The 57,671-nt window shown below is 53.8% G+C and carries 53 protein-coding genes (2 of these 53 only partly in view); 31 read left to right on the top strand and 22 right to left on the bottom strand.

The window, feature by feature from the left end; all coding sequences use genetic code 11:
• The 3 genes from VHE34_RS09630 to VHE34_RS09620 form a co-directional block, all read right to left on the bottom strand.
• Positions 1 to 246 carry the start of a SusC/RagA family TonB-linked outer membrane protein gene (locus tag VHE34_RS09630; protein ID WP_325587164.1) on the bottom strand. It extends 2,970 nt beyond the left edge of the window, so only the first 246 of its 3,216 coding nucleotides appear in the window; it begins with the start codon at positions 244 to 246; its stop codon lies beyond the left edge, outside the window.
• 185 nt (positions 247 to 431) lie between these two features.
• Positions 432 to 1,676: a FecR family protein gene (locus tag VHE34_RS09625; protein WP_325587162.1), complete on the bottom strand. Its 1,245-nt coding sequence runs from the start codon at positions 1,674 to 1,676 to the stop codon at positions 432 to 434.
• 58 nt (positions 1,677 to 1,734) lie between these two features.
• Positions 1,735 to 2,307 (bottom strand): RNA polymerase sigma factor, encoded by a 573-nt coding sequence (locus tag VHE34_RS09620; RefSeq protein WP_325587160.1) that lies wholly within the window; start codon positions 2,305 to 2,307, stop codon positions 1,735 to 1,737.
• A 656-nt stretch (positions 2,308 to 2,963) separates the two neighbouring features.
• Between VHE34_RS09620 and VHE34_RS09615 the strand changes: the two genes are divergently transcribed.
• The 3 genes from VHE34_RS09615 to VHE34_RS09605 all read left to right on the top strand — a co-directional run bounded on the left by VHE34_RS09615 (position 2,964) and on the right by VHE34_RS09605 (position 5,518).
• On the top strand, positions 2,964 to 3,596 hold the full coding sequence (locus VHE34_RS09615) for an RNA polymerase sigma factor (RefSeq protein ID WP_325587158.1): 633 nt from the start codon (positions 2,964 to 2,966) through the stop codon (positions 3,594 to 3,596).
• 84 nt (positions 3,597 to 3,680) lie between these two features.
• Entirely contained in the window at positions 3,681 to 4,922 is a 1,242-nt protein-coding gene (locus VHE34_RS09610) for a FecR domain-containing protein (protein ID WP_325587156.1), read from the top strand.
• A 215-nt stretch (positions 4,923 to 5,137) separates the two neighbouring features.
• Positions 5,138 to 5,518 carry a hypothetical protein gene (locus VHE34_RS09605; RefSeq protein WP_325587155.1) on the top strand — a complete coding sequence of 127 codons (381 nt, stop codon included), beginning with the start codon at positions 5,138 to 5,140 and terminating at the stop codon, positions 5,516 to 5,518.
• 9 nt (positions 5,519 to 5,527) lie between these two features.
• On the opposite strand, the gene VHE34_RS09600 is transcribed toward VHE34_RS09605, so the two are convergent.
• From VHE34_RS09600 to VHE34_RS09590, 3 genes are read right to left on the bottom strand one after another with little or no spacing between them, the layout of a single operon-like run.
• Positions 5,528 to 8,776 (bottom strand): SusC/RagA family TonB-linked outer membrane protein, encoded by a 3,249-nt coding sequence (locus tag VHE34_RS09600; protein WP_325587154.1) that lies wholly within the window; start codon positions 8,774 to 8,776, stop codon positions 5,528 to 5,530.
• An 11-nt stretch (positions 8,777 to 8,787) separates the two neighbouring features.
• Positions 8,788 to 9,885 carry a DUF4974 domain-containing protein gene (locus VHE34_RS09595; RefSeq protein WP_325587152.1) on the bottom strand — a complete coding sequence of 366 codons (1,098 nt, stop codon included), beginning with the start codon at positions 9,883 to 9,885 and terminating at the stop codon, positions 8,788 to 8,790.
• A gap of 35 nt (positions 9,886 to 9,920) precedes the next feature.
• Complete coding sequence (locus VHE34_RS09590; RefSeq protein ID WP_325587150.1) at positions 9,921 to 10,487, bottom strand: sigma-70 family RNA polymerase sigma factor; 567 nt, start codon at positions 10,485 to 10,487, stop codon at positions 9,921 to 9,923.
• Between the two features lie 271 nt (positions 10,488 to 10,758).
• Between VHE34_RS09590 and VHE34_RS09585 the strand changes: the two genes are divergently transcribed.
• The 5 genes from VHE34_RS09585 to VHE34_RS09565 all read left to right on the top strand — a co-directional run bounded on the left by VHE34_RS09585 (position 10,759) and on the right by VHE34_RS09565 (position 13,737).
• Entirely contained in the window at positions 10,759 to 11,319 is a 561-nt protein-coding gene (locus VHE34_RS09585; protein WP_325587148.1) for a hypothetical protein, read from the top strand.
• A 20-nt stretch (positions 11,320 to 11,339) separates the two neighbouring features.
• Positions 11,340 to 11,996, top strand: a complete 657-nt coding sequence (locus VHE34_RS09580) for a hypothetical protein (RefSeq protein ID WP_325587146.1) — start codon at positions 11,340 to 11,342, stop codon at positions 11,994 to 11,996.
• On the top strand, positions 11,972 to 12,757 hold the full coding sequence (locus VHE34_RS09575) for a sensor histidine kinase (RefSeq protein WP_325587144.1): 786 nt from the start codon (positions 11,972 to 11,974) through the stop codon (positions 12,755 to 12,757). Before VHE34_RS09580 ends, VHE34_RS09575 begins: the two co-directional genes overlap by 25 nt.
• A gap of 175 nt (positions 12,758 to 12,932) precedes the next feature.
• Complete coding sequence (locus VHE34_RS09570) at positions 12,933 to 13,349, top strand: hypothetical protein (protein WP_325587142.1); 417 nt, start codon at positions 12,933 to 12,935, stop codon at positions 13,347 to 13,349.
• 4 nt (positions 13,350 to 13,353) lie between these two features.
• Positions 13,354 to 13,737 carry a restriction endonuclease gene (locus tag VHE34_RS09565; RefSeq protein ID WP_325587140.1) on the top strand — a complete coding sequence of 128 codons (384 nt, stop codon included), beginning with the start codon at positions 13,354 to 13,356 and terminating at the stop codon, positions 13,735 to 13,737.
• A 275-nt stretch (positions 13,738 to 14,012) separates the two neighbouring features.
• Here the strand turns inward: VHE34_RS09565 and VHE34_RS09560 are convergent, their stop codons facing one another.
• Positions 14,013 to 14,693: a response regulator transcription factor gene (locus VHE34_RS09560; protein WP_325587138.1), complete on the bottom strand. Its 681-nt coding sequence runs from the start codon at positions 14,691 to 14,693 to the stop codon at positions 14,013 to 14,015.
• Between the two features lie 58 nt (positions 14,694 to 14,751).
• Here VHE34_RS09560 and VHE34_RS09555 point away from each other — a divergent pair, with 58 nt between their 5' ends.
• From VHE34_RS09555 to VHE34_RS09540, 4 genes are read left to right on the top strand one after another with little or no spacing between them, the layout of a single operon-like run.
• Positions 14,752 to 15,876, top strand: a complete 1,125-nt coding sequence (locus VHE34_RS09555) for a hypothetical protein (protein ID WP_325587136.1) — start codon at positions 14,752 to 14,754, stop codon at positions 15,874 to 15,876.
• A gap of 10 nt (positions 15,877 to 15,886) precedes the next feature.
• Positions 15,887 to 17,104, top strand: coding sequence for a hypothetical protein (locus VHE34_RS09550; RefSeq protein ID WP_325587134.1), 1,218 nt, complete (start codon positions 15,887 to 15,889; stop codon positions 17,102 to 17,104).
• A 10-nt stretch (positions 17,105 to 17,114) separates the two neighbouring features.
• The gene (locus VHE34_RS09545) at positions 17,115 to 19,001 is read left to right on the top strand and encodes a sensor histidine kinase (protein WP_325587132.1); all 1,887 of its coding nucleotides are present in this window, start codon (positions 17,115 to 17,117) and stop codon (positions 18,999 to 19,001) included.
• The gene (locus tag VHE34_RS09540) at positions 18,998 to 19,378 is read left to right on the top strand and encodes a response regulator transcription factor (RefSeq protein ID WP_325587130.1); all 381 of its coding nucleotides are present in this window, start codon (positions 18,998 to 19,000) and stop codon (positions 19,376 to 19,378) included. Before VHE34_RS09545 ends, VHE34_RS09540 begins: the two co-directional genes overlap by 4 nt.
• A gap of 21 nt (positions 19,379 to 19,399) precedes the next feature.
• Here the strand turns inward: VHE34_RS09540 and VHE34_RS09535 are convergent, their stop codons facing one another.
• Both VHE34_RS09535 and VHE34_RS09530 read right to left on the bottom strand, forming a co-directional pair.
• A complete protein-coding gene (locus VHE34_RS09535; protein ID WP_325587128.1) occupies positions 19,400 to 19,744 on the bottom strand; it encodes a hypothetical protein in 345 nt (114 codons plus the stop codon).
• A gap of 11 nt (positions 19,745 to 19,755) precedes the next feature.
• Positions 19,756 to 20,700, bottom strand: a complete 945-nt coding sequence (locus VHE34_RS09530) for a hypothetical protein (protein ID WP_325587126.1) — start codon at positions 20,698 to 20,700, stop codon at positions 19,756 to 19,758.
• Between the two features lie 357 nt (positions 20,701 to 21,057).
• On the opposite strand from VHE34_RS09530, the gene VHE34_RS09525 reads away from it, so the two are divergent.
• Entirely contained in the window at positions 21,058 to 23,385 is a 2,328-nt protein-coding gene (locus VHE34_RS09525; RefSeq protein ID WP_325587124.1) for a gliding motility-associated C-terminal domain-containing protein, read from the top strand.
• A 53-nt stretch (positions 23,386 to 23,438) separates the two neighbouring features.
• A complete protein-coding gene (locus VHE34_RS09520; RefSeq protein ID WP_325587122.1) occupies positions 23,439 to 24,677 on the top strand; it encodes a hypothetical protein in 1,239 nt (412 codons plus the stop codon).
• Here VHE34_RS09520 and VHE34_RS09515 read toward each other — a convergent pair.
• Entirely contained in the window at positions 24,644 to 28,699 is a 4,056-nt protein-coding gene (locus VHE34_RS09515) for a CHAT domain-containing tetratricopeptide repeat protein (protein WP_325587120.1), read from the bottom strand. The genes VHE34_RS09520 and VHE34_RS09515 overlap by 34 nt on opposite strands.
• On the bottom strand, positions 28,696 to 29,904 hold the full coding sequence (locus tag VHE34_RS09510; protein ID WP_325587118.1) for a CHASE2 domain-containing protein: 1,209 nt from the start codon (positions 29,902 to 29,904) through the stop codon (positions 28,696 to 28,698). Before VHE34_RS09510 ends, VHE34_RS09515 begins: the two co-directional genes overlap by 4 nt.
• 316 nt (positions 29,905 to 30,220) lie before the next feature.
• Between VHE34_RS09510 and VHE34_RS09505 the strand changes: the two genes are divergently transcribed.
• From VHE34_RS09505 to VHE34_RS09470, 8 genes are all read left to right on the top strand, one after another.
• Positions 30,221 to 30,814 (top strand): hypothetical protein, encoded by a 594-nt coding sequence (locus tag VHE34_RS09505; RefSeq protein ID WP_325587116.1) that lies wholly within the window; start codon positions 30,221 to 30,223, stop codon positions 30,812 to 30,814.
• Positions 30,815 to 30,816: 2 nt separating this feature from the next.
• Entirely contained in the window at positions 30,817 to 32,184 is a 1,368-nt protein-coding gene (locus VHE34_RS09500; protein WP_325587114.1) for an alkaline phosphatase family protein, read from the top strand.
• Between the two features lie 86 nt (positions 32,185 to 32,270).
• Entirely contained in the window at positions 32,271 to 32,918 is a 648-nt protein-coding gene (locus VHE34_RS09495) for a hypothetical protein (RefSeq protein ID WP_325587112.1), read from the top strand.
• A gap of 24 nt (positions 32,919 to 32,942) precedes the next feature.
• Positions 32,943 to 33,698 (top strand): peptidoglycan recognition family protein, encoded by a 756-nt coding sequence (locus VHE34_RS09490; protein ID WP_325587108.1) that lies wholly within the window; start codon positions 32,943 to 32,945, stop codon positions 33,696 to 33,698.
• Positions 33,699 to 33,704: 6 nt separating this feature from the next.
• Positions 33,705 to 35,273, top strand: a complete 1,569-nt coding sequence (locus VHE34_RS09485; protein WP_325587106.1) for a hypothetical protein — start codon at positions 33,705 to 33,707, stop codon at positions 35,271 to 35,273.
• Between the two features lie 413 nt (positions 35,274 to 35,686).
• The gene (locus tag VHE34_RS09480) at positions 35,687 to 36,328 is read left to right on the top strand and encodes a hypothetical protein (protein ID WP_325587104.1); all 642 of its coding nucleotides are present in this window, start codon (positions 35,687 to 35,689) and stop codon (positions 36,326 to 36,328) included.
• A complete protein-coding gene (locus tag VHE34_RS09475) occupies positions 36,292 to 37,089 on the top strand; it encodes a sensor histidine kinase (protein WP_325587102.1) in 798 nt (265 codons plus the stop codon). Before VHE34_RS09480 ends, VHE34_RS09475 begins: the two co-directional genes overlap by 37 nt.
• On the top strand, positions 37,086 to 37,736 hold the full coding sequence (locus VHE34_RS09470) for a response regulator transcription factor (RefSeq protein WP_325587100.1): 651 nt from the start codon (positions 37,086 to 37,088) through the stop codon (positions 37,734 to 37,736). Before VHE34_RS09475 ends, VHE34_RS09470 begins: the two co-directional genes overlap by 4 nt.
• Here the strand turns inward: VHE34_RS09470 and VHE34_RS09465 are convergent.
• On the bottom strand, positions 37,722 to 38,522 hold the full coding sequence (locus VHE34_RS09465; RefSeq protein ID WP_325587098.1) for a hypothetical protein: 801 nt from the start codon (positions 38,520 to 38,522) through the stop codon (positions 37,722 to 37,724). The two genes, VHE34_RS09470 and VHE34_RS09465, sit on opposite strands and share 15 nt — an antisense overlap.
• A 149-nt stretch (positions 38,523 to 38,671) precedes the next feature.
• On the opposite strand from VHE34_RS09465, the gene VHE34_RS09460 reads away from it, so the two are divergent.
• Positions 38,672 to 39,232 (top strand): hypothetical protein, encoded by a 561-nt coding sequence (locus VHE34_RS09460; protein WP_325587096.1) that lies wholly within the window; start codon positions 38,672 to 38,674, stop codon positions 39,230 to 39,232.
• A gap of 80 nt (positions 39,233 to 39,312) precedes the next feature.
• On the opposite strand, the gene VHE34_RS09455 is transcribed toward VHE34_RS09460, so the two are convergent.
• The 6 genes from VHE34_RS09455 to VHE34_RS09430 all read right to left on the bottom strand — a co-directional run bounded on the left by VHE34_RS09455 (position 39,313) and on the right by VHE34_RS09430 (position 43,788).
• Positions 39,313 to 39,912, bottom strand: a complete 600-nt coding sequence (locus tag VHE34_RS09455; protein WP_325587094.1) for a hypothetical protein — start codon at positions 39,910 to 39,912, stop codon at positions 39,313 to 39,315.
• Positions 39,913 to 39,939: 27 nt separating this feature from the next.
• Positions 39,940 to 41,004: a hypothetical protein gene (locus VHE34_RS09450; protein WP_325587092.1), complete on the bottom strand. Its 1,065-nt coding sequence runs from the start codon at positions 41,002 to 41,004 to the stop codon at positions 39,940 to 39,942.
• Between the two features lie 94 nt (positions 41,005 to 41,098).
• Positions 41,099 to 41,746 carry a response regulator transcription factor gene (locus VHE34_RS09445; protein ID WP_325587090.1) on the bottom strand — a complete coding sequence of 216 codons (648 nt, stop codon included), beginning with the start codon at positions 41,744 to 41,746 and terminating at the stop codon, positions 41,099 to 41,101.
• 60 nt (positions 41,747 to 41,806) lie between these two features.
• A complete protein-coding gene (locus tag VHE34_RS09440; protein WP_325587089.1) occupies positions 41,807 to 42,607 on the bottom strand; it encodes a sensor histidine kinase in 801 nt (266 codons plus the stop codon).
• Complete coding sequence (locus VHE34_RS09435) at positions 42,604 to 43,296, bottom strand: hypothetical protein (protein ID WP_325587088.1); 693 nt, start codon at positions 43,294 to 43,296, stop codon at positions 42,604 to 42,606. Before VHE34_RS09435 ends, VHE34_RS09440 begins: the two co-directional genes overlap by 4 nt.
• 6 nt (positions 43,297 to 43,302) lie before the next feature.
• Positions 43,303 to 43,788, bottom strand: a complete 486-nt coding sequence (locus VHE34_RS09430; protein WP_325587086.1) for a hypothetical protein — start codon at positions 43,786 to 43,788, stop codon at positions 43,303 to 43,305.
• Between the two features lie 225 nt (positions 43,789 to 44,013).
• On the opposite strand from VHE34_RS09430, the gene VHE34_RS09425 reads away from it, so the two are divergent.
• From VHE34_RS09425 to VHE34_RS09410, 4 genes are read left to right on the top strand one after another with little or no spacing between them, the layout of a single operon-like run.
• On the top strand, positions 44,014 to 44,628 hold the full coding sequence (locus VHE34_RS09425; RefSeq protein ID WP_325587084.1) for a hypothetical protein: 615 nt from the start codon (positions 44,014 to 44,016) through the stop codon (positions 44,626 to 44,628).
• 53 nt (positions 44,629 to 44,681) lie between these two features.
• Positions 44,682 to 47,378, top strand: coding sequence for a hypothetical protein (locus tag VHE34_RS09420; RefSeq protein ID WP_325587082.1), 2,697 nt, complete (start codon positions 44,682 to 44,684; stop codon positions 47,376 to 47,378).
• Entirely contained in the window at positions 47,375 to 48,028 is a 654-nt protein-coding gene (locus VHE34_RS09415) for a phage tail protein (protein ID WP_325587080.1), read from the top strand. The genes VHE34_RS09420 and VHE34_RS09415 overlap by 4 nt, the downstream gene beginning before the upstream one ends.
• 34 nt (positions 48,029 to 48,062) lie before the next feature.
• Positions 48,063 to 48,878 carry a hypothetical protein gene (locus VHE34_RS09410; RefSeq protein ID WP_325587078.1) on the top strand — a complete coding sequence of 272 codons (816 nt, stop codon included), beginning with the start codon at positions 48,063 to 48,065 and terminating at the stop codon, positions 48,876 to 48,878.
• 25 nt (positions 48,879 to 48,903) lie between these two features.
• Here VHE34_RS09410 and VHE34_RS09405 read toward each other — a convergent pair whose 3' ends face one another.
• Entirely contained in the window at positions 48,904 to 50,139 is a 1,236-nt protein-coding gene (locus tag VHE34_RS09405; protein ID WP_325587075.1) for a tetratricopeptide repeat protein, read from the bottom strand.
• A 208-nt stretch (positions 50,140 to 50,347) separates the two neighbouring features.
• Here VHE34_RS09405 and VHE34_RS09400 point away from each other — a divergent pair, with 208 nt between their 5' ends.
• Complete coding sequence (locus VHE34_RS09400) at positions 50,348 to 50,728, top strand: hypothetical protein (protein WP_325587073.1); 381 nt, start codon at positions 50,348 to 50,350, stop codon at positions 50,726 to 50,728.
• A 1-nt stretch (position 50,729) separates the two neighbouring features.
• On the top strand, positions 50,730 to 52,952 hold the full coding sequence (locus VHE34_RS09395) for an ATP-binding protein (RefSeq protein WP_325587071.1): 2,223 nt from the start codon (positions 50,730 to 50,732) through the stop codon (positions 52,950 to 52,952).
• Here the strand turns inward: VHE34_RS09395 and VHE34_RS09390 are convergent.
• Positions 52,949 to 53,686 (bottom strand): LytTR family DNA-binding domain-containing protein, encoded by a 738-nt coding sequence (locus VHE34_RS09390; protein WP_325587069.1) that lies wholly within the window; start codon positions 53,684 to 53,686, stop codon positions 52,949 to 52,951. The two genes, VHE34_RS09395 and VHE34_RS09390, sit on opposite strands and share 4 nt — an antisense overlap.
• A complete protein-coding gene (locus tag VHE34_RS09385; RefSeq protein WP_325587067.1) occupies positions 53,680 to 54,711 on the bottom strand; it encodes a sensor histidine kinase in 1,032 nt (343 codons plus the stop codon). The genes VHE34_RS09390 and VHE34_RS09385 overlap by 7 nt, the downstream gene beginning before the upstream one ends.
• A gap of 110 nt (positions 54,712 to 54,821) precedes the next feature.
• Here VHE34_RS09385 and VHE34_RS09380 point away from each other — a divergent pair, with 110 nt between their 5' ends.
• Both VHE34_RS09380 and VHE34_RS09375 read left to right on the top strand, forming a co-directional pair.
• Positions 54,822 to 56,939, top strand: coding sequence for a TonB-dependent receptor domain-containing protein (locus VHE34_RS09380; RefSeq protein WP_325587065.1), 2,118 nt, complete (start codon positions 54,822 to 54,824; stop codon positions 56,937 to 56,939).
• A gap of 54 nt (positions 56,940 to 56,993) precedes the next feature.
• Positions 56,994 to 57,119, top strand: coding sequence for a hypothetical protein (locus VHE34_RS09375; protein WP_325587063.1), 126 nt, complete (start codon positions 56,994 to 56,996; stop codon positions 57,117 to 57,119).
• A gap of 41 nt (positions 57,120 to 57,160) precedes the next feature.
• On the opposite strand, the gene VHE34_RS09370 is transcribed toward VHE34_RS09375, so the two are convergent.
• Positions 57,161 to 57,671, bottom strand: partial view of a hypothetical protein gene (locus VHE34_RS09370; RefSeq protein WP_325587061.1) — the 3' end only. Its footprint extends 3,098 nt past the window's final position; 511 of the gene's 3,609 nt are visible here — the last part of the coding sequence; its start codon lies beyond the right edge, outside the window; its stop codon occupies positions 57,161 to 57,163.

Genomic DNA, 57,671 nt, shown 5'->3' with positions numbered 1-57,671 from the left:
CGCATCAAGCCCCGCCAGGCAGGCACGCAACGCCTTCTCCCAGCCGACATTCTCCAGTTTGAGGTCGATGGGTGGGATCCTGGTAAAAAGATCTGCCGGATATAAAAACGAATGGCCCGTCTTCCTGCTGATCTGCCTCAAGGCAGAATCCATCGTCACATGATCCACCCGCCAATTGAACACGCGCTGGGCCATACCGGGCCGGATCAGCAACAACAGCACCACGGACCAGGCCAATACCCTCATAAGGCCTGTATTATCTTGGTAAATAGGGGACTATAAAACAAAGAATTCCCGGCCCTCATGGTGAAAGGACCGGGAAGATCAAGGAATAGGATTAATGGTTTATGGCTAAAATGTCTTTTTCCAGGGTTCTCTATTTCTTTAATGCAGCGATCGATGCATTCAACCAGTGCAATTGCAAAATATTTTTAGCTACCCGGCTCCACATAGATCGTATCCGCCACACTTCGCAGTACCGCAGACCGGCCCTGCACCTGCTGCAAGGCCTGCAACGTATGCTCCATCGACTCGCCACGCGGCAACTTACCCGAAACCGGAACGCCCGGCACACCCCTGGCAAACACCACATTCATCCCATACCATCCGGCCACTTCCTCGATGGCATCAGCCAAAAGCGTATTCTGGAATTCGAAATAAGGACTCCTCGCCGGCGGCCGCGCCCAGCCCGGGATATGGCCATGCGGTCCCAACGCCTGCAGCTGCAACCCCCGCTCGTCCGTCATTACCGCACTCCGGTCAGCCATCAACAAGAGACTGTCCTCCTTTCGGTTAACCCGGAGTTTCCCGGTATACAGATCCACCTTACCCCCCCGTTCCCCGGGGTAGCTTCGTACGTTAAAGGAAGTCCCCAACACCGTCAGGCTTTCACCCTTACCGGTCCAGATCCTTAACGGGTGGGCCGGGTCATTGTGCGCGATCGCAAAAAAGGCTTGCCCCTCGACAACAGGTTCCGGTCCCATCCGCAACGGCACTGAGTAGGCCAATCGGCTATTCGTGTCCAGCGACACCCTGCTTCCGTCCGGGAAACGCAGCTGGAAGCATCCGGTAAACGCCCGACCGATATGAATGCTATGGGTAACCGCCTGCATCGCACCGTCGCCTCCCGTTATTTTCGCATATGCAACACCAGCAGTAGTCCGGATGATGGACAGGCCCCCGTCCTCGGCGATCCGATCGCCAACCCGGGCGGCCGTCGGATAAACGAGCCGGCCATCACTCAATAGCAATACCACCATGTCATTCTCACCTTCCGCAGCAGCCGGCATGAACGGCGCCCGGTTCACGGCGGCAACAATAGCATCGGTCCGCCGCATCCCAAACCATACCCCGCCGCCCACCAACCCAAGCACGATCGCCGCGGCAGCCGGCCATTTCCAAACCTTCCAGCCGATACTGCGAACAGGCGTCTTCACCTCCTTCCTTTGCCGGATATGTTGCCGGATATTCTCCCACATCGCCTCCGTCGGCGCTTCCTCTATCTCCCGTTGATGCGCATCGCGCCATTCGGCGTCCTGCAGCTGCCCGGGTAGTCCGTCATGGACATCCGAACGCCTTCGCCACTCTTCAAGCACGCGCAACTCCTCATTGCTCAACTCTTGCTTGAGCGCGTACTTGACAAGGATAGCAACAATAGGATCTTGCTTTTCGGTCATAAGGAAGAAGAGAATTTAGTGAACCCGCATTGTAATACTAATGCAGGAAAGGCGAGGTTCAACCAGGTAATTGGGTATATTTTTTCCCGCCGGCGATCGTAAGATTTCGGCTATGGAGCTCCTTTCTGAGAAACGTCAGCGCCTGGGTCTTATGGTTGCGCACGGTTTGCGGGGCCAACTGCAAGCGCTTGGCCACCGCCTTGACATCGAGTCCCCGAAGCATCAGCAGTTCCATCACCATCTTCTGCTGCGGCGGCAGCTTTAACAACGCATCCCGGACGGTGGCATGCACCTGCTCCATGACAAGGACCAGGTCCACATTGTCATCCGCCTGCTCCGTCGTCAGCCGGACTTCATTCTCCGCCGCGATCGCTTTCCGGCGCGCCCGCTGGTGCATGAGAAAAACGCAACGGGTCATCCGGAAAAGATAATTGCGCAGATGATCTTCATCATTGAAACGGTCGCGTCGATCCCAGAGATTCCGGAAGACCTCCTGTGTAAGGTCCTGGGCGAGGATTTCATCCCCGCAAAGCTTTTTCAACGCGAGATAGACACTTCCGTTATATCGCTTATAATAGATGTTGAAGGCATCCTCGGACCCCGCAACGAGTTGTTGGAACAGGCTGTTCATACCCACAAGGTTGATGGCAAGGTTATTAGTAAGATACTGACATTCGACTGCTATTTATACGCATTCCCCGCAGTTTCCTAACGGGCAGAAAGGCCGGCCAACCACTACAAATACCCCCAAATTCTTTAAAACATTGAATACCAATAACAATTGCAACCGCCCGCCACGCCCGGTTTTTTTAAACAGATCAGGGGAAATTTGTATATTTGAATACAGAGACCTCACCCGTCAAGTCCTTCTTTCCCAGACTTTTCATGAATCGATATCGTCACAAAGCCCGTCGGCAGCACGGGGAACGGAGCATTCCACATATCCATCGACGGTAGTCGTATCTTCCCTACGTGAACACTCGTATTTTTTTATGAACATTGTAGTATTTTCACGGATAAATGCTTAGTTTTAGTTTGAAGTTTTGCATCAAAACGCAATTTTGTTGGCGATTTAATGCGAAACCTCGCCAAAAAGAATTTATTTGCAGTGCGACGGGCCCCAGCCCATCCTGCATGAAGAGTTCAAAGGTTCAATAACCACGATTGCTGCGTCCGCTTTCTCGCCTTGAAGAAAGTCCTAAACTTTTATCCTGTTTGATTATTAGCCATTAAGCGTTGGTATCGTGTACCATCGATATGTAAATCCGTATTTCATCCGTTAAAGGCATGCAGGCACCAAAACCAGGACAACCGGTTCGCGGCAACGAAGAGGCGATCATCATCTCCTTCCGGGAGGGCAACAAAGAAGCCTTCAGGATGGTGTATGACCAGATGGTCCGCCCCCTCACCTACTTCGTGGAGAATATCATCCACTCGCAGACCGACTCCGAAGACATCGTCGCCAACGCCTTCTACAAACTCTTCCACGCCCGCGCGGGCATGAAATCCTTCGAACATATCAAACGCTGGCTTTATGTCATCGTTCGCAACGAAGCCATCGACTTCCTCCGCCTCAAAAACCGCCAGCGCGAAAGCCAGCACGATCTTTCCTATCTCGAGACCGGCATCGAAGAACATGTCGAGACCGAACGCGTAAGGACAATCCTCCTGCAGGACATCCATAAGGAGATCGAAAAACTGCCCCGCCAGCGCAAGACGATCCTTCGCCTGTATTTCTTCGAACAGAAGAATACCTCCGAAATAGCCCAGATCATGCAGCTCAGCCCCCAGACCGTCCTCAATCATAAGACAAAAGCCCTCGATGCCTTGCGCAAAAGCGGCCTGAAAGTCAAATGGTTGATGGAAGGAGTCCCCGGTTTTGCCATTGCCATTGCCGCAGCCTTTTACCTATTGAAATAAGCAATTATTAATGAAACCTTAACCTGGCCGGTTGGTTAAAATGACAACCATATCGTGTTGGCCAGTGGTAGGGAATTATACGCCATGGAGCAATATATAGACATCGATCCTATTGTGACCAAATACCTTAGAGAAGAAACCCTCTCTCCGGAAGAACAAGCTGCCCTCGACGCCTGGATCAGCCAGGGCGAAGGAAGAAGCCGCATGCTCGAAGACCTCAGGAACGACCCAACATCCATAAAGGAAAAGCTGCTCCAGATGGAACAGATGGCCAACAACCGTATTTGGGACTCCATCGTCTCCCGCGTTCAGCAGGACGGCTATTGGAAAGACGAACCCGCCGTTCCAACCCTCCCCGCCAACGCTCCCGCCGCCCGCAACTTCGGCTGGCGCTACCTCATGGCCGCCTCCGTCCTTCTACTCATCGCCGCCGGAGCCTACTGGGCCCTCAACCGCACTCCCGCTGCCGCGCCTGCAGTCACAGCGCAGCAAACGCCCGCCGCCGACGTCGCCCCCGGCGGCAACCGCGCCACCCTAACCCTGGCGGATGGCCGAAAGATCAACCTCGACTCCAGCGTCAACGGCCTTCTGGCCAGCCAGGGCAACACCCGGGTCACCAAACTGTCCGACGGACAGCTCGCCTATAACAAAACATCGGAAGAAAAACCCCAAAGCCCGGCCTTTAACGTCCTGAGCACTCCGAGGGCCGGGCAATTCTCGCTCGCCCTCCCCGACGGAAGCCGCGTCTGGCTCAACAACGCCTCCTCCCTCCGCTATCCCGTCGCCTTCACCGGCGCCACCCGCGAAGTGGAACTCAGCGGCGAAGCCTATTTCGAAGTGGCAAAGGATGCCAACCATCCCTTTTTCGTTCATACCACCGGCGGCCCCGCAGGTCCCGCCACCATCGAGGTCCTAGGCACCTCCTTCAACATCATGGCCTATAACGACGAGAGCGCCGAACGCGCAACCCTCATCGACGGCAGCATCCGCTACATCCACGGCCACAACAGCGCACTCCTGAAACCAGAAGAACAATCGGTGCTCGACGCAACAGGAAACCTCAAGACCCTGTCAAACGTCAACGTCGCCGAGATCACCGCCTGGAAGAACGGTTATTTTCACTTCGACCACGCCAGCCTCGAGACCACGATGCGCCAGATCGCCCGCTGGTACGACATCTCCGTCGAATACAAAGGCGCCATCCCGCCTCAGCAGTTCGTCGGGAAGATCCAGCGCAACATGCCGCTCTCCAGCCTGCTGAAAGGCCTCACCGGCGAGCATATCCATTTCACCGTCGAAGGTAGAACGGTCCTGGTACAGCCATAAGGCGTCGCCGTCGACCGGGAAAAGACGCCGGCATGATCTGAATGACACCTCGGGCGCAGTCCCGACCCGAAAGGACATTTATCTATCCCCAAAAACAAGACTTCTTCCACCGCATTTATCATGCATGATCCCTGCTTACATTTATTTGTTCGCAGGGGATATCCCCATTTTACACTAGACGATTCTCATTATTTTGTAAACCTTAAAGATTAACCATGAAACGCTTATCCATTAGCCTGCCGGCCATCGCGCTGGCATTGGTCCTCATTTTGTCCGGTGCAACCACCACGCACTATGCAGCCGCCGCTCTCAACGCCACAAGCAATCACAAGGAAGCCGGCGCTATCAACCCAACCGCCGCCAGTCCGGCAGTTCACAACGACAAGGCAAAATTCGACACGTACTACTATTGGTACACCTACCCGGGTGACGCCTACGTCGACCACGAGTCCATCGCCATCGAAGAGTTCGAGTATTGGTTCTACTATGGCTGGAACGTGAACACCACTCCCGGGGGCACCCTGATCTCCAAGGGTTACACGCTCTATGGCACTCCGCACTCCTTCCCGCCATCGGTCTTTCTCTACAGACATTGACCGGCGACACTAGAACACCACGTGGATGCCTACTACAATGATCCGCATCGGCGGCAGAACGTTTGGATTTTGCGTTTCCGGATCGGTGACCGGGAAATGGGTCTTTGTCCATAGGTTCTCACCGCTGATGCTGATCCGTCCGTCCTTCACACCCAGTCGCCTGACCGACGCCTCCGGCAGCCGGTAGCTGAGAGTGACATTTCGCAGGCGGAGATACGAGGCGCCGATGCTCTGCGCATCGCTGTACTGGTAGGCCATATCACGCGCCATTGCGACCGGGTCACCCCCTGCGGTGAGGCGTTGGTGACTCGCGATATCGTCCGGCTTCCGCCAATGATCCAGCCATTCGACAGGCCCGTTACTAAGCTGTCGCTGCGTCTCTTGCGCTCCAGGTGCATGCACCTGGTCAAGCACGATCAGCGGGTTGAATCCGCGTTGCCGCCGATAGTCGAACAGCCACTCCAGCTCCCAATTGCCAAAGGTCAGGCGCTGGCTCCAACCTGCATACCAGGCCGGATCGAACCCCTTATTTGGCGCCATCTCTGAGGAGGAAGGAATTCCGCCGCTGTCCACGGTTTGAAAAGTATAATAACCGGTACCCGGGTCGACCCCGAGATAGTGATAGTTCTTGCTGACCGTAACCGACCGGCCTTCTACATAGGTGGTAGAGTCGGCCGAACCCGCCAGCCCCGGCCAGCGGCGGATGCGGTTCCTGGGCACCGTCAGCACAAACGACGAAGCCAGGCCCAGCCTTCCCAATCGTATCCGGTCCAGCTGTATCGACAGCTCAAAGGCCCTGTTTTCGATATTGATCGGCTGATCGTTCAAAAGATTCGGGATCCGGCTCACATCCATGATCGAGGCATTGATGAGCTGGTTAGCAGTCCATCCCCGGTTTACCGCCGCGGTAAGCAACAGTCGGTCCTGCCAAAAACCCAGCTCCAATGCCAGCTCCTCCCGGTAGTTCAGCTCCCAGTGCAACGGCAGTTGAGCCGGGATCACAAGCGGCGGTCCGCCAGTCCGGCCACGCACCGCTGCGATGCCTTGCGCCTCGGCCAGCAATTGGTCCTGCCGGGGCTCATTTCCGGTGGTCCCCAGGCTGCCTCTCAGCTTACCCTGGCTGAATATCTGGCTAAGAGTCTTGTTACGGGCAAAAAATCGTTCCCGGCTGAAGATCCAACCGGCGCCGACCGTCCAGAAAGTACCCCAGGGTTCCTTTGCCCCCAGCACCTCGCTTCTATCCCGGCGCAGCGACGAGGTGAACAGGTATTTGCCGGCGATGCTATAGTTCAGCCGGCCGAACACACTGTAATAACGGTAAGGAATACTGTCAGTCTCCGCAGGGTCTGCCGATCCTCCCCTGCCGGCTGCCAGTAGGGTATCGCTGGGATATGTCGTCCGGACCGATCGGTATTTGACATTCCGCCACTGATAATCGACGCCAAGCAAAGCATCCAGCGTCCCCGGCCCGACGGAGCCGAACCATCGCCCGATCGTCTCGGTCATCGTATGATGATACCGGTTATCGGCAGTGGTCACCGTGGCTGCCGTGTTGGGAAAAGTCGTGTCCTGTCCGGCCAGGCGCAGATAACCGTCCTCCGCCGTATGAATACCGTTGTAGCCCAGGTTCTCTTCGATAGAGAAGCCCTTGCCAAGCCGGTAGCTGACCTGTAAGTGGCCGAGCAGGGTGTGGGTCTTCCCCCGGTAGTCGTTGTTCTCCAGCGCAGGAATGTTCACAAACGGCAAGCCCGCCTGTCTCCATTGCGGGTTGCCCGCCTTGTCCGTAAAGGCCGGGGCATTCGGCGCCAGCCATTGATACGCGGTGAGATCCTCCGCGGGCAGATGACTCGCTTCCCAGCCGTAAAGCCCCGAAACCGCCAGCTTCAACCGGCCATCCTCGGATTGACCACGCCAGTGACCATAGAAGGACCTTCTTTCATCCGAGCTGGGTCCCGGGAAGACCGTCGACTCCCGATGCTCCTGCCCGGAAAGAAAAAAGGTGGAGCGGGCGCTTCCCCAACTGGCCTGAAGGCCGGCGTTGAACAATGGCGCCCTCCGGCCCATCGTGAGCTTTTGAAAATTCGATGGCCGGTTGGCGCCCCACTGAGCGACCTCCGGCACGGTGGTCGTATCACCTCCATCGTTCCGCACAGCTTCTTTCCTCAGCCCAACGAACTGGGCCGCGGTCAACAACCGGCTCGTTCTGACCGCTTCCTGCACGCCGCCACTGACATCGAAAGACAGCCGCAGCGGACCGGTCCTGCCCTTTTTCAGCGTGATGAGGATCACTCCATTACTCGCCCGGCTCCCATAGATGGAAGTGGCCGCGGCGTCTTTTAAAACCGTGATCCCGGCGATATTGTCCGGTGCGATAAAATTCAGGGAATTCGCACCTGCCAACCCCTGGGCCGTGCCCGAGGAAATACCCGTGAGGACCCCGTCCCTCGCCAGCGGCACTCCGTCCACGACATATAGGGGATCGTTGTTCTGCTGCAAAGAATGAATACCCCCGATAGTCACCGACTTGGCGCTGCCCGCAACGCCGTTGATATCCGAGATGAAGACCCCAGGCACCCTCGCCTTCAGGGCATCCTGGAAATTGCCGCAAGGCTCCTTGATCGAGCCGATGCCCGTGGTCGTAAAGGAAGCCCCGACATTCAGCCGCTTCGAGGTGGTCCCATAGGCAATGACCTCAACCGCATTGAGACTGTTCGCTTCGGCCTCCGTGAGAACGACCATTTGAAAAGCCCTGTTGTTTAACACGACCGTATCTTCCTTAAAGCCGATACAACTGACGATCACCGGTGTATTGAAATCCAGCACCCGAAGATGAAAGATGCCGTTGCTGTTCGTGACGACCGCCTTGCGGGTCTGACCGTTTGTCACCGTGGCTCTCTGGAGCGGGTCCATTTGCGTATTCACAACCGCTCCGTCCAATAAAGCATAAAGCCTTCTACCCACATGGTTGTCACCGGTCGGGAAAAGAATAATGCTGTTTCCCTGCACATTGGCTTTGACAGCCAGCCCCAACAGCCACTCGTGCAAAAGTTCTTTCACGGACATATTCGGATCGAGGTCCAGGGGCACTGCCGGGAAAACTCTCTCCAGCCAGGAAGGGTAGATGAGGGTATAATTACGCGCCTTCAATGCCTGCTCTATTTCCTTGAAGGAATAAGATCGTATCCGTGGCGCGGAAGATTGAGCGCTACAGAAAAGAGAACAGCTTAGCAGGACGATGCACACCGGAACTTTCAGCATTTTTGATCGGTTTAAAAACCCCGTTTTGTCCCGGCGCCCGAGACAAAAATGACTTTCTGATCCCATCGCAATTGGACAAAACCATTTTCCAACAGTCGAAGGGTATTGAGTACGCTGTCCGGCCGGGACGCCCGTACGAGTTTGCCGGTGATGGCAACCCCTCTCCATCTCCCCGGATTGGACACTTTCAATCCATACCATTCCGCCACCTCAGCAAGGACCCGGTCAAGTTCCGTATCGTTGAAAAGAAACCCGGGCGATTGGGCCGCCGGATCCGGCCATTTCCTCACCGGAGAATCCACCCCGGCGTTTTCGAACCGCCTGTTTCCCGCCAACCGCACCTGCTTCCCGTCCGGCAAATGAATGTCTATCGGTCCTTCCAGATGACTCAAAATACCTAAGAGCGCTTTCGTATAGTAAGAATAAGGATAGGCGACAGTATGCTCCATCTGCGGAATATCCCGCGAACGAGTCGCAACGACAGCGCTGCAATAGTGGAAAAGACTACCGGAGTCCACGGTCGCAGGCGCCGGAGTAAACTTTTTCATCCGGCGCTTCACCGGCACATCCGCATCAGCGGTTGGCCCAACTATGTCCACGGTCCGAAACACCGGAGTCCCCTCGCAGGGGATCATCTCATCCACTGGAGCGACTGCGAACAGAACCACACTCGGCCGGACACTCCCCTCTTTACTCTTTACGGACAACGAAGCAGGATACCCACTATCTTTAGACAAAGTCTGAACGACCTTCCGGTTGCCCGGAAGATCACAAAGCAGATCGCCACCCAACATAAGCAGCACCACAACCGCTGCTTTCGCAAGCCAGTACCGGGTAACGGAAGCCGGCCGGTTTATCCCGGAAAGCACCCCGGTTTCCTCGAGCCGCCGGCGGATATTCTCCCACACTTCAGCCGATGATGGAGCCTCCTCCAACTGTCGCCGGCGCTCTTTCTGGCGGAGGCGGCAATATAGCTTCTCCGGCAATTGCCGATGCTCATCAGACTGCTCCATCCACTTCTTAAGGAAGCGGGCCTCTGCTTTCTTCAACCGTCGGTTCCCGGCGTTCTTGATAAGGATCTCGACGATTCGACGATGATTGTCGGCCATATATTCGTTTGCATTCTCAAAAGGAAATCTCAGGCTCAGCCGCTAATCAGATAGCTCCAACCACCACCCGGATGATTCCGGCGCCAGCGATGGGCTTTGGAAATATACTTCTCGACGGTCTTGTGATCGATCCCCCTTTCAGCAGTAATAGTGCTAATATCCATATAAATAAAAAATCTCATTTCCACCACAATTTTCGGTTCCGGACTGAGCTTTTCAACGTATTTATAAAACTCCACGTCGGCCTCATTGAGTATCACGTCAAATTCATCCAGTACGGCTAACAGTTCCCGGGAATCCGGCATTTCGAAATTTCCCTCCTCGATACAGGACCGACCCATCAAATGCAGGTCGCCACATTCGCTGGCGGTATAATAAAGGAAGCCCCGAAGATGCTTGACAGTTGGGATGCTGGAACGATTGGCAAAAAGAAGAAGGAAGGTTCGCTCCATTAAATCCTGTGCCAACTGCCTGATACACACCTTTTGCAAAAGGAAATAAAATATCCGCAGACGGTAGTGGTCGACAAAAAACCTAAAAGCATCCTGGTCTCCATTACGGAATCGCTCGAGTTGCCTCGACAAGTTGTATCGTAAGGGCATAAACAGCAAAATTTGGTAAAAAACACAGTTCCACAGTAAATACAACCTGAAGGGTAGAGTTCTGTCAGATTTGGTATGATATATTTTTCCCCAAAAATTTGAAATTCAGGTGGTTACCGGCTCGAAAAAATGCGATTTCCGAAAAAGAACTGGCCCCCAAAGAAAAATGCTCATCCGCCGTCACAATAATAAACCGTGTTTTAACGCTTTCGCCAGACCGCAGGGTCGCTTATCTTGCGATCCATTACTAAACACCTAAACAACATCTTCCATGAAACGAACCATCCTCCTCAGCGCCATTGCGCTCACAGCTCTGTATTTTTCGTCCTGTAACAATGCCGGCACCTCCGCCGGCGCCACCAGCCCCACCGACTCGACCACCACAGGCGTCAGCGATCCGAACCGCTATCATGGCGGCGGACACTCCGTTCCCTGGGGCTATATCCAGCCCTGTATCCAGGCCTATGCCGACACCATGGCCCGCTATGGCATCAACAGCGACAGCCCGCGGCAGAAAATGACCCATTGCCCCGACTCGACCTACATGATCACCACCAGCGAGTACTTCCGGGCCGACAGCCTGATGGCCTATCTGAAGCAACAGATCGCGATCTACGATCCCAAAGGACACGGAGCAAACCTTAACTTCGTCATCTATCCCGGTATCCGTACCGCCCCGATGTTGACGTATACCGGTACGGCCACATCGTCGGCCGGACGTATCACCTTCTTTATCGTCCCCGACACCACTGGCCCTTCCGGCATGAAAACGATGCCAAAAGGCGGCGGTGGCGGAGGCTCCGGTTTCGAAGTGGGCAGCATTCAACCCTAAAAACCAAGTGACCTTAGATAATGACCTTATTGTACTTTCAATACTTCCAACTGCTCAGCCTTTTGCTCGCCATCGTGTGCCGCAAAGGGCTGAGCAGCTTTTCCATCGGTATCCTGATCCCTATATTACTGGTGGACAATATCTCGGACCTCCTCGGCGCTAACTATACGCGGCTTTTCCACTCTCCTGACAATTATTTCATATTTAATTTATACTATCTCGTCTCCACGCCGCTGTACCTGTACCTGCTGACGATCATGCTAAAAGCGGATGCCCGGGAACGCCGCCGCATTCTCTATGTCGGTCTCGCTATCGAGGCATTCCTCATTGCCAACTACTTCTTCGTCCAGGGGAAAATGCCGTTTAACAGCTTCACGGCCCTATTGGTAAATTTGACAAATTTCGTATTTAGCTGTCTCGTCCTCGCCCGTCTCGCCCTCCGCAAGGAAGAAGACAGCCATTTGTTGATCGATCCTTATTTCTGGATCAACGCCATGATCCTCCTGTTTAGCCTCGTATCGATGATCGCCCTCGGACTACAGAAATATATTGCGCTAAACCATATCCAAGTCGACGGGAAAAGCCTTTATTTTGCACTCATGCAGGCGGCCAACGCCGCTCTTTATACGGGCTACAGCGGCGCGATCCTATTATGCCAGATGCAAAGGAGCAAATAACCACCACCATTCTCGCAGTTATCTTCGTACTGCTGTTCTTCGGCGTCCTGTTCATATTCATGCTTTCTTATATCCACTATCGCCGCCGGCAGAATGCGCGCGAGAAGAAAGCCATGCAGGACCAGTTCGATCAGCAATTGATGCAGACCCGCCTCGAGATCCAGGAACAGACCTTTCGCTATCTCAGCGAGGAAATCCATGACCATGTGGGCCAACTGCTCAGCCTCGCCAAGATCCAGCTCAGCAGCGTCAGGGACACCGAACCCGTCGACCACGGCCTCGTCAAGGACGTCTATGCCAATGTCACCCGCGCCCTGCAAGATCTCCGCAGTCTCGCCAAAGGCCTCCACGCCGGCCATATCCGTCACTTCAGCATCCGCGAAGCCGTCGACGAAGAAGTGCAACGCATCCGCAAGGCCGGCGGCCTCAAGGTCTCCGTCACCTCCGAAGGCGAGGAAAAGAAAATAAAGGAAGAAAAACAGCTGATCCTCTTTCGCATCATCCAGGAGTGCCTCCAAAACTGCCTCAAACACGCCTCCGCCTCCAACATCAACATCGGCTTCACCTGGTATGCCGAACAGCTCCGCGTCCGCGTCCGCGACGACGGCCAGGGCTTCGACACCGAAAAAGCCTCTGCCCTCGCCGGTGGGCTTGGACTTGAGAACATCCGCAACCGGGCTTTGCTTTCCGGAGGGTCCAGTGTCATCCATAGCCGTCCAGGCGAGGGGACGACCGTGACGGTGCAGATACCGTATGAGTAACTCCTGCTTCAATCATTGGATTGGGAAGAAATGCTATATTTAAACACTAAAGCCTGATCCATGGAAGGGGAATTTAAAGTACGATTGAAGACATATGATTCCGAATTGGTAGTAAAAGCTTTCACAAAATACGCGCGATTCACTGTTTCTTGTCTACAATCGTGAAGGAACATTTTTGAAGGTCTATGTAGAAACCTTAAACCAGCAAGACCTGAATAATCTGAAGAACACACTCAACGAGTATTTCAAGAACATTACTGAAATGCTGGATAGAAAGAGGATAAAATGGTCCAAACCTCAAGCAACGATCCGGCTCGAGAACTGCCCTTTGACGGGCTTTGTGAAGACCAGGAAGCTCTATCTTAAGGGAATTATTGAAGACCAACGCGAAAAGCTATTCATCGTGCCCATTGGCTCGCTTCTGGCCTCATTCCTCGCAATTCATTGGAATATACTGGAAAAGGATGAAGCTTCCAAAGATCTAAAAAAAGCTGTAATTTCAACCCTGGAAGCCTATATTGGGTTATTGATATTGCTACTTATAGGCTTGATATTTGTTGGTAATAAAAGAGAGTTTACCTTCAAGATCTAAAAAAATGGCCAGTACAAATACATTCGATAAAGAAAGCCTGTTTGTCTCCCAGTTGATGGAGCAATTAGGCATATTGCATGGCGTAGAAGTAAGGAAAGCACCGGTTGCCGACTATGGTGTTGATCTCCTCGTCGTAGAACCCATCTCCGGAAAACGGATTGCCATCGAATGCAAAAGCGCAGGTGAATATGGAGAACTGCCGATCTCCACGATCTTACCCATAGCCCGATTGGTCAAAGATGATCCCAGCCAGCAGGTGATTCTCGTGAGCTTTTCGTCGGTGTCCAACCTGCTTTCCTCGAAATTGAAAGAATTGAAGGTTCCCGCACTTACCGATCCCACGGTAAAAGAAGTTGTAGATCAAGTTCAACTGGCCTTGTCAGCCTGACTTTTATCTTAATTATTCCCATCGTTCTGCGTGGTTTTGCCTGCGAATGACCGTCTGCGCACCTGGGCGCTCGCCCCACCGTTAAAACTCCCCGATTCCACCGTTAAAACACGGTGCAGAAAACCAAGCAATTATCCTTACTTCGCTGCCGGGTTGCACCCAATCAGTCCATTACCATTAAACCTTCCATGAACAACAACGGAGCCCAGGTCCGTCGCAGCACAACCAAACATCCCAACCCCTGATCCTTAAACCGACCATGCGCAGAATCAACTTTATCCTACCATCACAAGCCCGCTACGGATAGCGTAGAGGACAAGCCCCACTCTTGTCTTGACAGGAAGCTTCTCAAAAAGCGTATCCCGATACCCGTCCACCGTCCGGGGACTCACCCCCATCCTGTCGGCTATCTCCTTGTAAGTTAGTTCAGTGCATGAAAGCTTGAGGAACTCTATCTCCCGTTCGTTGAGATGGATCATCTGCTGCAGCTGCCCCTCGGGGTTGTCCAGGTCGTTCACCAGCCGGATCAACCGGCTCGTGATCATCTCGGATTGATAATACCCCTTCTGCTGCACGTCCGACAGCGCCTGCTGCAACTCGCCCGGATCGCTGTCCTTCAGGATATATCCCCGGGCGCCGCTCCGCAGCATCCGGATGATCGAATTCTCCGAATCGTACATCGATAGGGCCAGCACCTTTACCTGCGGAAACCGGCTCTTGATGATCATCGCGGTGGAATAGCCGTCCATCTCGGGCATATTGATGTCCAGCAGGACAATGGATGGGATCAGCCCCGCCTCCAGCTTTGCCACACACTGCCGCCCGTTGTCGGCCTCGAACAGGATGTCATGGCTCTGGAAATTGCGGATGATATTGGCCAGGCCATTCCGAAGAAGAATATGATCATCCACAAGCGCCACGGAAGGTTTAGGAAGACTGTCTGAATCCATATCCATTTGAAAGGTTTACGCTAATGACCTTGAAAGTTAACTATTAAACGCCAAACTACGAAGCATGACCAACGCCGATATCGCCCAACCCGGACTAAAAGCCCCACCGGCAACCCCTTTCCAACCCGTCCTATCCCGTAAACCGGAACCCGGTCATGCGGAAAAGGATGTCCTGCCCGCGCAGGAATTCATCAACCTGTTAAAGGAAGAAGAGGACTACTTCCCCGGCGAGCAGACCCAACTCCCCCTCATGATCACCCGCCTCCGAAAGATCTTCTACGACAAATGGGGATGGAACAAAGATCTGATCCGCCGTGCAGCGGCCATCGAATGCCGTTATGAGGTAACCATCACCGATACTCCGCCGCGCGACAACAGCGGCCAATCCCATATCAAACGCAAACCTCACTATAAGGACAACGACGAAGTAGATAAATACCGCCTCGTCACCTACCGCAACAACGACCGGGTCTATGGCGACACCCGCTTCGGCCAGGTGCCCCGGATCTACCAGAAAGACCACCAGGAAGTGCTGCTGCCCGACGGCAGCTACTGCGACCTCGCCCATGTCCTCGCCGGCCTCGACGCCTATAACAATCCCCAGTTCGTATCCCCTCTTCCCGTCTGGCTGGGATTCCTGCACAAGCTCGTCCCCCATTGCGACTCGAATATGGACCTCGTCACCTGGCTCGGCGATATCGCCACCTCCGCCGAAGCCTTTGTCTTCGACTATCTCCGCCATAACGAACGGCCCCTCAGCCCAGAAGCCGAACAACAGTATATCAATAGCAACGCCCCCGGCTCGGACATGCTCGGCAATATCGACTCCTATGCCATCGCCCGCAGCTACGACCTCTCGGGCGCCAGCGGCCGCCGCCTCACCGAGATCCTGGAAGAATTCTATCTCTCCCCCGCACGCGCCTTCTTCATGCAGCGGCGCTATGCGCTCTTCTGTGACGCCGTTGGTCTAAAATGGGACGGCACGCGATTCACCAACGAAGAAGAATGGCTCCGCCGCTACCGGCCCCAATTGCGCGACGCCACCACCTTCATGATCTACAGCCTCACCGACGGCAGCGTCCAAAGCGTCCTCCTCCCCCTCGAGGTCTGGCTCGGCAGATACAGCGATGTCGTAAAGGCCGATATCCTGCTCCGCCTCTTCCTGAAAACATTGAAAGCCCTTATCTAACATCCAAACAATGGACGCAACAACCACTACACTGCAACCCCGGCTCAGCCTCCGAAGAAAAGTACTGATCCTGATAGGACTGCTGCTGGCGCTGTTATACGGACCCTATATCGCCGTCTATATTCAATATGGCGGCATCCCCGACCGGTTCTTCAATTTCCCCGCCACCAGCCCCGGTAATCCCAAACCCGCGCCCACCCTATTCATGACCCTCGGCATTTCCCTGGTCTTTATCGCCGCCCTGCTGTTGTTGATCTTCCCCCGTATCTATGGTTTCAAAAAAGCGCACCCCGCGGCGAAGGCGGCAAGAATAAAAGCCCGGGCCGGCCTTCCACCCTGGTTCTTTATCGGTCTTGTCGCCTCCGCGGGGACGCTCGTCTTCACCCTCCTCCGCCTCCCGCACCCGCTCTGGCTAAACGACTGGCAGCTCCTCCCCCTCTGGTGGGGCTTCATCCTCGTCATGGACGGACTCGTCTATCACCGCAACGCCGGCCGCAGCCTCTTCGCCACGGCAACCACCGAACTCATCGCCATGGGCGTCCTCTCCATCTCGGGCTGGCTGATCTTCGAGTATTTCAATTTCTTTATCCGGCTCAACTGGTACTACCCGCTGGCCGGCCTGATCACCCATGACAAATTCCTCATCTATGCCGTGCTGGGCAGCTCGGCCTTTATCCCGATGGCCTTCGAGTGGTATCAGTTTCTCTGCACCTTCCCCGGCCTGGCCACGCGATACCGCTTCGGCCCCAAACTCGCCTGGTCAAAGAATCTTCGCCTGGGTATCCTCATCGTTGCCCTCGTCGGACTCTTCCTCAGCGCCTATTTCCCGGACGGACTCTTTTTCGTCGTCTGGCTCGCGCCGCTGATCGTACTGGCGATCGCATTGGGAATGCTCGGCATCTGGACGCCGTTCGTCTCAATAAAAGAACGCGGCGACTGGTCCTTCCTGTTGGTATTCGGGCCCACTTTCCTCTTCCAGGGGTTCTTCCTCGAAGGCTTCAACTGGCTCAGCGTCCAGCATGGCGCCGACGGGCAGGTGCATGGATTCAATCCCGGGTATTGGACCTACATCATCCCTTACGTCAATCAGCTGCACGTGTTCGAAATGCCACTATTGGGGTATTTAGGATACCTGCCCTTTAGTATATATTGCTGGATATGGTTCATCGCCATGGCGTTCCTGATGGACATCCCAACCACCTTCAGCCTTTCAGAAGAATATAAGTAGCTCTTTTGATATGAAGTATCTGGTCTTTTCACTGTTGATCCTCTGCGTCGTCCCGGCCCCCGCCCAGCCGATGCCCCCATCGATTAAATGGGCGGCGGGCTCGGGTCACGCAGACCTGGGCCAAAAGGTGTCGGTGCTCATCGACCCGAAGGGAGCGCTGACCATCGATTCGGTCAACTCAGCCCGCTTCCAACTCTCGGATCAACCAATCCTCCACTTTGGCTTCACGAACTCCATCGTCTGGCTGCGCTTCACTCTCGACAACCCAACGACTGATAGCCTGCTCTTCGAGCTCGACCACGCATTCATCCCTACAGCCGATCTCTATTACTTTAATGGCACCGAAGGTGCCATCCAACGCGGCGGCTTCCAGATCCCCCTCTATAAAAAACCTGTGATCAGCGCAGCACAAGTCTTCCCACTCCCTCCCGGCAACCATACCTTCTATCTCCGCATGCAACCCTACGTCCATGCGATCCCCGTATCACTGTGGGAAACTAGCAGGTACCAAATAAAGGCGGCAAAAGAAAAACTCTACTATGGAGTATACGCCGGTCTCTTACTCTTCGCCATCGCGATCAACCTCTTTCTCTTCTACACCTTCCGGCGCCGCTATTATCTCACCTACTCGATCCTGGTGGCGCTCTACATCCTCAGTTCGGCCCTCGTCATGGAAGGATATGCCGTATACTTCTTCCCCACGATCCATCTGATGTTCTGGTATCGCCTCATCCCAGTCCTCGACATGCCCGCGCTCCTCTTCTATTGCCTGGCCTTCCTCGAGGTAAAACGCTACTCGCCGCGCCTCTACCGTCTCGTCAACGGCTTTGGTTTCGCCCTGCTGGCCTACAGCGTCGCCCTCGAGTTCCTGCCGCTGATGCCGGTGCTGGCGATCAACCAGGTACTCGCCTTGCTGGTCTTCATCGTCGCGATCCTCCTTGGCGTCCAGACCGGCCGGAAAGGCAACAAGCTGGGCTATTATTTCGTCGTCGCCTATTCCATCTGGTTCGTTCTCATCAATCTCGAACTGGTGTATATCCAGACGGGCCGGCCGCCGCATATCGGGCCCATCAGCTATGTCAGCACGGCCATCTTTATCGAGGCCTTCCTGCTGGCCTGGCTGCTGATCCAGCGCTTCCGCTGGGAGAAACAGGAGGATCAGCGCCTCCAGGTGCTCATGCAGGGGCATATCAACAAGATGCACCGCGAGTTCCAACATGCCATCTTCAGCTCGAAGCTGGAGATACAGGAACAGACCTTCCAGGAGATCAGCCAGGAGATACACGATAATATCGGTCAGATCCTCAGCCTGGCCAAGCTCCACATCGCCACCATGGAGGCCGGCGGCAACACCGTCCTCGCAGGCAAGATCCGCGAGGCAAAGACCCTGATCACAAAGGCCATTTCCGATCTCCGCAGCCTTTCGCATCGGTTGAACACGGGATATATCAATGAAGTGGGCTTCGACACGGCCGTCAGGCGCGAACTGGACACCATCCGCCGCTCGGGCGCCTACACCACCGAACTGGTGATCGACGGCAAACCGGCCCGCTTCGATCCGCAAAAAGAGCTGATCCTGTTCCGCATCGTGCAGGAACTGCTGAACAATATCATCAAACATGCCGGGGCAAAGACCATCACCGTAACGCTGGCCTTCGACGAAGCATTCCTGCAGGTAGAGATCAGTGACGACGGTCGCGGCTTCGACCGCAACAACTTTGACCCCAATGCCGGCGGCCTCGGCCTCAAAAGCATGCATCACCGCGCCGGTCTGATCGGCGCGGAATTCGAACTCTCCAGCCGCATCGGCTCGGGCACCACGGCCACCATCCGGCTGGCCTTCAAAAACACCACAGAAACAGCGCCGGCCGTGCCGGAAAAAAACAGTACACTATGATGAAAAAAGAGATATCCGTCGTCCTTGTGGACGATCACGTCAACTTTCGTAACGAACTGGCCACCGTCATCGACAGCTTCGCCGAATTCGTTGTACCCTGGCAGGCCGACAATGGCAAACAACTGATCAAACAACTGGCACAGCACACCCTCCCCGATATTGTGTTGCTCGACATCAATATGCCCGAGATGGATGGGTTCGAGACCGCCGCTTGGCTGAAGTCCCACTACCCCGAGGTGAAGGTGCTGGCGATTTCCACCTGGGATAATGAAAAGACGATCAACCGGATGCTCAGCCTGGGCGCCAGCGGATTCGTCCTCAAAGACGTCGAACCTACGGAAATGAAGGCCGCACTGCTGGAGGTGGCGGAGAAATAGGGTCGCCGGCATGGCGTCGGCCTACCCCAGCAAACCGGCGGACATGGCTTTTTGCGTTATCTGAACAAGCGCGCTGATCACATCCGATACCTTGCGGATGGCCGCGGAGATGCGGTCTAGCCGGTCGCTGACTCCCTGCATCCTCGTCAGCACCGCCTGCAGCCGCGCATTTGTTTGGTTGAGCTGGTCGACCATGGACTGAAGCGCTTCATGGATGAGGATATCCCGCATGGCCTCCAGCGCGTCGATCGCATCCTCGATGGGGCCGATTTCGCCTTGCGGCAGCGACGGATCGCGCAATTCGTCATGCAGCTGGTTGATCTGGCCATTCACCTGTTTGAGGGCATTCAGTGTCTCCGTATTCATCTGGCAAAAATTTAAGGCAGTTTAATATAATGGGATAAGAGCGGACCCAGCGGCTGGACATCCGTAATGAATTGCTTTGTTTCGGCAACCAATTCTTTCAGCTGCTTTTTTTGATGGATGTCGGCCAACAGCGCGGCATGGGCGTTCCGCAGGCTTACCGCCGCCTGTACGACCTGCGCGCGCAAAGCATCGGCATCCCGGTATACCGTCAGCTGGTCGTAATACCACCGCGCAGCCTCGAAGCGATTTAGGCTGATCCCCGGCGCGCCCCCGGCGGCGAGCTCATGCTCCAGCATCACCCGCGCGAAATTCTCGAAATCGGCGCTGTCCTGCCGCCACAATTCCTTCACTCCATTGTTCATCACGTCTTCGATATTCGCCGTCGCCGCCGCAATCACCGGGTCAACCTCTTCGATGAATTGCTTGAGGGCCACCGTCTGCGCCCGGCGGGTGAGTCGTTGCCCGACAAGCAGGATCAGCTTGGACAGATCGCTGCCAAGAGAGGCGTTGAGATGGGAGCCCGTCTTTTGATTGAACAGGGCAACGGCATTGTCGAGATTTTCTCCAAGGTCTTCAGAAGGGTCACGCAGGTTGTTCGCGGGATCGTCGCAGCTGAGCTTTGCCAGCAGGGCGCCATATTTTTGAATCATCTGCAGGGAAAGATCGAAATTGGCTGCGGAAGACATCTTGTCCTGGAAACCCGACCTTGCGCGGTTAAGCTGGTTTTGCACATGCTGAAAATCCCGGACATCGGCCGCCTTCATAATGGCCAGGGTCTGGTCGAGGTCCGCATATTGTTTGACGACCGCGCTGGGGAAGCCGCAATACGCCTTTGTGGTCGTGGCAAAAACATTGATGTTCTTGACCTGGCTGTCCGTCAGGACGGCGCAACTGCTGCATAAAAGACTGCCGGCCAGGCAGACAACGGTGATCCGGAAATAAAAAGGGTGCATCATGGTTAGTTGTGTCACGGATAAAGGTACGATGCTTATAAAGTATTAAAAACGGGGTTTTCACTAATGTCGTTGACTTAAGCAAAAATGGGTGTTTTAACGGTGGGACAATAGTCGATAATGAACTAATTTGGCTTTGGTAGATAAAAGGAGGCAGTCTCACCGGCAAAAACCATCTAAAGATTATCGGATCAAAGTAAGCAACAGGGATCTTTACCAGCAATCGGCCGCTTCCCTTCGGTCGCATGATAATCAGTATATTAAGAATGATAAGGATGGGACTACAGCGGGAGATCGTGGTTTCATCCGGTCGAATTAGGTGCCAATTAACCCCTATCAAAATTCACCAAATTCAGCGGCGTGAAAGGATTCCTGGTAATCTTATATTGTATTGCCTATCTGTTTTCCTGGTTTCACCAGGTGAAAGGCCAGGGCAACCAGACCGTCAGTAACGGAGGTTTATCCGCACCTGCCATTTTCCCGGGCACAGGGTGTATTTATAGTTGGGTCAACAGCAATCCAGCCATTGGCCTGGCACCAAGCGGCGTAGGAAATATTCCGTCGTTCACCGGGGTTAACAGGGGTACCATCCCGATCATAGGCACCATTACAGCCACTGCAACTACAGGAGGATTGGCTTATGTCGCGAATGCCCAATCTTCGAGCATCTCTGTCATCAATGTGCTGACCAATACCGTGACAGCAACCATCCCGTTGTCTTTCAACCCATTTTCCGTTGCTGTGAGTGTTGATGGGAGCAAGCTGTATGTGACAAATTTCTGGGCCGGCACCGTTTCCGTTATAAATGCCGCTACTTATACCGTGATAGCTACTATTTCCGTTGGAATGTATCCCTGGGCGCTCTATGTGAATCCCAATGGCAGTTATGTGTACGTTGCCAATAACAATATTGCCTCCAACACGGTCACAGTAATCAGTACAACGACCAACACGGCAGTATCTTCGATAACCGTAGGCCTTGCTCAAGGCGTGATAACGTCGAACGCAAATGGAAGCCTGCTGTATGTGTCGAATACCAATTCCAACACTGTTTCAGTCATCAACGCGGTAACAAATACGGTGGTGGCCACTATCCCTGTTGGGTCAGGTCCCTGGGGCCTTGCGCTGAGCCCCGACGATAGCAAGCTCTATGTCGTCAATAACGGGTCCAATAGCGTTTCTGTCGTCAATACGACTACCAACACGGTAATATCCACCATACCAGTGGGGTCAGAGCCGTGGACCGTGTCAGTAACTCCTGACGGCAGCAGGGCCTATGTGTCCGATTTCCTGGATAACACTGTCTCCGTTATTAACACGGCGACGTATATGGATGTGGCTACCATACCAGTAGACGTAAATCCATGGGCGGTGCAAGTCACCCCCGATGGCAGTAAGTTATATGTAACAAATCTTTATTCGGGAACGGTATCTGTCATCAGCACGACGACCAACCTGGTGACATCCACTATTTCGGTTGGCAATGCCCCCCAAGCAATAGCTATTTTTAACCAGGCCAGTACTGGCTGCAGCAGCACTCCGGTCACCTTCACCATCACCGTTAATCCCTCCCCTCAAATTATTCTTCCAGGCGGCGTATCGGGGAGCATTTCAACCTGCGCAGGGACGCCTTCCGAGGCGCCGGATATCCTACAATTCGAAGTTGCGGGGAACTATCTGACAGGGGATTTTACCATCGCTGCTCCTGTCGGCTTCGAGGTATCCCTTTCTTCGGGCTTTGGCTATAGCAGCAGCATCACCCTTATCCAGGTGGGTGGCACGGTAAGCAATACGGTAGTATATGTGAGGTCTTCGGCCACTGCCCCACCTGGCAACAGTAAGGGCGATATTGTTGTTAGCTCCCCGGGAGCGGCCAGCCTCCTGGTGGCAGTGTCGGGTACGGCTGTTAGTCTGCCCCCGGCGTCCGTGAACGTCATGGCCTCGGCCAATCCCGTTTGTAGTGCAACAGCGGTTACGTTTACTGCGAAACCGACCAACGGCGGGGAAACGCCAACCTACCAATGGACGCTTGACGGCAGTCCGCGAGGAGGTAACAGCAGTACGTTTACAGACTCCACCGCACGGGATGGAGATATCATCTATTGCACCATGACGACAAACACGACTTGCCCCGTGACGGTTTCATCCTCTCCCGTGAACTTGATTGTCGATCCGTTGCCGACGGTCACCTTTGATCCCGATACGGTGGTCATTCCCGGCAACAGCGGCGTTCAGCTGGCGCCGATGATTACCGGGTCGATCGTCCAATATCAATGGACCCCCGCCTTCGGATTGAATGCAGCCAACATCGCTAACCCGGTCGCCAGCCCTCCAAACAGCGTCATATATCAGCTATCGGTCACCGACGGACATGGCTGCAATGCGACCGGAAAGGTTGTTGTCATAACCGACCCAAACCTGACGATGCCCAATGCCTTTACCCCGAATGGGGATGGTCATAATGACGTCTTCCGAATCCCGGCTGCTGTTCCGATTAGCTTGGAGGAAATGGACATCTTTGACAGAATGGGCGTCAGGGTATACACGACGCGCGATATCGGCAAAAGCTGGGACGGGACCTACAATGGCCAACCTGCACCCTCGGGTGCCTATATCTACCTGGTAAAGGGAAAGACCTTTTCAGGCAAGCCTACCGTTCTCAAAGGTATCGTCATGTTGATAAGGTGAGAAAGGCCGTTGACTTCCGGTCGCTGATCATGAAAATAATTCAAAACGACTATATGAAAGTCTGCATTTTTATAAAGGGAATGAATGAAGCTTTTAATAAACAGACGGTATCGAGCTATGCTTCCAGACTTAAGAATGAAATCGAAGAGAATAGCCTGGGCACAGGAATAAAATACGTTATAAAACAAGAGAATCTCCTCTATGAAAGCGAGGAGAACAGTAGGACCAATTGCGTCTCAATTGTCAGTCAACGTGAGGGAAAAGAGGATGTACTGTATAAATTCTATGAATTCGAGTACACCTCCATTCTTCGCGAAAACTATAACGGCAAAAGTGTATTCATAAAGTCCTTACTGCTGGCCGTCGTGATCGCACGCAAGTTGCCGCTTGTATTTATGCGGTTGTTCAAGCGAAGCGGAACCGGTTATTTCATGTTGAGAATGCGATTGCAGGCGATGTACGCCATTGTCATTCTGGGAATACTGGGTCTGTCGGGGTTTCTGTTGCTGCCGTCCGTTGTCGCATACATCGTCGAACTCATGAAGGTAGTTAGTCTCAATGAGGTATTCAAGAACGACCCGAGACTCCTACAACTCACCCAACTATTGAAACTACTCTCCCATGTGATCCTTGCCCTTTCCGCCTTGCTGATCGCCCTGGTACCGGCGTCAAAAGACTTCATTACTTCGCTGGGGACGGAATTCGTCTGCGTCCACAATTATCTTGAGTCAGGCGACCAGAAACAGGCTGTTTTCGGTCAGTTGGATAAGCTCGTCGACTATATTTATGAAAAAGAAGGCGGCGATGCCCAACTTCAATTTCATGCGTATAGTTTCGGATGTATCATCGCCCTGGATTTTCTATTCCCGTATGCGAGTACCCCCGCACTACGTTTGGTGGCTATCACCGAGGCACTGGTTACCATCGGCTGTCCTTACGAATTCATATCCACCTATTATGCGAATTATTTCGATGAACGCGACAGTTCGCTGGCCAAGAAGCTTGAATGGTATAATGTATTCTCCAAATCCGATGCCCTTTCGTCCAACTTCAGACGGGACGCCAGGTACGCAAAAGCGGAATATTCCTTCGGTAACAACGGGAATATCCCGGTCCCAATCAATTTGTACTACGAAATAACCCCTAGAAAGAAGTTCTATCTGGTTGACTTTGTTCTTTTGTATTTCCTTCGCGCGCACAGCTTCTACTGGGATGGAACGCCCGCGAGTTCGAGCTGCGAAAGACTGATCTATCTGGCTCAGCGCACCAATACCCATGCGGCCCAGTTATAGGTGGTGTTCCGATCGCGGAGTTTCATGGTATTTTGCGACTTGTAAAACGAATCGGATACCGATTTGCCGGCGAAGAGGTTCTTGTAAAATTCATGCATGAAGTCGGCGGCTTCATCATCGGGCACTTTCCAAAGACTCATGATAAGATTTTGTACTCCAGCCATTTTAAAAGCTCTTTGCAGTCCATACACACCTTCACTCCCCTCGATGTCTCCCAGCGCCGTTTCACAGGCAGACAGTACCACCAGCCTGGTGTTCGGCAAGTACATATTCGAGATCTCGTATGCAGTGAGGATTCCATCTTCAATTCCGCTGACAGGTTTTCCCTGCCAAGCGTTGACGGCGCCCGCAAAAAGAAGCCCGCTCCTGAGCAAGGGATTATCGGATTCCTGAAACGCCTTGCCGATGGTGATGAATTTGCGCTGAAAGCTGTCCAACCCGCCGGACCGCGGATCTGGGAAAAAGAAACCATGCGTACCAATGTGTAGTATGGAGGGGGATGCCTTTCCGTCGAGGGCTTTCACCGATTCCTCGGTGGCCTGAACGCCGAACAAGGCCGTGACCGGGATACCGCGGGCCTGGGCCAGTTTACAGATATAGTCAAGCTCCGCCTTCGTTCCGGGGAGGGAATCGAGCGCGTCACCGCGGATATGATGATGGGCTGGTGCGCTGACCGCCGGGTCGTCGGCATCCCTGGGGTAAGCTCTGCTTGCTTCCTGCAATTCCACTGCACCTGCATGGTAATCTATCCAGCCATACACCTGAAGACGATCAGACGAACCGAGAACCGCCGGTGCAAGCTCTGTCACGGAGCCGGTGCTGGAGAGTTGTACCAGCCGATACCTGTCGCTTAACACTGTCTTCCCACCCAGCGGTATCGCTGCGAACGAAACTTTGTGAAGCAATCCGGCTGGTGCAAAATAAATGGTATTGATACCGGCCAATTCCTTTTCCAACGGCTTCCATATCAGCTGATATAGCGCCTGGTTGCCGGCTCCTTCCACATTCGAAGTGAATTGGTCCATTAGCTGCCTTTCATTGAAAAGATATACCATCACAGGTAAGGGAACGTCTCTCCGCTGTACGATGGCCACATAAGCAACCGTATCGGTATATCTCCTGAAATCGCTCAATTGAAAAGATACGAACTCGATGGAGGCCTCATCAGGCTTCAAAGATCGTTGAATGGCTTTCCAATCGACCGGCTGCTGTTGTTTCTTAAATCCGGCCCAAATGCCCACGAGCTCTTTTTCCAACTGGCCAGCTTTTTCTTCCAATTGGCCGGCGTCTTCCTGCCTTTCGGCCATCGGTTTTGAATATATGGCCGCCAAACGTCTTCTTAAACCGATCCAGCGGTTGTACTTGTTCAGTACGGCGGTATCATGAACTGAATATAACTCCTTCTTCATTGCTTCCGACGATCTTAATATTATATTCCGTTGAAATAGGGACAGGGCATACGGTTGACCGGACGGCAATTTTGAGCTCGTGTAAAAGGAGTAGGCAATATTATTATCCCTGAACCTGCTTGCTATGAATGCCGACTTTTCCTTTTCGTTGCTGAACAGGATCGCCGACGATATCAGTCCACTGTTGACGAGAAAAGATTCTTTGAAGGCGCTGTCCGCCCGCAAAGGTTCGCGCTTCGCCCAATGGAGCCTCGCCAGGTCGAAGCAGCAATCGCCGTATCCTCGATGCCGGGTGCCGTACGCCTTTGCATAAATGTGCTTTGCCTCCAACAGCAATACTTCAGCCTCATCATACTTGTCCCTTTCCAGGTCGAGATTGCCAAGGTTCCGGCACGCTGCTGCATATTCCGCATGTTCATTCCCAAAATCCTTTTCGATGATCTGCCTTGCTTCCATCATTAGTTGTTCGGCGGTGTCGTATTGCCCCAGGTATTTATAAATCTCACCGAGATTCAGGCATGTGTGGGCATATTCCGGATGTTCTTTCCCAACGACCTTTTCAAGGATATCTTTTGCTTCCCGCCCGATGGCTTCGGCCTTTTGATGTTGACCGATATCACTATAGAACGCGGCAAGATTTTCGCAAATAATAGCGTAATCGGGGTTTTCCTTTCCTTGTTTTTCCCTTATTTCCTTCGTTTCCAGCAATAAGGCCTCAGCCTTATCGTTTTGGCCCATGTCAATGTAGTGGAGAGCAAGGTTCATGCAGGCTGTGCCATAATCCGGATGCAGTTTCCCCGATATTGCTTCCCGGATCTGTTTCGCTTCGAGCAACAATTTTTCCGCACTCTCATACTGTGCTGCTTCTTCATAGTATCTGGCAAGGGTGTTGCACGAACTGACATAATACCCATTCCGCTTACCCGCGCTTTTTTCCAATATGTCCTTTCCCTCCACCAATAACGATTTTGCCTGCTCAAGTTGTCCCAGGTTGAGGTACACCTCACCGAGCAGGGTCGACATAAGCGCATATTGGGCATTGTCCCTGCCAATGGTCTTTCCCCATATACGCCTGGCCTGCACCAGTGCATTCTCTGCCTTGTCATTTTGCCCCATATCCAGGTACAGGTCACCGATGTGATTCAAAGTTGCGGCATACAGGGAATCCTCGGGTCCGGCGGATTTATACAACGCCCGGATCGCCTCGAGATATAGTTGCTCGGACTGCGGAAACTGCCCGTTCCATTGATAAAAACTGGCAAGGTTGTTGCACGCCATGCCATACTCCATGCTATGAAGCCCGAATACCTTTCCCTGCGTTTGCCGGATATCCGACAGAATATGCTCAGCCTTCGGGAATTGCCCGACATTCATATAGAAACTAGCCAGGTTGGTGTAGGAGTACCTGTATTCCTGGTGACTTTTCCCGAGCACCTTTTCCTTTATCTGCGTTGCTTCGGAATAGAAGTATTCAGCCTCTTCGAACTGTTGCTGCTGATAGAACATCGCAGCGACCGTATCGCAGTATTTGGCATCCGCCATCGAACCTAGCGTATCTTTTTTCAACTGTTGCATCGCTTTATGGAAATAGGCGCTGCTCCCGGCCGTATCGCCACGGTCGTTACAGCTCCTGGCACTATCCGCGTACCGCCTCCATAGCAGGCTGCCCGGGGCGCCGTACTTTGGAGCAGCATACCAGACCGATCTTGCTGTTTGTTCGAATCCGTATTTCAGAAGGAGATAAACATAGCTTCTTCGCAAGGCCATGTTGTCGGGATCAGATCGTACCAGGCGATCAAAATAGCTGAACGCCGCATCAATAAGCAAATTCTTTTCCAGAATGTCAATCTGCTGCAGCTTCCCTCCCAACGTCGTTGTTGCGCTATCGGCGATAAGTGTGGTTACCCATTTCCGCTCTTCTACGGGATCGAGAACAAAAAAATAGATCGGCTTTTCATCTTCGCAGGTTCCAGTCCTGCTTTTCACCCGCCAGAAGAATTTACCTGCCTTCCCGGATAATGCCTCATCGGCCGAAATGGTCTGCATCGTATCGCTGACGGACAGTGAAGCAATGGTATCTCCCATTTCATTATAGATAGAAAGCACGTACGCAGAATCCGGGCTGGTCGTATGCCATTTGAATGGTATAAGATTCGATGATGACTTGTATCCATTTGGCGGGAATATCCGGTTTCCACACTCTACATCGCGGTGGATACCACCCCACGCCGAAGCGATATTTTTCTTGCTGAACGATTCCAGATCCTCATTCGGATCCAATAGCTCTCTATATAAGAAATCCAAATACTTTTTTGTCATTCCATCAATCATTCTCCTTGATCCGAGATGGATCAGGTCGGCATGCGAATACGTCATCGGCTTATTCAGTACAATATAGTTGGCATCCTTATCTACAAGCGTGACTTCGGCCGCCCCTTCTACGACAATCGTGGTATTCCTGAAAACATATTGGTTTTGTTTTATTTTGCCGGGCTTTTGTCCAGGCCTTCCCATGGTAGCATTGCCTGTAACAGTATAGACGATATAATCCGGCAATTGCGCCATTCCTTGCAGCTTCAATGCAATAAGCAGCAAAAAGATGTAATATCTCATAAACTGTGTTTGTGGTCAAAAACTGTTTTAAAATGGAATCTTCGGGATAGCCAGATGGCCAAAAGCTTGTATACGCTCATCATTTCCATTGCCAGTACTAACGAGATGATTATCGGCGTAAGGGTGAATTTGATATGAAAGCAACTGAAGACCAACAGGAACAAATAAAGGACCCCCAGCGTGAGCAGCAACTGGATCAGGTGGAACCAGCCGTGTCCCGGATGATCGCTTTTTTTGTGGCGGAGCAGAACAAAATAGAGGAAGAGAAATACGATCGCTCCTGCACTCACATAAGAAAGGTAGTCCGGCGCCCGATTCACGTAATTCCCGCCGAGTATCATCGACAGAATATTGGCGTGTATCACCACTCCATACATATCCGGATAGCTTTTACCCGCGGCCCTTTGGTTCAGTGGCGTAAAATGCAGGTCTTCCAGGATCGGCCGATCGTCTTTAACGAAATAACCCAACAGCACGATTTTATTGGGGAGGATACCTTGCAGTTGTGCCGTCGAGTCCCAGGCTTTCAACTCCGACGATGTAATGCAGGTATATCTTTCCAGGTTGCCGGAATAGTTGATGGTCTCCAACCGGTGTTTCCGAGCGACGAGTTGGTCGAACTTCTCCTGTGAGAATTTTCGGGCAACAACGGCAGCAAATGCCCAAAGTGAGTCCCCGACGATTAGGAAGGGCGGGTAGTTCCGGATCACGGCGAAGCTGTCGCCTATGAAATTGATATAGCCGGATGTATAGCTGCCGATCGCGGAAAAGAAATTGCCCGAGATACTGGCTTTATCCCCCTTTTCGTCATAAACGTACTGTGAGGCAACGACAACTTTGTTTCCGGCGCTGATTGCATTTACCAACGCTATATCCTTTCTCCTTTCATCGGGCTTGCTGCCGGCATTATCAAATACGGCATCGATGCCGATAACCGCTGGCGAATATCTGCTGATCAGACTGATTTGGTCTGCGATACACTGCCGGTCATTTTCGATGCAGACCAGAACGATGTTCGAGTCTCTTTGCGGGGTTGAGGAGTGTCTTCCGGCATAATAAAGATCATAGATATCGAAGTCCAGGAAGCCCTGGCGGACAGGCTTGATAAACTCATCTTTTGCAGGGATAAAGCCAATAAGAAATGTGACGATCAGCGTCAGCGTGGTCGCCAGGGTAACCTCCAGTATAAGATGGGCCTTAGGCATGAATATGACTTGGGAACTCCTATCATCTTGAAGTTACGCGAAAATACCCGCTCTGCTACTCGTGAAAACCCCAATGTCGTTGACTTAAGCAAAAATGGGTGTTTTAACGGTGCGACAATAGTTGATAATGAACTAATTTGGTTTAGGTAGATAAAAGGGGCAGCCTCCAGACACATGAAGCGGAAGCGACGACCGACCAGCCTGCACCATGCGAATTACAAAAACGACTAAAAACTCTTAAGTCAACGACATTGGGGTTTTCACGGTTTTTCGGGCGACTGAGACCGTTTACCTTGCTCTTTTAAACCTCCGAACAATGAAGGTCCTGATCACAACGGCGCTGGCTGCCCTGCTGACGGCATCCGGCTGCTCACCAAAGGTGCTGCACTTCTCGGCGGATACGCTCGATATCCGTCACGGCGATCCCATTCACCTGGAATGGTCGACCCGCGGCCAGGCACATATGTCGGTCCGGCAGATCCGGGTCTTCCGGCCCCCTGACTCACTCCCCGCCCTGGAATTCCGGATGACGGCCACCAAATGGGGAAAGACCTCGGCGGCCACGCCGGTGCAGGTTACTATCTGGCCGGCGGAAAGCCACGACGAGGTGATCCTCACGCTGACGGCTATAGCTGGCGATAGCCTCGTCTACACCGCGTTAAAAGACACGATGTTCGCCCGGTTCCGCATCGCTGCCCTGCAGACCAGGTCGGGAGCCGCCGTAACGATCCTGCACGCCTCCCGCTATTGCCCCATAGCCGGCCCGGGGCAAAGCACGGACTGCCTGAAGGGACTGGACTACTTCGGCGCATGGGAAGCGCATACACCGATGACATCCCAACAGCGGCAGGATCCGCATTCGCGCCCGGACACGCTTGTGATTGTCTCCACTATCACCCCAAAAAACTGACTATGCCCGGTATTCTCGACCAGGTCAACTCCATCGTCCTCGTCATGATGGAAAACCGCAGCTTCGATCACTTCCTGGGGTCCATGACCCTGCAAGACCCTGCCCTCGACATAAACGGGCTGCGGCAGGATTCGATCGAGTCGTATAACAACGTCTACAACGGCACGGCCTTCCCCATCTACGAACGCGGCAGCGACGACGAACTACCCTTCGATGTCCCCCATGAATGGAACTACGTCCAGACCCAGCTGGCGCCCAATTCCGTATCCGGCAATCTCGCGATGAACGGATTTGTGACGGCATATGCGCTCTCCACAAAGACGCACCCCAACCCGCAATGCGAGCCCATGGGGTACTTCCCCGAAAAATTCCTCCCCATGACGCGCTGGCTGGCAAAGAATTTCGCGGTGTGCGACAACTGGTATTGCCCCATCCCCACCAGCACCCAGCCCAACCGCACCATGGCATTCAGCGGTGACACCGGCATCTTCGAAACAAAGACACAGCTGATAGATATTCCAAACGATATCTTCGGCTGGCTCGACAACCACGATGTCAACTGGCGGGTCTATCACGAAGCATTTTCTTTTTTTGCACTCTACCCCTCGCTCTGGCCGCATGTACTGAGCGGTCGCTTTAAACGCTATGAAAATCTTTACGCCGATATCATAAACGATTCCCTCGCCGAATCCCCACAGCTGACCATCATCGAACCCATCTATGAGGACGCGCCGCATTTCGGCGGCCGCCATCCCGACGACAATCATGCTCCGCTGGCTGTGAGCTGGGGCGAAGACTTCATCCGCCGCACCTATCAGGCCATCACCGCCAATCCCGATAAGTGGAAGGGAACCCTGATGATCCTGTACTATGACGAACATGGCGGCTTCTACGACCATGTAGCCCCGCCACAAATACCCTATACCACCAACGGCGACAACCCCCACTCTTTCACCACCCTGGGCCCGCGCATCCCCGCCATCCTCGTGTCCCCACTGATAAAACCGGGCTCGCCCTGTCATCTTCTATTGGATCATACCTCCGTTCTCCAGTTGCTGGTCGAAAAATTCGGCAAATCCGGCGAGCCCTGGTCACCCACCGTCGACCAGCGCCGCCAGGCAGGCATCCGCTCCATCTCCGAAGCGCTGAACAACCCACAGCCCTTCCCCGCACCCCAGGAACCCAACGTGCTCATCCCCGCCACGCCGGCCGACCTGGGAAAAAGCCTCACCGTCCCACCCCAGACCGCGATGGGCCAGGCCTTCGAAACCGCCGGCCTTCGACTGCTGGCAGAACAGCCGACCGCAAAGGATATCTATCCCGAATTGGTACAATGGCAGCATGAAGCCGCAAAGTCTTCAAATACGTGAAAAACACCCTATTTTTTGAGGCCCCAAGCGACTAACTTGCCTATTGCTCCGACCGGCCATTCCTTAACAACAAAACCCCTAATCCCATGACCGCTACGCAAGGTCCCTTCTGGGGCTATTTTATCCTGCTCCTCGGAACCATCGTCTTCCTCGATCAGAAATACGGCATGCTTCGGGACAGCAGCACCGCCCGGAAAAAGCCCTACAGTTGGGCCCGCGTGCAGCTCGCCTGGTGGACCATCATCATTCTCGCGTCCTTCTTTGCCATTCTCACCCTCGGACACGGCATCCCCACCTTCAACCAATCCACCCTGATCCTCCTGGGGATCAGCGCAGCCACGACCGGCGCCGCCCGGATCATCGATCAGTCGGATCAGCAAAAGACCGACATCGTACTGGCGCAGAATATGCCGGGACAGGGTTTCTTCCTCGACATACTGTCCGATGGCACAGGGCCTAATCTGCACCGTTTTCAGACGGTCCTCTTTAACCTCGCCTTCGGCATCTGGTTCATCTCGCAGGTGGCCGCAGGCCTGACACCGGCCTGCACGAGCCTGGACTGCATCAACAAGATCATGCCCGCCCTCGAGCAAAACAACCTGATCCTGCTGGGACTCAGCGCCGGCACGTACGCCGCATTGAAGACCACCGAAAACAAACCCGCCCCCGGTTCCATGCCCGACAAAGTTCCCGACACCTCCGGCCACACCGGTCAACTGCCGGCGCAAGGGTGATCCGTTCATTAAACAACCTCTTTTATGAACAGTATCCAAAAGCCCAGCCCGAACTTCTTCCCCGGCCGCAAGACCTACCAGCCAATCGCCATCGTGATCCATATCATGGAGGGAACCCTGGCCGACACCGATAGCTGGTTCAACGACCCCGCCTCGCGGGTCTCCGCGCACTATGGGGTCGGCCGCAACGGGGACGTGCACCAATATGTACAGGAGCAGGACTCCGCCTGGCACGCGGGCCGGGTCCACTCCCCCAGCTGGCAATTGATAAAACCCGCGGAACCCGGATTCTACTACAACCCCAATTATTATACAATAGGCATCGAACACGAAGGTGATGAATCCACCGAATGGTCCGATGCAACCTATGCCGCCAGCAGCAGCCTGATCAGGGACATCAGCCGCCGTTGGAGTATTCCGCTCGATCGCAATCATCTCATCGGCCATCATGAGATATACTCCATTAAGGCCTGCCCCGGGGGTAAGGTCGATCTCAACAAACTCATCAGCCTTGCCTCCGATCCGCCGCCCACCGGTCCTGTTCGCAGTCTCGTGGGAAACCGGCCGGCGAGGATCCTTCATTTAGGCGCCGCCCTCACTAGCACCCGACTGAATATTCGCGTAAGCCCGGATCGCAATCAGGCGCCGATCGCGACAGTGGCTGCCGGTTCGACCCTGCCCTTCGATGGGTACACCGAACAGGGCGAACCGGTATTCGGTAACAGCAAATGGTTTTACACGGCTGCAGGCCAATGGTTCTGGAGCGGTGGAGTAAAATAATTCGCAATGCCTTACTTCGATTTTCATATCCACCCAGCCCTGAAATGCCTGTTTTCCGGCAGCGATACCACCCCCGGCTTTACCCATCTCAGCCCCTGGGTGCCCCTGGATAAATCCAAAATCCCCTTCCTGCTCCGATGGTGCACCGAATTTCCCGATATCCTGCAGTCACAAGGCAATCTCGCCCAGTTGGTCAACACGGATTGCAATCTCATCGTCGTGGCCCTATATATGCCGGAACACGATATCCTGAAGGCCGATCTCATCCAGCAGTCCACAACCGGCCCCCTGCAGGTTTACCTCGAAAAGGGCCGTATCGATCAACTACTCGCCACCTCTCCGTTCCAGCTGCTGACCACCCAGCATCTGCTGACCCTCCAGGACCCGACCCCGTTCGGCGTCACCGACCGCCATATCCTGCTGATCCGGTCCGGCGCCGACTACCAACCGGCCGATACATCGACGATCCACATCGTGTGCAGCGTGGAAGGATGCCACACTCTTTCCTCCCGGTTGCAACAATACGATCCCGCAGAGATCATTGACAATCTCGACCTGCTCAGGACCAGCGTCAGCGTGCTGTCCCTCAACCTGACTCATATGGAACAGTCCACGCTCTGCAATCACGCTTTTGGCATGCAATTCCTGCCCGGAGATAATTTCCGGCCCAAAGGCAACGGTATTTCGGCTGACGGCATCCGGGTGCTCACCCACTGCTATCAGCAAAAGATCATGATCGACATCAAACACATGAGTCTGGCCGCCCGCCAGCAGCTATACCATCTTCGCGCAAGCGATCATCTCTCTGCCATCAACCAGCCCGTCATTCGCACCCATGCCGGTTTTACCGGAATCTCCTGGAAAGAGATACCGGCATATCTGTCGATGCAGCGACCCTTCAGGGCGGGATACACTCAATTGTGGCAGGGCAAGCCGGTCAAATACGGCGGGAACGCCCTGCGACCTGCCTTCAATGCCTCCAGCATCAACCTATATGACGAAGACATCTTTAACATCCTGACATCCGGCGGCATGATCGGCCTCTCGCTTGACAAGCGGATCCTCGGCTACCAGCAATTCGAGGAAGTCCACACCGGTCGCAATGATTTCCCCCTGGAGACCGAATATATCTCCAACCTCGAGCGATCCGCCTTTTTCGGGAATGATCCGGATGTACAGCTCGGCGCCGCCTTCGACAACGACCAGGTGCTGACCTGGGATGATATCTGGGCAGGCGGCCAGGTGAACCCGGCCCTCGGCGACTACCATCTCCGGTATTTCATGGCTCATATCCTGCACGTCATCGTCGTGGCCCGCCATTTCGCCTATGACGACAATAAGGCGCTGACCCAGCTCTGCATAGGCGCCGACTTCGACGGCCTGATCAATCCGGTATGGTGCTGTTCCACCTGCACCGATCTCCCCGGTTTCAAGGCCGCCTTCATCAAAGCATTCCCGGCCTTTGCAAAGGAGTCCCAGGTCGCCCTGCCTTCTGGATTCGATATCGGCAAATTCGCCGACGGACTTTTCTACACGAATGGGTCCAACTTCGTTCTACAACGGCTGGCAGTGTAGACTAATCGAAATACGGGAAAAACACCCATGTCATTAAGTTAAGGTCAAAATGGGCTATCCTTAAAATATGGATTACAAAGGCTTATAAAATGCCGTGTTTTAGCTACTCGAAAGAGGGTAATTGCTGATACATTTGAAAATACAATCGTGTCTTGGCTCACCCAACCAAAATCGTCAGATAAATGTCCGCAATGATAAATTATATCAACGGACACAAATGATCCACACATCATATTTACATTAATAAGCTGGCAGACCGGTCCCTCGTCAAATTCCTTCGATCAAATACCGTAAAAAACCCGTTTTTTCCTCCCCCGCCGGCTTCTAATTTGCTCTCGTTAACGAATACTTTCCATTACCGTCTTTTACCGCGGTACAACTAAATTTGAACAAGAAAACCAATTCATCGCCATTTGCTGGTCTATCTCTACATCACCTCCATCGCCATCGCCTTTATAGCGAGTCTCCCGGTCCATCGGTGGGGTGTCTTTTCGTACCGGGTGATCTCCACCATCATGGGGCTCGACCTCGTGGTGGAGTTGTGGGCAAATTTTCTATGGTTTGCATTTCGAATGAACAACCTGCCTATCTATAACTTCGCCATGCTGGCCGAATTCTGGCTATATGCCTTTTATTTCGATGAGATCCTGGTTAACCGGACCGTCCGTCCTTTGATAAAGGCATACCTCTGGCTTCTGCCCGCGGTCTGGCTGATCCTGGTCATCCTCCACCAGCACGACTGGAGCAGTATCTTCTTCGTAATCGGCGCCATTTTCACTATTTTCCTCGCCGCATTCAACTACTACCAGTTATTCACCGCGGACGAACTGGTGCGGCTGGGCGCCAGTTTCGAATTCTGGGTCGCCACGGGTCTGATCCTTTTTTACGGACTCAATTTCCCCTATCTCGGAATGCTCAACTTCCTGAACAAGCATTATCCGGATCTTGCGCGCGCGATGATCACCGGTCTCCAGGTGCTCAATATCATATTCTATTCTATCTTTACCTATGCCTTTGTATGCCTGAGACGATATCATATAAGGAAGTCATCATAGTGATCATCGCCGGAAGCCTTATCTTTTTGTTCCTCGCGGGGATCATGATCTTTATTTTACTGTTCTATCAAAAAAAGCGGTTTCAGCATCGGCATCAATTCCTCCAGCTGCAGAATTCCGTACAGCAGGAATTGCTCCGCGCTCAGCTGGAATCCCAGGAAGGGGCCTTTCGCCAGATCGGCGAGGAGATACATGACAATGTCGGTCAATTACTAAGCAGCACTAAGATCCTGCTGGCAATAACCGAACGCTCCCTCCCCGAGGTTCCCGATACGCTGCGAACCGCTAGTGAGACGCTGGCCCAGGCCATCCGCGATCTTCGGTCCCTCTCAAAATCGCTCACAAAAGAATACCTCGAACGCTTTAACCTTATCGAAAACCTGCGGACCGAAGCAGAAAGGATCAATACGGCCCGAACGGTCTCCGTCGAGGTACAAACCAGCCTTCCCGCCATGCCCCTGACCACCGAATCACAGATCATGCTGTTTCGCATAGTACAGGAGGCGATGCAGAATGCGATCAAACATGCCGAAGCCAGCAGTATCCGGATCCATATCCGGTTCGAGGGGCCCGCCATCGGATTGACCATCACCGATGATGGCAAAGGTCTGCCCGCGGCCGTCCAACGACCCCAGGGCCTGGGCTTGCTGAATATGGAACGTCGTACCCATCTGCTCGGGGGATCCATCCGTTGGGACTCGACAGAGGGTTCCGGCACCCGGATACAAATTCTTTTACCTGCACAAAACCTTGAACAATGAAGCTCACCGTAGGCATTGCAGACGATCACCAGCTATTTCTTCATTCTCTGAGCATGCTCATCAGTGGCTTTCCTGGCGTGGAGGTGGTGCTGGAGGCGCTACAGGGGGACCACCTCCTGCAGAAGCTGGCCCCGCTCCCCGAAAAACCGGATATCCTGCTTATCGATGTCAATATGCCCGTGATGGACGGCCCTCACGCGGCGGAAAAAATAGCGGCCGCCTATCCCGCCATAAAAATGGTAGCGCTTTCCATGAAGGACGACGATACCAGCGTAATTAGTATGTTGAGAGCCGGCTGCTGTGCCTACCTGTTGAAGGATATGCACCCGGCCGAATTGGAAAAAGCCCTGGTCGAAGTACACAGCAGGGGCTTTTATAATGCGGACGCATATAATATCAACTATCGCCGCCTGATTCTGAAGACCGCCGAAGACGAGGCCCTCAGTATCTCCGACCGGGAGCGGCAGTTCCTCCAGCTAGCCTGTAGCGACCTCACCTATAAGGAGATCGCCTCCCGAATGTACCTGTCGGAGCGGACGATCGATGGTTACCGGGAGTCCCTATTCGAAAAACTGAATGTCAAAAGCAGGGTAGGGATGGCACTCGAAGCCATCCGTCGCGACCTCGTGAGGTTAGGGCAGCGGTAAGGAGGAACCGGAACAACCCGTCGCCGGCGGACAAGGATTGCCCGTATCAAAATCTTCAGGATTTCTAAATGGCTTGGGACGGCAGGTGATATCGATGGGCAGGTCGTTCTGATTGCCGTCCGTCAGGATAAATTGCGTGGTGAGACGCTTGGCCGGATCACCCCCTTGTTCATCCGGGTATGCGGCCAAACTGATCTTTACCCCCTCGGCTTCCTGGCAGGGGATCTCCCGGTACAGCTGCCCGAGGAATTTCCAGGTATAGATCATACTCTTCGTATCGCAATATCTCGTTCCGTCAAAGTTCCCATCTACTTCGTCGACAGGGAGATTCCTGAACATCCACTCTTGCCAGTTCGTCACCCATCGAGACGCTGCCTGGGCCGAGATCTTGCTCCGGCCGGGATTGAACGAACCTCCCGGCGGGATCGAGAAATAGATGCCCAGATCAACTTCCGTTTTAGTTCCATCTGACAAGGCGGGCGCGAATACAAAAGTGAACTTATTGCCATATCCATCCGGAACCGACGGACTTCCATTATCATCATAAATAGCAAAATAGATGCGCAATGCATCGGCGCCTAGCCCGCCATTGGTATCCGAGCTGCTGATGTAACTCCATAAAGCAAGTATATCGTTGGCTTGAAAATAAAGATAGGGGCCGTCTTCATTAAGCATATCGACCATTTTCATTCCCTGGTTGTCAAGGAATTGCTTTTTTCTGGTGCGGGAAATATCATCGTTGATGTAGATGGTGGGCTGTTCTACCTTTGAACATTTGCAGGCCATAATGTTTGTGTTTAGGTGATCAATGAATTTATCACAATCTAGCCCAACCGGAATTCAAGGACAAGTGTCCTTTTCCCGTTTCTAAACGGGAATTTTCCCGTTCTACCGCCTTTCCTCATGCGGTAATTTCAAGGCCAAAACACAGTACCATGGACATTAAACTACCTCACTCGGACAACGAGTTTGCGCGCTTTTATTACAGCATCCTGCCCGTCGGAACGATCATCACCTCTTATCTGACGTGGCCGGAGTTCAGCCAGTCGACGGGCATCGCCGTATCGCCCTGGGACCCGGGCAACTCAGCCTGGTCTCCCGCCGATGGTCGTATCGTTAGCGGGTCAAAATTTGAATCGATAACCAGGCAGGAGAACGTGCCCGACTATCGTGGCGTATTCATGCGCTGCCAAAATCAGATCGATCCCCAAACGGCTTCGACCGTTCCGCCCATCCAGGCAGACCCCGACAACAGTCGTAACCGTGCCGTGATCCAGGGCGACGCCCTGGGCAGCCATACCCATCCGGCATCCGGCCGGATCACGGGGAATATCACCGGCAGCAACGGGACGCACGATTGCGATGGAGGCGGCGATAAATACAATAGCGATCCAACATTTCCCGACCGTAACGTCGCCGTCACCGTCTACCCCAGCGGCGGCGCAGAGACAAGACCAAAGAACGCCTCCGTCTTCTATTATATAAAGATCAATTGAACCCCTCTTCCCAAAAAGCCCCGCTGCATTGACGCGGTCGGGGCTATCTCAAACCGGCAAAATCAGTATCTCCGGCTGCTTCACGCGCCGGGTTGGGATTTACTGTTCTCCATCGTCTTTACCCCCACATAGGTCCCCGTACTAATCCCCATCAGGATCAGCATATTCTCAGTCAGCACGCTCTCGTCAGGCAATTCACCGCTCCCGGCCGCAACAAACTGGATATAGATGATCCCGACAATAACAGTCCAGAGTACATTCTGCAACCTGTGGATGCTGACCCCGGATTTGTCCGATAAGATATCCTTCAGGAATCCCTCCGAAGGATTGTCCTGGCTGAGATTGCCGTTCTCCTTTTGCGAGTCGTCGATCAGTTTGGCGGATGCCGTGGCGCCCACCGAAATGCCCAGCAGGATGAGATTGACATTGGCGAACCCGGGTATCTGGTAATGGAACTTATACCAGAGGTAGGCGAAACTGCTACTAATGATCACCGTCCAGAAAGCCAGCTGAGCTCTCGCAAGGCTGAAAGGGGCCTTGGGTTTCTCCAATCTCCGCTCAATGGCCTTAGCGGTAAACTCTGCCTTGTTCGTAATTGCGTCCCGAAGCAAAGGGGTCCGGATCGCAAGCAGGATAACAATAAAACTTATGACTACCAGTATGATAAAATAGAGTGCCATAAAATAGATTTAAAATAAGGAGTGAATTCAATTTTCGGTCTTTATACTGTAATTTCCCTCGAGACTCGCACGTATGACGATCGTTTGATCCCACGGGGTGGCATAAATGCATTTGGCGATATCTATCGGCCTGAACTTCCTGGCACCGTCGGCTGCTTCTTCCTCGATTGGGGTCTTCCGCAGGGCCGTGACATAATTCTCCAACATCTCGATGGTGCCGACACGTGGATGCCCATAGGCGAACGTAGTAAAGGGGCTCTTTTCGCCCTTGCCAAAGTCCCAGGGCCCACAGGAGATAACCGCATATTCGGGAGTCGTCACATTCAGATAATCATCGGTGGTGGCATTAGCCGCCCCATGATGACCGACCATCAGCACATCCACGTCCAATGCCTTGCTGCTTCCATATTCATCCACCAGGGTGCGCAGACCGGCCGTCTCCAGATCACCGGTAAAAAGAAAGGATGCCTTGCCGAACACGACTTTGACCACCAGACTGTGGTTATTGTAATTATTGAAATCCGTCTTCGACCAGTCATCGGGCTGCCGGTCGAATCTTCCACTGTACAGGATGATTTGCGGGTCTCCATTGGGACAGTCCACCGGATCGATGACCGAATCCGTCAGGCCGTCCTTGTTACCCCCCTTCGTTATCTCCTCGAAGGAATATGACCGGTATTGAATGTCAGCCGTGGCCGCGTTGTCCTGCATGTACTTTTGATTGGGACTGCCCGACCCCACCCGAAGCCCGTCGTCGATATACCGGTCGATCCTGAACTTCTGACCGACATCATACAAAGCCTCGTTGTGATCGATGTGCGGGTGGGTGACCATCACGAGGGCAAGCGTACTGTCGAGGTCTTTTCTGCGTTGGAAGAAATGTCCGAGATAATCGATCAATGCCTTGTGATAGTTGTCGTCCTGGGCGCCGGCATCGATCAGCACCGCGCCACAAGGAAATTCAAGCAGCACTGCGGCTGCCTGACCCACATTGATATAGTGGGCGTACATGATACCGTCCTCCTGTGCAAGGCCCTGTTTCGCCAAAAAAAGCAACGCCAGCCACAGAAAGAGAAGTCTCTTCTTTCGCATGGGAATGATAAGTTTAGGGGTTAGTTAGAAAGGTACACGGTTGGATTCATCCAAAAAACGGGAAAAACACCTATTTTCCAACCCGCACCCCCCCTCACACAATCCCATTCCTCACCGCAAATATCGCCAACCCCGCCGTATTCCGCACCCCCACCTTCTCGATCAGCCGCTGCCGTATCCCCTCCACACTCCGGGGACTCAGGAAAATGATCTTCCCGATCTCGGTATTGGTCTTCTCCTCGCATATGAGATGAAGCACCTGTAGCTCCCGCTCGGTGAGCTCTACATTGCTGTTGAAATTGGGTTTGATATTTCCCCGGATGACGAGTTTCCGGAGCAGGGCCTTGTTGACCAGGTCGTTGAAGTAATAGCCCGTCTCGTGGACGGCATAGATGGCCTTGCGGATCTCGTCGGAGTCGGCATTCTTGAGCAGATACCCGTTGGCGCCCTTTTCCATCAGGTGGATGATGAATTTCTCGTCGTCGTACATCGTTACCGCCAGGATCTTCACGCGGCCGAATCGCTGGCGGATCACCGTCGTCGCCTCCATTCCATCCATCCCCGGCATCCGCAGATCGAGCAGGACGACATCCACCTCCGTCCGGGCGATGCCCTCGACCAATTCCTCCCCGGACTCGGCCTCCAGCACGACCTCGAAATTGTCATCCCTTGCCAGGCCGACCTTCAGCCCGTCGCGAATGATGGCATAGTCGTCGGCAATGGCAATTCTTATCTTGCTCATTGTTCTACGGTTATAAGGTTAATGGTCAGAAAGGATGGCCGGACTACGTCCAGCCATGGATCAAAGGGTCTGGGGCAAATATAGGTCAATATAACAGCCGTCCGGCCGGATAGAAAAGAATAACTTTCCCTTCAGCAGGATGAGCCGGTTCTGGATGATCTTGAAGCCCATGCTCTCCTGCTTGAATTTCAATTCCTCGAACTGCTCCTGCGTGAGGCCCGCGCCGTTGTGGAATAAGGTGATCACCAACACGCCGCCGTTATTGACGCAGCTAATGTGCAGTTTGCGGGCATGGGCATGTTTGAGGATATTGTTCACCAGTTCCTGCACCATACGGTAAACGCTCACGGCATCCTCCTTGGAAGCCGGAGTATATTGGCACTCGAGCGACGTGCCGGTCTCCATCAGATGCTCATCCACCGAGGTCCGCAGGAAATGTTTGATCGCCTCGAACAGTCCGAACTCCTGCAGGATACTCGAATGCAGGTTGTGCGAGATGCCCCGGATCTTCCGGATGGCCTCATCCAACATCTCCTGGCCCTTACGGAACAACGGCCAATTACCCGGATCGTTCTCGTTCAACCGGATATTCTGAAAATGCAGCTTCGCCGAGAACAGCAGGGCGCCCATCTCGTCATGCAACGCCTCGGCGATGCGCGACCGCTCGGACTCTTCGCTGCGGACGGCCGCCTCGATCAGCAGGTCCTGCTGCGCCTCCCGCAGCCGCTGGAGGTTCTTCTGATACTGGTATTTCCGCCGCTGCGTCGAGATGAACACCAGCAGGAAGCTGACGAACAACAACAACATCACGGAGATGCCCAGTAAGACAAGGAGTTTGATATTTCCGTCGGGATGGTTCATAGTGGGTCGTATCTGGCGGCGGGAGAATGGGTCTTCTTCTGAATAAGCGCCCGAGCCAGGAATAGTTGCAACAGGATAAAGGACACATTGTGGACATTCCAGATGTCCACGGCAAACCGGGTATAATACACCGAAAGCTCTTTATAAAGCAGGAAGATGAAAAAATTGATCGCAACATAAACGCCCAGACCCGTCACCACCCAGAAATCAGGTTGATCACCGGCCATCTCCTCATCTTCCTTCACCTTATAAAAATAGTATTGCAGACAATAGAACAAGAGCAGCCCTGCCTCCAGGGCCAGCAGCCGGCTGCTCAGGTTACTATAATCGAAAAAATGCTCGTAGAAGCCGAAGTCGACCGCCGCATAGAGGCCGAAGAGTACCGGGATCCACCGCTTCAGCCGCGGCAGGAAGGGCTGTCGCAACCGGACAAAGAACCAACTGAACAAGAAGAGCCGAACCAAAGAATGCAGGTTGTACAGCCAGTTGTTGGAATTCCAGGGCGGCGGGATCGTCAACCGCAGCTTCCAGATACCATCGATGAGCAGGTCGGTCACAAAGGCGAACCAGACATAGGCCACCACCGGCGCCAGGTAGCGCGGCTGCTGGCGATGGCGCAGCCAAACGGCTATCGGGATCAATGGCGCCCAGGCCTCCGACCAGTCCAATAAAACGCCGAAGAAAGCCATGGCGTCTTACTCCATCTCCGACGCCACCATCGACGTAGCAGGCGGCGAAGGATTGGTATTGATCGAACCGCTGCCAAGCACATCGCCCGTAGCCGTGCGGTAAAAGGGTTGGATCGAATAATAGATCTGGCCATGCGGATCTACCACCGGGGTGAAAAGCAGGTAGTTGTTATTGGAACCCGGCGGCAGGATGCTCAGCATCTGGTCGACCGACACGACACTGCCCGTCAGTTTCAGGGGACCCGCCTGCATCAGCACCTGTCCCGGATAGGGCGCAAGCAGATCGGGATTGTACGCATTGAAATAGCCGCCCTCGTCGTTCTGCGCAAAGCAACACAGGTAGATGGGTCTGTTGGGGTCCTGCGTCGCGGGAAAATACTCGTCGAAGACAAAATAAGCCATCCCTTGCTGGCCGAGCCAGTAATTCACCTGGTCGATGGAATATTCCAGCCGGCACAAAGCCAGGTGCTGAAGATTTTGATCATTGTTCATGGTGATGTGTTTAGTGTAACATAAAGCTAAAGGACCCGCCGCTGCCGGAGAAGCGTAGAAACACGTATTTCGGCGATTGCGCATTTCTACGTACCGCCCCCGAAGGCCTCAACCGGATGCTCCCAAAAGCACAGTAGAACTACTGCTTCCCGCATTTCCGCACTTCCCCGCTTGTCTTACCCCCTATCGTTGCCCCAATTTTACAGCAAACAAAAACTTTTTACCATGGACATCAAGATCAATTTCATCAACCAATCGTACGATCAGAACAACTCCCGGATCGTCATCTTCCAAAAGAACGTAGCCACCAACTTCGGAGAGATCGCCGTCGCCTGGCGCGTTATCGAAAACTGCGGGCGTAACTGGAAGCACAGCTTCACGTATCCAATGGAGTTCCAGGTCGGCGCCCAGGATCCCTACGGCAATGTCTCCGATCTGCAGGATGCAGAAAACGGCCAGAAATGGGACGTCGTCCGTTCCCCTTCGGGAGATATCCTCGTGCTGGACCCCACCCAGGCTTCCTCGCTGAACGAAGTGGAGGTAAAGAACGTCCTGCCGACCGGCTCTATCGACGCACAGATCTACAAGAACGGCAAATTGCTGGCCACCAAAACCGGCGTGTCCCCCCAGCAAAAAGCGGTATTCCAGTTCAAACCCACCATCTGGGTCGGCGTGGTATCCGAGATCGAAGAGGGCGATATCATGGATTCGGCCATCCTCTCCGACATCAACACCGAGCTGAGCCTGCTGGGTCTGACCACGGCGGACCTGATCATGACCGGCGGCGGTGTCGGCGCCAACGCCATCCCGTTCAAATTCACGCTCGTTCCCACCGCCTGATCCCTATTCCAAAGGCCCGGACCGGCTCCGGGCCTGTTTTAAATCTCATGACGATGACACAGCTATTCACACTCACGTACGAGAAACGTTACCACTTCCGCTTCGAGTTCGATTTTGACCAGTTGGTCACCGATGGCGTCTTCTACTACCCGATGTTTGTAAAGCTCTACCGCCAGGACGACCCCTCTACCGTCTGGGAGTGGCGCAGCAATCTCTTCCCGCATCAGAAAGTGGAATTCAGGTTGGACCTACCCGACTCGATCAACATGAAGGGAAGCCTTACTATCTTTCACTCCCAGCCTTCGAAAGAAGACCTGCTCTTCCTCGACGTCTTTTTCGGGTCGCAGTATGAAGAGCACTACGAGGGCAATGCCTTTGTCCTGGGCCCCGACCCCAACCCGCCGCCACCCGATCCCGTTCCGCCTTTTCCACCCATTCCGCCGGTACCGCCGCCCGACCCTCCGGTACCACCGGCCGATGACCCAGCACCCGATCCCGGCGAGGACCGGGTGCTGCCTTCGGGCTATCACGATCTATTTCCGTTTTTACAATTACGGTTCTGGCCCGACCTCAGCCCCGCCGAAGAAGAGCTGTTCATTGAATACGTCGACAATGGAACACTGCCGCCATCCGCCGATCTCTATACCCAGCTCCTGGCCCTAAAACATCCCCCGTCCGCCCGCGCGAAGATGGAAGCGGAGGCGCGGCAGTTCATCAACGGCGGTGCGGGCTATGCCGGCCTCTTCATTGAAAAGATCGACACCCTGCCCTACCCCTTCGACAAGTACACCGAAATTTACCATTGGCTCATGGAGCACGAAGAGCTGCCCGCGCAATCGCTGCAACTAGCGTTACCCACCTCATCCACAAATACAATCTTTTCCTTCGGGTCATCCGACTATGCCCTGCAGCTGAACATCATCTGGCAGAACGTCATCGCCCTGGCTATCATCAATGGCTACCGCGCCTCCCTGCTCGAATCGTTGCTGAAGATCCTCGTCGTCGATCATCTGCTACAGTATGTCTTTGCCTCCGAAATGCTACCACCCGTCGCGCCGCTGGAACCTTGGCGCCGCCTCATCCGATCGTCCGTCGTCTTGCCCGGCACGCTCTTCCCGCTTCCTGTTGACGTCCCCAAGCCCCTACCCGATGCCTCAACCGCCCTGCCCGATCCTCCGGCAACGCTAGTGGATCCCTCCCGCTTCTCCGGCCAGGTCACCCCCTACGCCATCGGCTGCCTCCAAAAAGTGCAACACTTCCACACCGGCTATGCTCTCGGCGAGATCGCCCAGGTCGACAATATCGCCATCGGCGAAGTAAAACAGATAAAGCATCGCCACACGCAGTTCACCGAAGAAAAGACCGATCACCGCACTGCCAACCAGGACGATCACCACGGCGTCACCAGCGGTGCGCAGCTGGAGCAGGCGGTCAGCCACACCCTCGACCAAACGATAAAGAACGAATGGGATTTCACCAGGTTAAGCATCTCCTATGGCCCACCCACCACCGGCACTTATGATGGCAAGGTGACCGAAAAAAAGGACACCAACCTCAACAGCGACGGCGCCAACCGCTTCGCGCGCAAGATCCTTTCCCAGGCGGTCGACCGGGTGGCCCAGGCCGTTATCCATCATCGCCAGACCACCTTCCGCCAGGAGACCGAGGATATGACCATCCGCACCATCGACAATCGGCGCGGCACGCGGAACATCCGCAGCATCTACCGCTGGCTGAACAAACTCTATCAACTACGCCTCGTCGACTATGGCCGGAGATTCATCATCGAGTTATTGATCGAACAGCCGGCCCGCCTGCCCATGCAGCTATTGTCCTATAAGGATATTACCGTAGAGAATTACTCCCAACTAGCCGCCCGCTACGGTGTCACCGGTCTACCCCATCCGCCGCTCGCCACCCGAAAGATCACCACCCTGCTCGATAATACGAATCCCTTCCCCGCCAAAAGCCTGCCCGTACCGGAAGGCTACCAACCCATCTCCATAACCGCCAGTTACAAAGTGGCGCAAGCCGCCGTTCTCATCGCCGGAACAAAACAGGTATCCTTGTCCGCTGCCGACAGCACCGTCACCATTCCCGACCCCATGCAGCTCGACCGCAACGGCGCCGCCGATGCCGTTCCAATACTGCTCGATCTGACCTCCACCGACCCCTACTATTGCAGCATCGTGATGGAATGCGCCGTATCTGCCGCCACGATCAGCGACTGGCAGCTCAGCGTCTTCGATCGCATTGAGCCGGCCTACCGCGCCACGCAGCAGAAAGACCAACCCTCCAATCCTCAGATGGAAGAAAGAAGCCACCGCCTCCTGGTAGCAGACGCCTGCCTGGCCGTTCTCTATCAACTCCACAAAGACGGCAGCGCAGCCGCCCGCCCCGAATACACGCAATTCTTCGACGAAGCCTTCGAATGGCCGGAGATGAGCTACTCCATAAAAGAAGACCGATGGCCGCATCACATGCGCGTCCTGCTGCCTGTCCGGCCCAACTATTCCTTCCGCGTCCTCTACTACCTCTCGACAGGCATTCCCTTTTACGGCAACGACCCTCTCACCCCCGTCATCGAAACCCAAAAAAACATCGCCGCCGCCCTGCAACGCGCGGAGCGCGAAGGCCGCGGCCGTAGCTACGAAACCCAATTGGACAGCTGGCAGGTGACCGTGCCGACATCCATGCAATGGCTGCAGGATGGTGATCAGTTCCCCGGAACAAAAACCCCATTATTATGATACCCGCATTTCCACCCACAACACCGCTTCTTCCACCCGGCGCCATCATCGCCTTTGCCGGCGAGATCGGTCCGCCGGTGAGTACTCCTCCTTCGCAAGATGATTACACGACCGATCCCATCCCCAATGGCGCCATCACCAATACTATCGAAGCCTGGGGCTGGATGGTATGCGACGGCCGGCTGCTGTACATCAGTATGTATCCGCAGCTATTCCAGGCCATAGGTTTTTTATATAGTCAGCAAACCGACCCCTACCAGCCAGGCTACAACGGCGCCCTGCCGGCGGACGCCGAATTCCGCATCCCCGACTACCGCGGCTATTTCCTGCGCGCCGTCTCCGGCACTGCCGCGGGCATCGACCCCGATATAAGCCTCCGGCAGCTCACCAATCAACAAGCCAATCAAGGCGTCGGCAGCATCCAGCAGGACGCCTTGCAAGACCACTGGCATCTATACTCGATGGCCGACGGTACCCCCATCGAAGTTCAGGAAGGTGGATCCCCCGCCCTGGTCGCGACCGGCAACACCGCGACCCAGCCACCGACTACGATCCCCACGCCGCCCGGGACCGCTAAGGAAACGATCCGCACCAGCACCGAAACCCGGGCAAAGAACATCTATGTCCACTATCTGATAAGATATGTATAGCCATCCATTTTCTAAACCATAAAACAATTCGATCATGCCACAAGTCTATGCCATTGTCCACAATGGGCTCGGCGATTTCATCATCGCCGTAAAGAACAGAAAAGGGTATTTTTTTCACACGTCTATCGAACCCCTGAGGGGCTGCGTCTACTATGACGGCGTCGACATCACCAATGGCGGCGGCAGATACGCCCTGCCCGGCGGCAAGCTGGAAGCCGAGATCATCAACCCCGCCACCATTGTCGCGGGCGCCATCCAGGAGATGTTGGAGGAGACCACCGTCGTGCTCGACCCGGCTTCGGCTCAGCCCGCCTATTTCGCCGGTGAAGGGAACCGGTATTATGGGGTCTATTTTGGGGTCGCGGGAGAGGCGTTCAACACCGTCGCGAACACCATACGGGAAAAGCTACAACGAGGTCAGGCCGCCGTCGACGCCATCCTGCGCCATACCTGGCATGGGAATTATGATCGGTTGATCCGCGAATTCGCCTGTCCGTTGGACAATGAGCTGGAAAGGTCAGTGGTGTGGAATCTCGTCAGGAATTGGCCGGACATCGCCGAGCTGGAGCTCCGCCGGGAGACAGACTGGTATTACTACATTCTGCTCCATCTCCGCGACACCTCGTATCCCGTGCGCGTGCTCGATCTCCGGGGCAGGATCGTCGGCCTCGGGTCCAGGGTGGATCAGCAGGCAGGCCCAAGATACCTCGTCGAAAACCTGATCTATGATGAGGCCAGGCTCGAAGGAACCGGCGAATACATTCTCCTCTTCGGCGAAAGACGGATCCACGGCGTGAAATTTATCCCCGGTTCGGCACAGGGGGCGAATGGCCTCTTCGAACCGATGTAACAGACGTTCAACGAAAGGGGCAGGCTTACCTGCCCCACTTTTGTCTTACATATCGATAAGCTCTTTTCTCCGCCTCGCTCTCCGGTTTCGCCACCGCCAGGTACCGCCGGTAATACCGGCGCGCCAGGGCCGGGCTATGCAGCTCCGTCTCCGCGATCCGCCCACAGGTGTACAGCGTGAGGGGATCTTTAAACAAATAATACGCCGTATCATAATGCGCCACGGCCTTTTGATAATCCCGCAGCGACTCGAAATTGTCCCCGAGCCCGTCATAATACCATTCCATCGTGGCGCTCTTCGCCTTGGCCAGCGCCTTGTGCAGGAGGATATTGCTGCTATCGTAATTTTTTAGCTTCGCCTCGGCCCGCGCCTCGTAATAATAGACGGCCTCCAGTTCGAGCCCCATATCCAGCATGCCTTCACAGACCCGGATGCAATCCGGATACTGCTTCAGGTTGTAATAGGAGAGGGCCAGCCATTCCAGCGAATTCACCGACGGTTCGTTCAGCTTCAGCAGCCGTTCCCCCGGCGCCAGCACCGTGGCATAGTCCTTCTGCGCATAGCCGCTCCGTATCCGCAGCTTCAGCAGCGACAGATTCATCGAGTCCCGCTCCAGCGCAAGGTCGGTGATGCTGTCGGCGCGGCCATAGGCCTTCCCGTCGCAAAGGAGGTTCCCCAGGGCCACCACCGTCTTCACATCTGCCGGGGCAAGCGCGTACGCCTTGTCGAGGTAGAACAACGCCGAGTCCTGCCGCTGCGCCCGGCCCCACAACTCGCCGGTGATGCGCCACCATGCGGCCTTATGCGGCTGCAGCTCAATGAGTCGTTGGGCATATTCCCGCGCCGTCCCCGGGTCCGGGGTCTCATTCAAAAGCACCAGGTAATGCAACGCCGTCACCGAATTCCCGTCGATCGCCAACATGCGCTCATAACAGGCCCGGGCCCCCGTTTCATTGTCGTTCATATAATAGGCATAACCCGCATAGTTCAGCACCGGCACATTATCCGAATCCGCCTGCAGCACCGGCGAAAGATAGCTCAGCGCCTCATCGAACTGCTGATCCTGGAAGAGGTCCATCACCTTACTCTTGTCGACCCCGCCGGCAAAGTTCCCGGCGCCCGAATAGTCTTTGCCCTTTGAGGGAGACGTGTCGGGGTCGCGCAGCGCAGTCAGGGGTTCCTTCGGACCGCCCATCGGCTGGGCAAAAACGGCGATTCCCGCCGCCCCGAAAAAAAATAGACACAAAAAAGCCTTCTTCATATGAGCGTGGTTTTGCCAGGAGATGCGATTCGTTCCGGATTCCATAAAACGCCCATCTAAATCCCACTCGTTACGGCTGTAACCTAATGACAATCCACCTACTAGGTTTGTAGTTCTTTTCGCCGGCACGAGAAGGGTGTTTTTCCCGTTGACGGGTTCCGTCGGCGTTTGTAACTTATAGTACCCGTTCGTGGACTAAACCTTAGTTATGAATAAGCTCTTACTTTCCTTCATTTTAGCAGTTCTTCTACTCTGGGTATTGAATCCAATCCTTATCAGCCATTTCTTCAGTACACTCGAAGAAAGAAGCAAGTTTGCCGATACCTATAACGTTGTCAATTCATTATTTGCCGGTCTCGGCTTTGCCGTATTGCTATTTACCCTGATTGTACAAAAAAAGGAGATCAGAAACCAGGTGGATTCCGTGAACAAGACCAATCGCCTCTCGTACCTCACCTCCCTGCTGAATTTCTACTCCGCCGAAGAAGAAAAGTATAAGGACGAGGATAGAGTAAGAGGCGAAGAAATGAAGAAACGAAAAGACCAGATCCTCAACTTAATTAATAAAGAAGTCGATAAACTAAGCTGACATGGCAAAGGAAGAAGATTTTAAAAACCTCGAATCCATTCTCACCTACGCGGTCGATGAAGACTACGATAACAATTTAGACAGTTATCTGAAAAGACTCAATTTCAACGAGGCCGTGTTCTTCCGAACGACGTATATACCACGCGTCGCCAAAGAAGCCGAATTGGAATCCGAGATTCTCAAAGACCATTGTCATACTTATTTTGTCGGTCAGCCGGGCACCGGAAAGACGACTATCCTTAGAAAGGTTCTCCATAAGATTCAGGAAGAACACGATGCGTTGATATTTCTTTTTGATTTTAAGAAATTCCCCAATATTAATAATGAGAGCAACAGATCGTTCCAGAAGATGTCCGAAACGGTATTATCCAATCTGAAATCAAAGATCAACGAAAAGGTGATGGGTCTGAAAATAGATCCTACCGAAATCCTGTTGTTTCTCTGCCGCGATGCAGCATACCGGGGTTCTAACTATTTTCACAATCCCCGGTTCTCTGAATTGCTAAAACAGCTTTACGACCATTTCAGGTGGTCCGGCGACTTCAAAAAAGGAATAGATTTCTTCGATTGGCTGAAAGACCAGTTTGAGAATAAAAATCCGGACAAACTGGTTCAGTTGTTCATGGAAATGTCTGCGTGTATAGAACCGCACAATTACCTCCACTATTTCAATGGAAATGACGTACGCCCGAGAATGTGCATCATCGCTTTCGACAATGTAGACAGTATCCTCGAAAAAGAGGTGCGCCTTTCGTTCTTAAGTTTTTTTAGAAGCGGATTCAACATCTTCAAGGAAAGTACCCGTTTCATTCTTACAATAAGAAGCAGGAATGCGGACGCTACAAACTGGGGCGACGATGGTACTTATATCGCAAATGAAGTCGACCTGGGGTACACAGAGTTTGTTGACGAAAAGAATATGAAGCGGGAGATGAAGGCCTATGCTGGCTCAAAAACATTGTCGCCAGAGGACGAATTGAACTTCAGGCTCAGGCATAACAATTTTGCAAAAGAGAAATTTGCCAAGCTGATATACGAACGGCGGGTCAATTATTTTAAGGACGTCATCAATAGACACGGCGACTCGGATGTTTCCGAATTGGATGAATATTACAGGATCATTATAGATAATGAGCGGATGCGGGTCGCATTTTTTGACCTCTGTAACTACGACCGTCGAAACATGCTCGTCCTTGTGTCTAATTTTATTTCCTATCTCATATTTGAAGTGAAATTCGAGAAAGACATCCTGGATCTGAATAAGAATCAGATCGATTCGATTCTCGAATCGCTGTTCTACGGATGGATAAAAAAGTATAACGTCTTCTATAGCAACGAAATCTTTAACCTTCCCAAGATAGTGTATTACTGGTTAAGCAAACCCGATGAGCAAAGCGGAAACCACCTGGATCATACCCTTTTTTCCACCATTTACAATGCCAGCAACCAGGTTTACCAGGACTACTCTTTTGACAAGGGCATTACTTGCAGGCGACTGATCGGGCTATTGACGGACGTAGGATTTCACGAACATGAGGTGATCGAACGCATTGAGCACCTCTTCAGGAGCAAGTCCGGAAGCCGGCACAACGGCCTTCTTGAGATCTCCAATACAGATGAAAGAGGGCTGGCTTTTTCGGACCTTGATAAATGTTTCATTTCGTTAACACCACGTTCGTATTATATGACGGTTTATTCGTCCTTGAAGTTTACAAGTCTTTTTGCCGACATCCGTCACGAAACGCAATTGCGGCTAACTGAAAAAGAACTGGACGACTTGGAGAAATACGACTCGAGGCCGCTTACCACGCTAAAACTGAAATTGACTCTCGAGTTTTTGTGTGACCTGGCAAAGATGAGTGTACGGGAATTGACGATGGCGTCCAAACGCATCAGTGGCATGGGACATACCGATTGGTTCAAGTATTACAGGAAGCACTATTGCGTGAAAGCGAATTATGAACAGCCCTATAAAGATCATCTTGGCGACCTCCTGTTCCTGAATCTGATTAATAGCATTATTAAATTTCTCAAATCCCAGCAGGGAATTGAGCAGGCTGTGTATTACAAGATCCTTTACGCCAAAAAAGAGATAATTGACGAATATGAGGAGTTGAAGCGCCTGTTCTTGAACGACTTGAAACGACTTATAGAAGACCCCAATTTGACACTTGGGAATACCGAGTATAAAAATAAGATCCAATTCGACCTGTTTAATCGTTAACTGTATCGGATCCTCCGCTCCACCTCCTCCTTATAATTCCGCCCGATCGGTATCTGGTGCTCCCCGATCAAGATCCGATTCCGCTCGATCCTTCGGATCTTATCCTTCGCCACAATAAAGCTCTTATGCACCCTTATAAACGCCCCCTCGGGGAACAGCGGCAACACATGCTTCACCGACCCCTTGATCACCACCTTCCCCGACCGCCCACCGGCCGCCGTATGAATAATGGCATAGTCTTTTAGACCCTGCACATGCGTCACCTCCGCAAAGAACAACTTGATCCGCTCCACCCCACTCTTCACAAACACATACTCCGGCGCCTCCCGCCCCACCCCAGGCGACGCATCACCCCGCTCCAGTCCCGCATCCTCCCGCTTCAACGCCAAAAAATCCCTCACCTTCTCCACCGCCACCCGAAACCGTTCCAACGAGATCGGCTTCAACAAAAAGTCGATCACCCCCAACTCAAACCCCTCGAACGCATAATCCCGAAACGCCGTCGTAAACACCGTTATCGGCGGCGACGCCAGCGAACGCAAAAAATCGATCCCATTCATCTCCGGCATCTCGATATCCAAAAACAACACGTCCACCGCATGCTCCTTCAAAAACGCCTGCCCCTCAAACGCATTACTAAAACATCCCAGCAACCGAAGCGGCTCCTGCCCGATATACCCGGTGAGAATCTCCTGCGCCAGTGGCTCATCATCGATAATGACACAAGTTAACATGACCCCTCCAACTCCAGCGTTACGCGAAAAAGCTCCGCCTCATTGACAATCGTCAGCCGGTGCCGCCCGGGATACAACAACTCCAACCGCCGCCGCACATTGACCAGCCCGATCCCCCCCGCGCGGTCCTCCTCCCGAAAATCCAGCTTATTATTTTCAATGACCACTGTAATTCCCCCTTCGATCTTCACCTCCACAAACAAATACGCATTCCGCACCGCCCGGCTCACCCCATGCTTAAAAGCGTTCTCCACCAATGGTAGGATCAAGAACGGTGGAATAACACACCGATCCATGTCCCCGACAACCGAGAGCCGGATATCCGCCTGGTTCCCCTGCCGGATCCGCTCCAGCTCCAAATAATTCCCCAGGTACCGCACCTCCTTCTCCAGCGGCACAAACGCCTCATCGCTCTCATAGAGCATATACTCCATCAGTTCGGACAGTTTCAACACAATGGCCGGCGCCTGGTCGGACTTCCGCAACGTCAGCGCATACAGGTTGTTCAGGGCGTTGAACAGAAAATGGGGATTCACCTGGCTGCGCAGGTAATTCACCTCCGCCTGCAGCTTCTCGACCCGAACATCCTGCAAAGTCTTGTTCTCTTCATACCAGTCGAAGCTGAACTTCACCGCCACGGTGAGCAGGAGATACAGCGCCGTATGCGTAAAATTATAGGCCAGCGAGGTAGACAGATTCGCATTCCATCCCGGCCCCAGCACATAGCCGTATAAGACATAATCAAAAAGGCTCTGCAACAGCAAATACGCTACTACCAATAGAAGCGACAGTTCGAAATAACGGACATATCGCTTGCTCAAAAGGTACATCGGGACCAGCATATGCAGGTTCACCCACGCCAAACCAACAAGCAACCCGATCCGCACCACCGAGCAAAGAAAAAAAGAAGGCAGCCCCGCCTTGTAAATGAGATAGGTGCGATCATACAGGAAGAGGATGGTCACCAGCACCCAAAAGATGCCGTTCACCCACGAACGCCGCATTGGTAAGGCTATCGCTTGCATACCACCAAATTCCGATTTTGTCCGGGAAGCGCAAAATACCCACGTCGACTTTCCCGGTCGTTCCTCTACTTTCTTTCCCCACCCGCCCAGCCTGCCCTTGCTTTGTATCCATGAAAAAGGGTCTCATCGTCATTTTATCGCTTTCTATTCTGGTCGCCGCCCGCGGCCAGGACAGCCCCCGGTTCCACCAAAACCTCGACACCGCCACCATCACCGCCCGGCGCGCCCTCATCACCTCGCGCATCGACGGCTACACCTTCGACGCACAACGCCTTCACCCCGCCGCCGGCGAGACCGCCACCGATCTCCTCCGAAGCCTCCCCGGCGTCCTGCTCGACCAGCAAGGCGCCCCCATCATCCGCGGCAGCGGCCAGGTAAAAGTCTTCATCAACGGCCGTCCCTCGGACATCTACGCCGCCACCGTCGCCGAAGCCCTGAAGCTCATCCCCGCCGGCGACATCGCCAAAATAGAGGTCATCACCCACCCCTCCGCCCGCTATGACGCCGAGGGCGTGGATGCGGTGATCAACATCTACACAAAACAACGGCAGGCCGATGGCGTCTCCGGCAGCTTCGACGGCCAGGCAGCCAACGGCAACAGCCAACACCTCGCACAGCTCGCCTGGCGAACGCGCCGCTGGATACTCGACGCCGCCGCCAGCCGCTATGCCTACCACTACAGCAGCAACATCACCCTCGACCGCATCTCCCCCGCTTCGCACCTTCATCAGGCAGAAGACTTCGCCGACCGGACCCACAACGAGTATGCCGGCGCAGGCCTGAGCTTTCTCGCCGACAGCCTGACAACCCTCAGCCTCCATTACAAATACAGCCAGGGCCTTGGCAAGACGCTGATCGATTACCGCAACCGCCTCGACAACGCGGGCGCCCCCGGCAATCCCGGCTTCCCCATCGACTCTCCCAACAACACCGCCGGCAACACCTGGCTTACCCACACGGACAATCCCACCACCCGCAGCTTCCAAACCCTGAACTTCGATTGGTCGGGAACCCTGCCAACCCATTCCCTCGAATATCACCTGCTGGCCACCGCATTCGATCAACGCCGCGAGAACGACTATGAACAAACATCCACCCAACCAACCAGCCCCTCCATACAAACCAGCCGCAACCGTATCATCAACCGCGAACTCGCTATCCAGGCCGACATCACAAAACATCTCACCCCACAGCTCACCCTCGATGCCGGTTTAAAAACCGCCTTCCGTCATTTCGCCAACCAAAATCTCCTCACCCCCGAAACCACAAGAAGCGACAGCTTTTATTTTCACCGCTCCATCCTCGCCGCTTACACCAGCCTCACGCTCCACACCGGCCACTGGACACTCCGCACCGGCGCCCGCTACGAGCAGACCCATTGGCCGCTCCACTTCGCCGACACCACGCTGACACCGCCCGACTACAAGAACTTTCTCCCGGACGCAGCCGTCGGCTACGACCTGTCAACAGGGCAATCCATCAGCGCCGGCTATTCCCGCAGGCTGATCCGCCCCTACATCGACAACCTCAACCCCGTCGTCAATTACGTCGACTCCCTGAACATCGAATACGGCAACCCCGCGTTACGGCCCGCCATCAGCAACAACTACGAGCTCAACTACGGCTATCGCAAAGCCGCCTGGTTTATCAACACCTCCCTCTTCGTCCGCCAGACCGTGCACAGCATCGAGAACATCCACCTCCTCCAAACCACCGGCGTCATCGCCGGCACCTACGCCAACATCGCCGATAACACCACCGCCGGCCTGACGGCGAACATCTTCTTCCAACCGGCAAAATTCACCCTCAACTGCACCAACACGCTCTCCTATGTAGTCTTCAACAGCCCCGGCTACCCGCGGCGTCGCGGCGCCCAGCTCAGTGCCGGCCTCGATTGCAACTACACGCTCACCAGCACGATCCATCTCGGCGGCAGCGGATATTTCAGCACCCCGCAGATCAATCTCCAGGGATCCCGCACCGCCTGGCGCAACTACTCGGTCCTCATCGCAAAGACCTTCCCGCACGCCAATCTCAGCATAAGCCTCAAATTGGAAAGTCTCTTCGCGCATTACCAGTATATCACCGAGACAAGCACCGATGAAACCTTCACACAATCCACCCGGAACCGATACATCAATCGCTTCATCCGGATCGGACTCACCTGGAAATTTGGAAAAAAAGAGATCCGGACCCCAACTTCACGCACCATTAACACGGATAATTGATAAAATAGGATTATCTTTGTATCGTTATTTACTAACCAATTAAATTTTACGAACATGGCAACAGCAAAAAAAGCAGCCAAAAAGAAAGTCGCTAAGAAAGCAGTAAAGAAAGCAGCCCCCAAGAAAGCTGCAAAGAAAGTAGCCAAGAAGGCTGTTAAGAAAGCCGCTAAGAAGAAGTAATTAGCGAACAAGTAAAATAGAAAGCCCCCGGGTCTAAATGATCAGGGGGCTTTTTCATTGTCGAAGTTCTTCAACAGTCCCAAAACCGCGCCCAGCGCACTGCTCAACGCCCCTACAAGCGCCGTCACCCGTTGCCAGGCCTCCTGCTGTGTAAGAAACAGGAAGGCCAGCACAACGGCCAGCAGGATCAGGAACGGGATCCTGAAACGTTGCCAGGCACTCTTCTCCACCACCTCCTTCGGCAACTGCTCCTGCCGCCAGTTCATCACGATATAGGCCCGAAAGGCAGGATTGAAAATACGCACCTGCCCATCTCGTTTGGTCAGCACCCCCGCCTCCAGCAGATGGTCTATCTCCAGCACATTTTTATAATTCAACAGCCCATAGCACGCGAAATTGTACAACAGCCATTGTTCCCTGGCCGTGATTCGCACGCCGAACAACCACTTAAAATATTCCCGCCCCGCTCTCGCCCCCTTGACCACCTGCCGCTCGGCCATATCCAACTCATCATGACCGAGCCTCCCCCATTCATCGTAGCGGATATCGTTC

This window comes from Puia sp. (genome assembly GCF_035546395.1).
GTDB lineage: Bacteria > Bacteroidota > Bacteroidia > Chitinophagales > Chitinophagaceae > Puia.
Note: the sequence above shows the minus strand (reverse complement) of the source record. Positions and strands in the feature narration are given on the sequence as shown.

Excerpts from the sequence above, each read along its gene's own strand:
- VHE34_RS09625 (WP_325587162.1), bottom strand. The coding sequence starts at position 1,676 with ATGACCGAAAAGCAAGATCCTATTGTTGCTATCCTTGTCAAGTACGCG.
- VHE34_RS09620 (WP_325587160.1), bottom strand. The coding sequence starts at position 2,307 with ATGAACAGCCTGTTCCAACAACTCGTTGCGGGGTCCGAGGATGCCTTC.
- VHE34_RS09615 (WP_325587158.1), top strand. The coding sequence starts at position 2,964 with ATGCAGGCACCAAAACCAGGACAACCGGTTCGCGGCAACGAAGAGGCG.
- VHE34_RS09610 (WP_325587156.1), top strand. The coding sequence starts at position 3,681 with ATGGAGCAATATATAGACATCGATCCTATTGTGACCAAATACCTTAGA.
- VHE34_RS09605 (WP_325587155.1), top strand. The coding sequence starts at position 5,138 with ATGAAACGCTTATCCATTAGCCTGCCGGCCATCGCGCTGGCATTGGTC.
- VHE34_RS09600 (WP_325587154.1), bottom strand. The coding sequence starts at position 8,776 with ATGCTGAAAGTTCCGGTGTGCATCGTCCTGCTAAGCTGTTCTCTTTTC.
- VHE34_RS09595 (WP_325587152.1), bottom strand. The coding sequence starts at position 9,885 with ATGGCCGACAATCATCGTCGAATCGTCGAGATCCTTATCAAGAACGCC.
- VHE34_RS09590 (WP_325587150.1), bottom strand. The coding sequence starts at position 10,487 with ATGCCCTTACGATACAACTTGTCGAGGCAACTCGAGCGATTCCGTAAT.
- VHE34_RS09585 (WP_325587148.1), top strand. The coding sequence starts at position 10,759 with ATGAAACGAACCATCCTCCTCAGCGCCATTGCGCTCACAGCTCTGTAT.
- VHE34_RS09580 (WP_325587146.1), top strand. The coding sequence starts at position 11,340 with ATGACCTTATTGTACTTTCAATACTTCCAACTGCTCAGCCTTTTGCTC.
- VHE34_RS09575 (WP_325587144.1), top strand. The coding sequence starts at position 11,972 with ATGCCAGATGCAAAGGAGCAAATAACCACCACCATTCTCGCAGTTATC.
- VHE34_RS09565 (WP_325587140.1), top strand. The coding sequence starts at position 13,354 with ATGGCCAGTACAAATACATTCGATAAAGAAAGCCTGTTTGTCTCCCAG.
- VHE34_RS09560 (WP_325587138.1), bottom strand. The coding sequence starts at position 14,693 with ATGGATATGGATTCAGACAGTCTTCCTAAACCTTCCGTGGCGCTTGTG.
- VHE34_RS09555 (WP_325587136.1), top strand. The coding sequence starts at position 14,752 with ATGACCAACGCCGATATCGCCCAACCCGGACTAAAAGCCCCACCGGCA.
- VHE34_RS09550 (WP_325587134.1), top strand. The coding sequence starts at position 15,887 with ATGGACGCAACAACCACTACACTGCAACCCCGGCTCAGCCTCCGAAGA.
- VHE34_RS09545 (WP_325587132.1), top strand. The coding sequence starts at position 17,115 with ATGAAGTATCTGGTCTTTTCACTGTTGATCCTCTGCGTCGTCCCGGCC.
- VHE34_RS09540 (WP_325587130.1), top strand. The coding sequence starts at position 18,998 with ATGATGAAAAAAGAGATATCCGTCGTCCTTGTGGACGATCACGTCAAC.
- VHE34_RS09535 (WP_325587128.1), bottom strand. The coding sequence starts at position 19,744 with ATGAATACGGAGACACTGAATGCCCTCAAACAGGTGAATGGCCAGATC.
- VHE34_RS09530 (WP_325587126.1), bottom strand. The coding sequence starts at position 20,700 with ATGATGCACCCTTTTTATTTCCGGATCACCGTTGTCTGCCTGGCCGGC.
- VHE34_RS09520 (WP_325587122.1), top strand. The coding sequence starts at position 23,439 with ATGAAAGTCTGCATTTTTATAAAGGGAATGAATGAAGCTTTTAATAAA.
- VHE34_RS09515 (WP_325587120.1), bottom strand. The coding sequence starts at position 28,699 with ATGAGATATTACATCTTTTTGCTGCTTATTGCATTGAAGCTGCAAGGA.
- VHE34_RS09510 (WP_325587118.1), bottom strand. The coding sequence starts at position 29,904 with ATGCCTAAGGCCCATCTTATACTGGAGGTTACCCTGGCGACCACGCTG.
- VHE34_RS09505 (WP_325587116.1), top strand. The coding sequence starts at position 30,221 with ATGAAGGTCCTGATCACAACGGCGCTGGCTGCCCTGCTGACGGCATCC.
- VHE34_RS09500 (WP_325587114.1), top strand. The coding sequence starts at position 30,817 with ATGCCCGGTATTCTCGACCAGGTCAACTCCATCGTCCTCGTCATGATG.
- VHE34_RS09495 (WP_325587112.1), top strand. The coding sequence starts at position 32,271 with ATGACCGCTACGCAAGGTCCCTTCTGGGGCTATTTTATCCTGCTCCTC.
- VHE34_RS09490 (WP_325587108.1), top strand. The coding sequence starts at position 32,943 with ATGAACAGTATCCAAAAGCCCAGCCCGAACTTCTTCCCCGGCCGCAAG.
- VHE34_RS09485 (WP_325587106.1), top strand. The coding sequence starts at position 33,705 with ATGCCTTACTTCGATTTTCATATCCACCCAGCCCTGAAATGCCTGTTT.
- VHE34_RS09475 (WP_325587102.1), top strand. The coding sequence starts at position 36,292 with ATGCCTGAGACGATATCATATAAGGAAGTCATCATAGTGATCATCGCC.
- VHE34_RS09470 (WP_325587100.1), top strand. The coding sequence starts at position 37,086 with ATGAAGCTCACCGTAGGCATTGCAGACGATCACCAGCTATTTCTTCAT.
- VHE34_RS09465 (WP_325587098.1), bottom strand. The coding sequence starts at position 38,522 with ATGGCCTGCAAATGTTCAAAGGTAGAACAGCCCACCATCTACATCAAC.
- VHE34_RS09460 (WP_325587096.1), top strand. The coding sequence starts at position 38,672 with ATGGACATTAAACTACCTCACTCGGACAACGAGTTTGCGCGCTTTTAT.
- VHE34_RS09455 (WP_325587094.1), bottom strand. The coding sequence starts at position 39,912 with ATGGCACTCTATTTTATCATACTGGTAGTCATAAGTTTTATTGTTATC.
- VHE34_RS09450 (WP_325587092.1), bottom strand. The coding sequence starts at position 41,004 with ATGCGAAAGAAGAGACTTCTCTTTCTGTGGCTGGCGTTGCTTTTTTTG.
- VHE34_RS09445 (WP_325587090.1), bottom strand. The coding sequence starts at position 41,746 with ATGAGCAAGATAAGAATTGCCATTGCCGACGACTATGCCATCATTCGC.
- VHE34_RS09440 (WP_325587089.1), bottom strand. The coding sequence starts at position 42,607 with ATGAACCATCCCGACGGAAATATCAAACTCCTTGTCTTACTGGGCATC.
- VHE34_RS09435 (WP_325587088.1), bottom strand. The coding sequence starts at position 43,296 with ATGGCTTTCTTCGGCGTTTTATTGGACTGGTCGGAGGCCTGGGCGCCA.
- VHE34_RS09430 (WP_325587086.1), bottom strand. The coding sequence starts at position 43,788 with ATGAACAATGATCAAAATCTTCAGCACCTGGCTTTGTGCCGGCTGGAA.
- VHE34_RS09425 (WP_325587084.1), top strand. The coding sequence starts at position 44,014 with ATGGACATCAAGATCAATTTCATCAACCAATCGTACGATCAGAACAAC.
- VHE34_RS09420 (WP_325587082.1), top strand. The coding sequence starts at position 44,682 with ATGACACAGCTATTCACACTCACGTACGAGAAACGTTACCACTTCCGC.
- VHE34_RS09415 (WP_325587080.1), top strand. The coding sequence starts at position 47,375 with ATGATACCCGCATTTCCACCCACAACACCGCTTCTTCCACCCGGCGCC.
- VHE34_RS09410 (WP_325587078.1), top strand. The coding sequence starts at position 48,063 with ATGCCACAAGTCTATGCCATTGTCCACAATGGGCTCGGCGATTTCATC.
- VHE34_RS09405 (WP_325587075.1), bottom strand. The coding sequence starts at position 50,139 with ATGAAGAAGGCTTTTTTGTGTCTATTTTTTTTCGGGGCGGCGGGAATC.
- VHE34_RS09400 (WP_325587073.1), top strand. The coding sequence starts at position 50,348 with ATGAATAAGCTCTTACTTTCCTTCATTTTAGCAGTTCTTCTACTCTGG.
- VHE34_RS09395 (WP_325587071.1), top strand. The coding sequence starts at position 50,730 with ATGGCAAAGGAAGAAGATTTTAAAAACCTCGAATCCATTCTCACCTAC.
- VHE34_RS09390 (WP_325587069.1), bottom strand. The coding sequence starts at position 53,686 with ATGTTAACTTGTGTCATTATCGATGATGAGCCACTGGCGCAGGAGATT.
- VHE34_RS09385 (WP_325587067.1), bottom strand. The coding sequence starts at position 54,711 with ATGCAAGCGATAGCCTTACCAATGCGGCGTTCGTGGGTGAACGGCATC.
- VHE34_RS09380 (WP_325587065.1), top strand. The coding sequence starts at position 54,822 with ATGAAAAAGGGTCTCATCGTCATTTTATCGCTTTCTATTCTGGTCGCC.
- VHE34_RS09375 (WP_325587063.1), top strand. The coding sequence starts at position 56,994 with ATGGCAACAGCAAAAAAAGCAGCCAAAAAGAAAGTCGCTAAGAAAGCA.